Origin of the sequence: Maribacter forsetii DSM 18668, assembly GCF_000744105.1 — a bacterium.
Taxonomy (GTDB): domain Bacteria; phylum Bacteroidota; class Bacteroidia; order Flavobacteriales; family Flavobacteriaceae; genus Maribacter; species Maribacter forsetii.
In genome coordinates this window covers 3,795,001-3,852,671 of the sequence record NZ_JQLH01000001.1, presented here as the reverse complement: position 1 = coordinate 3,852,671, position 57,671 = coordinate 3,795,001, and the positions used below count along the sequence as shown (strand labels likewise).

Genomic DNA, 57,671 nt, shown 5'->3' with positions numbered 1-57,671 from the left:
GTTGTTATTGGGTCTGGTAATGTTATAATGCCAGGAGCAATTGTAAATGCAAATTCAATACTTCATGATTTTTGCATTTTAAATTCTAATTCAATACTAGAACATGACTGTGAAATTGGAGACTATGCCAGTCTTGCTCCTTCGTCTTGTTGTGGTGGCAATGTGTTTGTTGGTAGTTTTTCATCTATTTGCTTAGGGGCTTCAGTTGTTAATGGTATTGAAATAGGGGAGCATTCTGTTATTGGCGCAGGTGCATTGGTTGTTAGCCATTTTGGAGATAAACTTATAGCCTATGGCTCTCCGGCACAGTTTGTTAGAAGTAGAGAAATAGGTGAGCCTTATCTGTCCACAATCAAAAAGAGGTATTTTTCTAATTTAGCATCTTTAGAAGATATAGTGTAGTTGCCACTTTAAATATTACCTTTGCACCAAATTTAAGCTATGGGTGCTATTGTTGCCATTGTAGGGAGACCTAATGTAGGAAAATCAACATTTTTTAATAGATTAATTCAAAGACGCGAGGCTATTGTTGATGCCGTTAGCGGTGTTACTCGTGATCGCCATTATGGTAAGAGTGATTGGAACGGTAAAGAGTTTTCAATTATCGATACCGGCGGATATGTTGTTGGTAGTGATGATGTCTTTGAGAAGGAAATTGATAGGCAAGTTGAATTGGCAATTGAAGAAGCTGATGCCATAATATTTATGGTAGATGTGGAGACCGGGGTAACCGGTATGGATGAAGATGTGGCTAAATTATTAAGACGTGTTAAAAAGCCAGTTTTTTTAGCGGTCAATAAAGTAGATAATGCTAAAAGAGCGGAAGATGCGGTTGAATTTTATTCTTTAGGTCTTGGTGAGTATTTTACACTGTCCAGTATAAATGGTGGTGGATCTGGGGAACTGCTAGATGCTTTGGTGGAAAAATTGCCAGATGTAGTTGAGGAAGAAAGTGACTTGCCAAGGTTTGCGGTAGTTGGTAGACCCAACGCAGGAAAGTCTTCATTCATCAATGCTTTGATTGGTGAGGATAGATATATAGTAACGGATATCGCCGGTACTACAAGAGATAGTATCGATACTAAATATAATAGATTCGGATTTGAATTTAACCTCGTAGATACAGCAGGTATTCGTCGTAAGGCGAAGGTGAAGGAAGATTTAGAATTTTATTCTGTAATGCGTTCCGTAAGAGCGATTGAGCATTGCGATGTCTGTATTTTAATGTTGGATGCTACAAGGGGATTTGATGGTCAAGTAGAAAATATATTTTGGCTTGCTCAGCGTAACCATAAAGGAATAGTAATTCTTGTGAATAAGTGGGATTTGGTCGAGGATAAAGAGACCAATACCATAAAACACTATACCGATAAAATTAAAAAAGCCATTGAGCCATTTACAGATGTGCCTATTCTTTTTGTTTCTGTATTAACAAAGCAACGTATTTTTAAGGCAATAGAGACTGCAGTTGAGGTGTACAATAATCGTAATAAAAAGATTATTACACGTAAGTTCAATGAAACGATGTTGCCAATAATTGAAAATTATCCGCCACCGGCATATAAAGGGAAGTTTGTTAAGATTAAATTCTGTACGCAATTACCAACTCCGTATCCGCAGTTTGCATTCTTTTGTAACCTGCCACAATATGTGCGTGAGCCATATAAGCGTTATCTAGAGAATAAAATTCGTGAAGAATATGATTTCTCTGGTGTGCCTATCACTGTATTTATGAGAAAGAAGTAAAGATTTTGTATTTTTCTGTAGTTCAATTAAATGTTTGATGCAGAAAAATACATTTTTTATTTTTTGTCTTTTTTTTACTTGGTTAGGTCTTTCGCAGGAAATTAAGTTGCCTTTGGGGGCTGTAACTGGCTCTTCAGGTCAGTTGTTAGAAAATATACATCTACATTTAAATAAGACTTCATTTGCTTCTGGTGAGCATGTGTGGTTTACTGCCTATATTCAAAATCAAAAAACACTACTTCCTTCCGTCGTTACCGAAAATCTTCATGTGGGTATTTATGATGATTTTGGAAAGGAAATAAATCGAAAATTATTAAGGGTAGATAAAGGAATTGCACATGGTGATTTTGAAATTGACAGTACTTTTGAAAGAGGGTCATATCATATAATTGCTTGGACCAATTATTCAAGAAATTTTGAAAAGTTAGAATCTTTTCATCAGCAAATCGAAATTCTTGGCAATACTAATGACAATGAAATTAAAGGTACAGCCAAAATTGAATTGAATACTTATCCGGAAGGTGGGGCTTTAATAAGCGGAGTATTTAATTATATTGGAATTCACTTAAAGAATAATTTTAAGGACCATAAACCAATTGTTAAATTATTAGATGATAATGGAGAGGTTTTGGTTTCTAACATAAATATTAGTGAAGAAGGTTTTGGTAAAATTGGATTCTTTATAAAAGAAAATCAAAATTATTTTTTTGAAATTCAGAACTCGGATGGAGAGATATCTACAATTCCCCTTAAAAAGTCTCTAGGTTTAATTGGGTTAAGTATTGATAATACGGGTGATAATCAGTTATTGGCTAAACTTGTATTATCAGATGAATCACTCATTAAGAATAATAATAAAACCTATTCTTTAGCAATTGTTCAAGAAGATTCTGTTTTTATGCAAGCTTGGGTTGTAAATAAGAATCAACTCGCATTGTCTATAGATAGAAGGTCAATTCCGTATGGTGTTAATAAAGCTATTTTGTTTGATGAACGACAAAGACCAATAGCATATAGAATGTTTTTCAATCATATAGATAAGTCAAGTAGGGTCAAGGAAATCAACGTTAGACATCGATTAAATACTTCTGGAGATTCACTAGAATTGTCTTTTTCGACGTTACGGCCTCAGTCTTTAGAATATAATTTAAGTGTCTCTGTTTTGCCTTTATATACCGAAGCAAATAATCCTCAAAACTCTTTAGCAAGTTCTTTTTTGATAAAACCTTATGTAAGTAGTCGGGCAAAATACAAATATGAGTTTTCCAATTTTGATGGATTTCAGAATTATGACCTCGACATTAAATTAATGATTGAAGGTTGGGGTAAAAATGAATGGAAAGATAGGTTGGCAATTAAAAGTAATGAAGATTTTGAATTAGAAAAAGGTATTGCTATAAGTGGAAGAGTTTTGGATGCTGATTTAGCTATAGAAAATCAAGTACTACTAATGACTGATAAATCTAAGACTATCGCTTTTGAAAAACTACAAAGAGATAAGACATTTAGAACCCATATGATGTTATATGAAAATGATTCTTTAGAAATATCCCTAATTGGAAAGAAAGGCGTTTTGCGAATGCCTAAACTTGAGATAAAAGTCGATTCTAGTTGGATGGAGAACCAGATAGATGTATTGAAATTACTAAAAGACTATAGGGGTGTTGATATTGTTTCAAACAATTATGATGATGAGATATCTATAAGTTTTAAAAAGAATGATGAGGTCATTGTCTTGGAAGAAGCCATCGTTAAGGCTGATAAATGGAAGGACAATAGCTTAAAAATTAATTCTGCAGAAATAGAGGGGAGGCAGATTGGAGATTATGAGATAAAAAGATATCTAAGTGTTTCTAATTACCTTCGTAAATTAGGATTTCTTATAGGTGGTGATTTAAATGGTAAAACCGTTGTGAAGTCTAAGTCAATAAATTTAAGAACAGGTTCAAATCTTATTGTTCCACTCTATATTGTTGGTATAGGTAGAGGTGAAGAAATTGCATTGAATATGCCGCTAAGTAGAGTTCAAACTATTGTGCATGACGCTAGAAAAAATGCCTTTGTTACAATCATGCTTAAAGATGACGTATATGTTTTCCCTGAGAATAGAAATAAGTATATAAGGCAATATATTCGTTACGGATATGCAAAGATAAACGAGTATTACAATCCTGGTTATGAGGACTATGAATCAATAGTGTTTAAAAAGTATGGAGCCTTATATTGGAAATCGAATATTCCAGTTACCTCAAAAGAGCCTTTTACTATTAAGGTGCCTTTAAAGAATCAAGAGGGTGTAAAAGTTTTTGTTGAAGGTATTAGTGAAGATGGTACTCTTATTTCTCTAGAAAAGAAAATTAATTTAAAATCAGAGGTAAATAACTAGTATTTTTTTTGAGTTTTAACCAACAACCAACAACCAACAACCAACAACCAACAACCAACAACCAACAGCCAACAACCCGGCCCTAGCCCCTCCCAGGAGAGAAACAGATTCTGACTTGTATTAAAAATTTTAGATAAAGCAGGTTAAGTGATACTTGTAGAAACATTGCTCCTAGCACTCAACAATCTCAAAACAAAAAAAACATAATCTTCCCCTCTCGGGAGGGGACAGAGGGGTGGGTGCTACTATAATGAAGATTGCAACAAACTCACAAACAAGAACCCAGTCCTAACCCCTCCCATGATGGGAATAGTTATTGACTTGCATTATATATTTTAGGTAAAAGAAATGAAATGACTCTTCTGGAAATAAAACTACCACCCTCCAGAAGCGCCGCCGCCGCCAAAGCCGCCGCCGCCGAAACCTCCTCCGAATCCGCCACCACCAAAGCTTCCGCCTCTGCCGCTACCGAATCCGCCACTAGAACCGCTTGAGCGACCCATGTTGCTGAGAATAATCATATCCCACGGACTTAAGCCTCCGCGTCTTCTGCCACCATTACTATCGTTATCTTCATTTTTGCGACTCCAAAGAATGAAGAGGATTACTACAAATATGATAAATGGTAGAAGAGATGAAAACGGAGTGCCTCCGTTATCACCAAAAGTTCTGTCTTCTTGAAATTCGCCGTTTAATACTTGAAAAATGACATCAGAACCTTTGTTAAGTCCACCGTAATAATCTCCTACTCTAAATTCAGGGAGAATTACATTTTCAATGATTCGTTTAGAAAGTGCATCAGTTAAAGAACCTTCAACACCGTAACCTGTGCTAATAGCGACTTTTCTGTCGTTTTCAGCTAGAATTATGAGAATACCATTGTCTTTGCCTTCCTGGCCAATACCCCATTTTTGACCCCAGTTTGCACCAAGGTAATTGATGTTTTCACCGTTAGTACTCGCAATGATGGTAATTACAATCTGTGTTGAGGTGCTATCTGAATATCGAACCAGTTTTTGGCTTAAAGCTACTTTTTGCTGATCGGTAAGAAGGTTGGTGTAATCATAAACACTGGTTTGTAATGCCGGTTTTTCAGGTATCTCAAATTGGCTCCATGATGGAGTGCACCAAAGAAAAAGAATTATAAGGCTAACCTTTAGATATCTCATTGCTTAATTCGTTGGTGTCATCTGATTGCCAAGGAAAATGACTTCTTAATTCTTCGCCAGCTTTTAAAACCCCGGCAACGAGTCCGTCTTTAAAAGCTCCCTTTTCAAAATGTGTTTGAATACTATTTCTAGTGGTTTGCCAAAAATCTTTGGGTACGACCTTATCTATACCTTTGTCACCACATATAACAAACTTCTTGTCGGTTACGGCAACATAAATCAATACGCCGTTTTCTTGCTTAGTGTTATCCATTTTCAATAAATGAAAAACCTCTTTAGCGCGCTCGTAATGGTCTTTTCTGGTATGACCCTCAATATGTACCCTAATTTCCCCAGAAGTATTTTTTTCAGCCTTAAGAATAGCCTCTACTACCTCTTGTTCTTCTGTTGCCGATAAAAAATCTTCTACTCTAGACATAGGTTGTTATTCGAAATCAAAATCTACATCAGGTGCATCTTCTGAACCGGCATCTGCTTTGTAATAAGCTAGTTCATCAAAGTTTAGAAAACCTGCCAATATAGAATTAGGGAATTTTTTAATGTGTAGGTTGTATGGTTCTACAGTTGCGTTGAATCTATCTCTTGCTACGTTAATTCTATTTTCTGTACCTTCTAATTGCGATTGTAGCTCTAGAAAGTTCTGGTTTGCTTTAAGATCAGGGTAGCGTTCTACGGTTACCAATAATTTACTTAATGCACCACTTAATCCACTTTGTGCTTGGTTGAATTGTGCCAGTTGCTCAGGTGTAATATTAGTAGGGTCAATATTGACCGATGTTGCTTTTGCTCTAGCTTCGATAACATCCGTTAAAGTACCTCTTTCAAAATCTGCAGCACCTTGTACTGTTTTTACAAGATTGCCTATGAGGTCATTTCTACGTTGGTATGCACTTTCCACATTTGCCCAAGTCTTTGTAGATGTTTCTTTTAATGCTACGGCAGTGTTGTTGAAGCTTACGCCCCAGGAATACAAGCTAAATCCGCCGATTATCAGTATTGCTACAATGACGATTAATGCAATTAGTCCTTTTTTCATAATGGTTGTGTTATAATTGGTCTTTGATTTTATTTAATTCAGTTTTAACGCGTTCCAGTTTTTGAATAATATCAAAATTAGAAAGTGTTTTCTGCTTTTCTTCTTTTAAGTGGGTTTTGGCACCATCAAGAGTAAAACCTCTTTCTTTAACCAAATGATATATCAATTGAAGGTTTTTAATGTCTTGGGGAGTGAATTTTCTATTTCCCTTAGCATTTTTTTTAGGTTGGAGCACATCAAATTCTTTCTCCCAAAAACGAATTAGTGAAGCGTTTACACCAAAGGCACGGGCAACCTCGCCAATACCATAATATCTTTTTTCAGGGAGTTCTATCTGCATTAATCCAATGATTGGTTTTCTTGATTAGCGAATTTCAACATGTTTTCGAATTCTTCTGGCGATAAACTACCATAATAGAAATTCATAGGGTTTATTCTCTCGTTATCTTTCCATACTTCGTAATGTAAGTGTGGTGCCTCTGATCTACCTGTGCTTCCTACAAAACCTATAAGGTCGCCCCTTTTTACTTTTTGACCTTTCTTAACATTGTATTGGCTTAGGTGAGCATAAAGACTTAAATATCCGTATCCATGTTCAATGCGTATGTGTTTTCCGTATCCAGAGGAGTTGTTGTCTGCTCTAGTAATTTTGCCATCTCCAGCAGCATATATAGGTGTACCTTTTGGAGCGGTAAAATCCATGCCGTAATGCATTTTTCTGGCCTTGGTAAAAGGATCGGACCTCCATCCGTATCCAGATGCCATACGTTTTAGATCTTCATTGTTGATAGGCTGAATAGCAGGTATCGACATTAATAATTTTTCTTTTTCTTCAGCCAATTTCGTAATCTCATCCAATGATTTAGATTGAATGGCCATTTGTTTTTTAATGATATCCAGTCTCTTTGTAGTAGAAACGATCATTTCAGAATTATTAAAGCCTTCCAAAGATTTGTATCGGTTAATACCGCCAAAACCAGCTTTACGTTGTTCATCTGGTATAGGGTTGGCTTCAAAATATAAGCGGTAAATATTATTATCTCTATCTTCTATGTTCCCTAGAACCTCTTCAATTTGTTCCATTTTCTTATTCAAGAGCTCGTACTGCAGTTCGTAATTTTTGACTTCACGAGATAAAGAAAGTTCCCTTGGTGTATTGACTAAATTGGTGTTAAGCAGGAGAATTAACGCTAAAAAACCAAAAAGGCATGAGCCCAAAATAAAGAAGGCTATATTTCTATAACGTTTAGATTTTTCGGGTTCTATTTTACGGTACGACAGCGTGTCTGGGTCGTAATAGTATTTTACCTTAGACATGAATGTTATTTATCCTATTTTTGTTTTTTCAATTATTAGGGAACAAACAAATATAAAGATAGTTTTATATAAACCGTTAAAATTTGTAAAAGCTTAGCATTTTAGATGAATTCCAAAGATACAAGAACACAATTTCTGAATTTTTTCAAAGGTAAAGAACATAAAATAGTGCCTTCTGCACCTATGGTCATAAAAGATGACCCAACCTTGCTTTTTACAAATGCGGGTATGAATCAGTTTAAAGAATACTTTTTAGGTATAAGTCAGCCAAAAAGTTCTAGAGTGGTAGATACCCAAAAATGTTTACGTGTAAGTGGTAAACATAACGATTTGGAGGAGGTAGGTAAAGATACCTACCACCATACGATGTTTGAGATGTTGGGTAATTGGAGTTTTGGCGATTATTTTAAGGAAGAAGCCATTACCTGGGCTTGGGAGTTATTGACGGAAGTTCTTAAAATTGATAAGGACAGTTTATATGTGTCGGTTTTTGAAGGAAGTGATGATGCTGACCAATTAAAATTGGATAGTGAAGCTTTTGATCTTTGGAAAGGTATTGTGCCTGAAGATAGAATTATCATGGGCAACAAGAAAGATAACTTCTGGGAAATGGGCGATCAAGGCCCTTGTGGACCATGTTCTGAAATTCATGTAGATATTCGTTCAAAAGAAGAAAAAGCAAAAGTTTCTGGAGCAAGTTTGGTCAATCAAGATCATCCACAGGTAGTGGAGATTTGGAATCTGGTATTTATGCAATACAACCGTAAGGCAGATGGCTCTTTGGAAAATTTACCGGCTAAACATGTAGATACGGGTATGGGATTTGAGCGTCTTTGTATGGTGTTACAGGGAGTTCAAAGTAATTACGATACCGATATTTTTACCCCGTTAATTAGAGAAATAGAAACGATTACAGATTCTGATTACGGTAAAAATGAAGAAATTGATATAGCCATTCGCGTAATTAGTGATCACATACGTGCTGTTGCGTTTTCAATTGCAGATGGTCAGTTACCAAGCAATACAGGTGCAGGTTATGTAATAAGAAGAATATTAAGAAGGGCGGTCAGGTACGGATTCACATTTTTGGATATCAAAGAGCCTTTTATGTTTCGTTTGGTAAGTGTACTTATCAAATCTTTGGGTGATGCATACCCTGAATTAAAAGAACAAAAGCAACTTATTGAAAACGTAATTAAGGAAGAAGAGCACTCTTTCTTGAAAACCCTTGATCAAGGATTATTGCTATTAGATACGATCATAAAAAATACCAAAGGCAAAACAGTTGATGGCGGTAAAGCTTTTGAATTGTATGATACTTTCGGATTTCCTATAGATTTAACTGCTCTAATTCTAAGTGAAAAAGGATATCAATTAGATGAAGCGGGGTTTGATGCGGCTATGCAACAGCAGAAGAATAGATCAAAATCCGCATCAACAATATCTAAAGAAGATTGGGAAGTTTTACAGAACGATAACGAACAGGAGTTTGTTGGTTATGATATGCTAGATGTTGAAGTGAAAATTACAAAATACCGTAAAGTAGTTTCAAAAAAAGACGGTACTCAGTTTCAGTTGGTATTTAATCTAACTCCATTTTACGCAGAAGGTGGTGGTCAAGTTGGTGATAAAGGATATTTAGAGGATACTCATGGAGATGTAGTGTATATTACGGATACCAAGAAAGAGAATAATGAAATTATACATTTTGCCAAAAACCTGCCAAAGCATTTAGACGAGAGTTTTAAAGCTGTGGTTGATAAAAAACAGCGTAATAGAACAGAGGCAAACCATACGGCAACGCATTTGTTGCATCAGGCTTTGCGCGAAATTTTAGGAAAACATGTAGAACAAAAAGGATCTTCTGTACATTCTAAATATTTACGATTCGATTTTTCTCACTTCTCTAAAATGACACCAGAAGAATTGCAAGATGTAGAGAATTTTGTGAATGCTCGTATAGACGGACATTTACAACTTCAAGAAGAAAGAAATGTACCAATGAAAGCTGCAATTGCAGATGGTGCAATGGCATTGTTTGGAGAAAAATATGGAGACGCCGTTAGAACAATCCGTTTTGGTCAATCTATAGAATTGTGTGGTGGTACCCATGTAAAGAATACAGGTGATATCTGGCAATTTAAAATTAAGTCAGAAGGTGCAGTGGCTGCAGGTATACGAAGAATTGAGGCAATTACAGGCGACGCAGTTAAAGATTTGCATGTAGATAATGATAAGTTATTGTCGAAAATAAAAGTTGTTCTGGGTAATACTCAGGATCCTGTAAAATCGGTTTCAAGTCTTCAAGAAGAAAATAGCAGTCTAAAAAAGCAAGTAGCCGAATTGTTGAAAGACAAAGCGAAAAATCTAAAAGGTGATTTGTTATCAGAATTGAAAGAAGTTAATGGAGTTCAATTTTTAGCGAAAGAGGTAGATTTAGATGCGGCAGGTATAAAAGACCTTAGTTTTGAAATGGGCAGTAATAAAGATAATTTATTTTTGCTATTTGGTACCGAGCAAAATGGTAAAGCACTATTGTCATGTTATATATCTAAAGAACTGGTTGCGGCTAAAGGATTAAATGCAGGAACAATTGTTCGTGAGCTTGGTAAGTATATTCAAGGTGGTGGCGGTGGTCAACCTTTCTTTGCAACTGCGGGAGGTAAAAACCCTGGTGGTATAGCCGATGCTTTAGCGCAGGCTAAAAGTTATTTGGGGTAAATTGTTTTATGATGTTTAAGAAGTTCAATGGTTAATAAACTTTAATAGTATGAATCTCTTAACAAAAATACCTTTATTGAAAGCCCAAAATCAAATTGACTATTCAAGTCAGTTATTGATTTTGGGTTCATGTTTTTCAGAGAATATTGGGGCTAAATTAGAATACTTTAAATTTCAGAGATTACAGAATCCGTTTGGTATTTTATTTCATCCTTTGGCAATTCAAAAACTTATTCAAAAGTCAGTTCATCAAGAGGTGTTTACGGAAAAAGATGTGTTTCATGTCAATGAGCAGTGGCATAGTTTTGACGCACATTCAGTGCTGAGTAATCCATCCAAAGAAAAAATTATTGACGATTTAAATGAAGCAGTACAAAACACTTCTTCTCAATTAAAAAAAGCAAGTCATATCATTATCACTTTAGGCACTGCTTGGGTATATCGTAATAGTGCGAGTGAAAAAGTTGTTGCCAATTGTCATAAAGTGCCTCAGGCAAATTTTACAAAAGAGTTGTTGAATGTTGATGATGTTAAAGAGAGTTTAGAACGTACTATTGAAATGGTGCGTTCAATAAACCCAGCTGCACAATTTATATTTACGGTATCACCCGTTAGGCATTTAAAAGATGGCTTTGTAGAAAATCAATTAAGTAAATCGCATTTAATTTCTGCAGTACATAAGGTGCTGAATGACGGTATTTCTTATTTCCCTAGTTATGAAATTATGATGGATGAACTTCGGGATTATCGTTTTTATGCTAAAGATATGATTCACCCTAACGAAGTGGCTGTAGATTATATATGGGGGAAGTTTTGCGAAGTATGGATTGTTACTAATGTTTATCCTACGATGAAAAAGATTGAAAAAATACAAAAAGGGATTCTTCATAAGCCGTTCAATGAAAAATCAGAACAGCACCAGAAGTTTCTTATAAAATTAAATGTGTTGAAATCTGAAATTAATAAAGAATATCCAGACCTTGTTTTCTAAGCTTATTAATGACCTTGTCTAATTTATTATACTTTAGTTTTTTCAGTACTTTCCAGTTTTACGTCTAATATGATTAAAAAGTTAAGCTGTCTTGTTCTATTAATGTTTAGTGTAATTACTGCTAGCGCTCAGCTTCCATTAGTTGAGTTAGAGGCATTACAGGCGTTGTATAATGAAACCGGAGGTCCTAACTGGGTTAGTGAGACCGATGCCGATATTACCGATGATTGGGTGTTTGCAACGCCGTTGATTGATACCGATGTTACTAATTGGCACGGTGTCACCGTAATCGGTAACCGTGTTACACAGCTAATATTAGATAATGCAGGAAATACCGGGAACAATTTAATAGGAACGATACCAACTGAAATCGGTAATTTACAAAACTTGGTTGATTTAGACCTTTCTGATCAAACTAACCTCACTGGGCCCGTTCCAGACAGTATGGGTAATCTTCTAAACCTTGAAATTTTACTTTTAAATGGCAATGAGTTATCTGGAGTCATACCTCCAGCATTAGGGAATTTAAGTAATTTGTTAACATTATGGTTGAACTCAAATAATTTAGTTGGAACTATACCGCCCGAACTTGGTAATTTAAGTAATTTAGAATCTTTACTGCTTTCAGGGAACCAACTCACAGGAACCATCCCGACTGAGTTAGGAAGTCTAAATAGCTTAGTTTCTCTTTGGCTTTCTTCAAATGAACTTATTGGTGAAATTCCCGCAGAATTAGGGTTGCTTTCAAATTTGAGGCAATTACTTTTAGGTGGTAATAATCTTACAGGTGAAATTCCTGAAACTATTTATGATTTAATGAATTTAGTGATGTTGCAATTGGAGTTTAATCAGTTAGAAGGCGCTATTTCTCCGTTAGTTGAAAATTTATTGTCGTTAGAGACTTTAATACTTCGAAATAATCAATTAGAGGGTGATCTGCCAGAGGAAATTGGAAATATTACTACGTTACTTACATTGTGGCTAGGTCAAAATAATTTTACGGGAACGATACCCGATTCTTTTTCAGGTCTAATAAATTTAGGGTCATTTGAAATTAATGATAATAACATAGAAGGTGTTTTACCTGCGGGCTTGGTAAACTGGACCAATCTGAGTGGTTTTGATATTTATAATAATAAAATTGAGGGTGATGTACCAAGTTTTGTTTTTTTAAATGAGGGTACATTTAGAATTTATGGTAATCGTTTTCAATTTGGTGATTTTGAAGATGAATTTAATTACTATAACGGCTTCAATAATTTTGTTGATACCCCCCAGGCATTAGTGAATGATATAGATGATATAACAGGATGTGTTGGTGGTTCTTTAACCTTAACCACTGCAGTTAGCGGTAGTGCAAATGTATATGAGTGGTTTAAGGATGGTGTTGCAATACCAAATTCTAATACACCAGATTTAGTTTTGACCAACCTTCAAGTAATAGATTCGGGTGTTTATACATGCGAAATTAGTAGTACTATAGTAACGGATTTGGTGTTAGAGCGAAATCCAATTACGTTAACAGTCAATAACGACGGACCTACGGCAAACGATATTGATGATATCGTTCTATGTGATACGGATATCGATGGTTTTGCAACATTTAATTTGGATTTGACGGCTATTGAATCTCAAGTAGTAGGCAGTCAAACAGGGTTAACGGTTGCCTATTTTGACGCCACGGGAAATCCTATAGCGTTAACAAATTCATTTGATAATACTACAGCAAACCAACAAGATATTACAGTTAGGGTAGAGGCATCTGCAACCTGTTTTGATGAGACTGTTTTTAGTCTTATTGTAAATCCTTTGACCGTGGCAGATGTGTTCTCTGATGTCGAAGTTTGCAACGCTTATATTCTACCAGTATTGAGTGCAGGGAATAACTATTATACAGCTACAGGAGGTACAGGAACGATATTGAATGCAGGTGAAGAGATTACCGAATCGCAAACAATATACGTGTATGCAGGGAGTGCTACAGGAGTGGAAGATTGTTTTGATGAAAGTAGTTTTTTCGTTGATATCACTGAGGTCTCAGTTGCAGAGTTCGATGATGTAACGGCTTGTCTTACGTATACACTACCAACATTGTCAGATGGACAGGATTACTATAGTGAAGCAGATGGTGATGGAGTTATTTTATTGGCTGGAGATGAAATTTCAGCGTCCATGATTATTTATGTATTTGCAGAAGAGAATGGTTGTTATAGTCAGTCTAGATTTACGATAAATATAGATGCTGTTGCTTGCCAAGGTGTAGAGTCTTTGGCGTTGCCTAAGTTTTTTACTCCTAATAATGATTCATATCATGATGTTTGGGATACTTCAAAACTATCTGGAACAGGTGATATAGGTATATTTATTTATGATCGTTATGGTAAGCTCTTAAAGCAGCTTAACCCTAACGCTTCTAATAGTGCTTGGGATGGTATGTATAATGGCAAGCAAATGCCTTCAACTGATTACTGGTTCAAATATCTGAATTACGATACCGGAATAGACCTTTCGGGTCATTTTTCGTTAAAACGATAGGCTGTATATTCGTTTGTTCCTTAATTTCGAATACATTGTTTTTTTATGAAGAAAATACTTTTAGGCTTAGTAATAGGAGCGACATTATTGTTTGCTTTTCAAACTTGCCAAGATGACAAAGAACATAAATCTATTTTAGAAGAAAATTCTATGCTCATTCAGCAAGAAATTACCAATGTTTCTAAATTAGTGGTAACAGAGGGGCATTTTGCTGAGGTCTATAATTATAAAGACTCAAAAGAACTTTTTGGTCCGTTGTTGAGAGCAGAGAAAAAAGCTTTAGTAGTAGTAAATGCAGATGTAACCGTCGCCTATGATTTAAGTAAGATTGATTTTGAAATTGATGAGGCAACCAAAACGGTGAAGATCAAAAGCATACCAGATGCAGAAATTAATCTGAATCCTGATTTTGAATATTATGATGTCACCGCAGATTACTTGAACCAATTTGATGCTGCCGACTATAATAAAATAAAGAAAACAGTGAAGGCTTCTTTAATGAAAAAGGTAGAAGCTTCTGCATTGCGTACCAATGCTGAAAACAGACTTATTAGCGAATTGCAGAAATTCTATATTCTTACTAATTCAATGGGGTGGCGATTAACGTATCAAGAGCAGACCATTGAATCTTTAGAAGGTTTGCAAGTCATTAAACCTTAGATTTTATAGCCGCCAATTCCAATCCGTCATCAATTAACTGTCCTAGGTTAGGTTGATCTCGCTTAATATTTTCGAGATGTGCCTTTATTTTTTTCGGTAGTATTTTTTCGTTACTTAAAATTGCCAATTCATAAATTTCAATAGGCAGTAGCCAGTCTGTGGGATATTTTTCTTGTATTACTTCAAAAACCTTTGTTCTAGAGATAATGGTGTTGTTGCCTTCTCTAAAATCACGAATTAATTTATAGTAAGATTCCAGTTCGTTTAAACCTACGTCATCATTATTTTGGCTTCCGGTACTTAACGAATGATCTAAAAGGTCAAAACTTTTTAAATCTGCAGGACCATGGTAGGCAGAAACAATTTCTTCACCAATTGCCATGTTGTACAATTCTTCGTTAGATTCGAAAAGTGTAATGCCTTTATGTGTCACTTTGCAATTCTCGAAAGTGATTAATATTATACGCCCCAGAAGATTACGAGTACCGGTTATAATTTTACCGGTAACATTTATACTACCAACAAAATCTAATGAAACAATTTCCCCTTCATAGATTTTATAGGCTTTTAGATCACGCGGACTCATATCTTCAATAGGAATATTTATTCCTTTAAGTCTACCAATAGGGGAGCCAAAACCGGTTTCATGCTGATTGATATCTTGCCCCACCAACTCTTTTTCGCGGTAAGATAACGCAGATTTACCTTTTGTTTGAAAGTAAATAGGTTTGCCATCATGAGAAATCAAAGATTTAAAATTACCAGATACCTGTAACCCTGTACTTAGTTCAATTGTACCTAATTCTTTAGAGTCTATAAGTTTCTGTAAACCTGTAAGTCCGCCTTTTCGTAATGCCATGGTATTGGCAAAATCTTCTAACACCTGACTTAAAAATGCAAAATCGGGAGTGACGAAGAGTTGCGGTTGTTTTTTAGTGATATCAAAAGATGTTTTGGCCGCTTCAATGGAGTAAGGCAGTTTTTTGACGTTATCGGTCATACACCACTGACTTTCGCCAATAGATGATAACAATCCGGCACCATAAATCTTTGGGTCTTCTAAAGTGCCTATAAGTCCGTATTCAACGGTCCACCAATGTAAATTTCTAATAAGCGCCATTTCACTGGGTTCGCCCATATTCTCTTGAAGAAATTCAATATGCTTTTCTGCCTTTTCAATATCTTCATTAGGAGTGCCTTTAGCCTCTTTAATAATTGATAGGTGACGAACAGCTTCATAAAGTTCAAAATCTTTAGCGCTTGATATAGCCTTGGATCCTATTTCACCAAAACGTCTTAAATAAGCAGCGTATTCTGGGTTGGCAATTATAGGGGCGTGACCGGCACCTTCATGAATGATATCTGGAGCGGGAGTGTAGGCGATGTTTTCTAACTGTCTAATGTCTGACGCGATTACCAGTACGTTGTATGCTTGAAATTCCATAAATGCAGCAGGTGGTATAAATCCGTCTACGGCAACAGCAGCCCAACCTAAATCCTTAAGAATACGGTTCATGCCGTACATGTTGGGGATATTGTCAATTGAAATACCTGTTTTGCGCAATCCTTCAGAATAAGATTTATGTGCAACCTTACTTAGATAATCTACATTCTTTCGCATAACATAGCGCCACACAGCTTGATTGATAGGCGTATAGTCCTCATAATTTTGAGGTTTAATGTATTGTCTTAAATGCTTAGGAAGCTTATCTAAAATAGGATTGCTTTCATATTCGGAAGTATTCATGCCCATAATTATTTTACGCTAGATTCACATTGTTTCTTTTAAATATATGATTTAAAGACTAATTAATTGTTAATATTGTTTAAATTAGGAAATAATACTTTTAATTGTAAATTAAAAAGGAATAAGGTCTTTTTAAGTGCGGATAGCAAACATAAAACAGGAAAAAGTAATGACAGAAAAATTAGATGATATAGATAGAGAGATCTTAAAAATTTTACAGAAAGATGCTAAGACGGTTGCTAAATCTATTGCAGAACAATTGGGGCTTACCAAAACTCCGGTTTATGAACGCATTAAAAGATTGGAGCAAGAAGGATTTATCAAAAACTATGTTGCCATTTTGAACAAAGATAAAATTGAAGAAAGTATCACCGTTTTCAGTTTTGTCTCTTTAGAAGCCCAAAAAGGAGCCATGATGGATGATTTTTTTGAACAGGTGATGAAATACCCTGAGGTTGTAGAGTGCTTTGTAGTAGGTGGTGAATTTGATTTCCACTTAAAAGTAGTCGTTAAAAATCTAGATGCTTATTACAATTTTGCGAAATTTAAAATTGCATCGCTACCAAGTGTAGGCAATGTTAAAAGCGCATTCGTGTTAAATGAAGTAAAGAATGATACTCATTTTCCGTTACTGTAAATAAAAAGGGCTTGTAGATGAATTCATCCGCAAGCCCTTGTTTTAAAATGAGATTTTATTATTTCATTGCAACCGCATTAGGGGGGTATTGCTCTAAAATTTGAGAAACAAATTCTCTAATACGCTCTTCTTTTTTAGCTATGTTTTTAGTGTTAGAAAGTGTACCTACACCTTTACCTTGCCAAACCAATTCGCTAGTTTTATTATCTATGAGATCAATATATAAAGAACCTTGGGTACTTGCGCTAACGCTAGTGCCGCCCCAGCCAAAACCAGGTCCCCATGCCCATGGGTTGTAACCCCATCCCCAGGCGCCGCCCCAGCCATAGTTGTTATTGTAAACATCGACTCTTTCTTGTTCTTTAGTGAAAATACTAACTAAAATATCTGGTGTTTCAGACTTTACAAAGCCTCTAGAGCTCATTTCGGTTTCAATAGCTCGTAGAATACGTTTTTTATCCAAATCTGAAATTTGCGCTTTGTCAATACCAGTTTTATAGAAGGCATAAGATTTATAACCGTTAAAGTCTGCTTTTTGATCATAATCAGAAAGAACACTAACCGAAGAGCAAGAAGTAATAAAAACTAAAAGGAGTAGAGGTAAACCGAGTAATTTGATGTTTTTCATAACGTTATATGTTTTAAGAACTTATTTTTTTCTATAAAGAGTATTCACAAATACCATGCCGAGCTATGTTAAAACTCACTGTGTGTTTGTTTTTGAATCATAACCATATGGGCAATGTCTACAGCCGCTTTCACAGCAATACCCGCGTTTTAAGTGAAACTGCTTGGTGAAAACTCTAAATCCGTTTTCAGACCAGTAAAAATCACCCTCCTCAATAGGGATTATTTCTTTCATGTTTGCAATATCTTTTAATTGTATAAAGTTACTCCTTTCTGTTGATAACCTAAATGCAAGACGTCTAGAAGATAACTAATGAAGTGCTTAAGCCCTATTTTGACCATTAAACGGTTTTGTTGGCAACAAAAACCAGTAATTTTCTTACAGTGTAATTTTGGCTTTATCTTTGTTATAACATTATCAAATTAAATATATGATATTGGTTTTTAGACATTTCTTCTATAAAAATTACGTGGGACTCTCACTATGGCCCTTTATATTTTTAAAAAATGGAAGTTTAAAAAATGATGATGCACTCATAAATCATGAGAAAATTCATTTGCGCCAGCAACAAGAATTATTGATTCTTCCTTTTTATATTTTATATCTGACCGAATGGGCAATTCGTGCCATTTGTTATTTAGATACCTACAAGGCGTATCAAAATCTAAGTTTTGAGCGTGAGGCCTATATTCATGAAAATGATATGGATTATCTGTCGAAACGAAAAATGTTTAGCTTTATTAAATATCTTTGGCGATAAATTCGCCTATTTGCAAAGCATCAATCAACTTGTTGAATATCCTTTATTAGCAGAAAAGCAGATAACCCTGGTTATTAAACGCGAAGATTTATTGCACCCTAATATTTCTGGTAACAAATACAGAAAGCTCAAATACAATTTATTGGCTGCAAAGGCAGAAAATCAGCATACCATATTAACCTTTGGTGGGGCATATTCTAACCATATTGCCGCCACTGCTTATGCGGCAAAAGAAAAGGGGTTTAAAGCAATAGGAATTATACGTGGAGAGGAGCTTGAAAATTCTTGGCAAACTAATGAAACATTAAAGAGAGCTCATGATGATGGAATGCGTTTTAGGTTTATAAGCAGGAGCAACTATAGAGAAAAAGAATCCCAAGTATTTATTGACACCTTACGAAATGAGTTAGGGAAATTTTATCTGGTGCCTGAGGGTGGTACAAATGATTTGGCGATAAAAGGTTGCGAAGAGATTATCACAAATGATGACAAAGAATTTGATGTTGTGTGCAGTAGCGTAGGTACAGGAGGTACAGTATCCGGATTAATTAAATCATCTTTTCCACATCAGAACGTTTTGGGGTTTTCAGCGTTGAAAGGCGATTTTTTAAAAGATGAAATTAATAAAATGGTCAACAATACACGTTGGCAACTATTTACCGATTATCATTTTGGGGGCTACGCAAAAACATCCGAAGAGCTAATTCTATTTATAAATGAGTTTAAAGAAAAAACAGGTATTCCTTTAGATCCAATTTATACCGGAAAAATGATTTTTGGGTTGTTCGATATGGTTAAGCGTGATACTTTTGCCGAAGGAACCAAAATTATGGCAGTACATACAGGTGGTATACAAGGTATTGCTGGCATGAATAGTGTACTGAAAAAGAAAAATTTACCTTTGTTGCATATATGAAAAAGATAGTTTTATTGGTTTTATTAATGGGTATAGGATTATCATCTTGTAAATCCAAGAAAAGATACTCAGACCAATTACGTACTAAAAATGTACTTAATGAACGCAGGAAACCAACTACAGATATCCCTATAAAAGAAGGAAATGCAAGTTTACCAGCAGAACCAACTAAATTTGTTCGGTTCAGCATAGATTCTCCGTCAGAATACATTAGCACCTTTGCAGAAACGGCGCAATTAGAGATGATGGGCTACGGTATACCGGCAAGTATTACTTTGGCACAAGGACTTTTAGAAAGTGGAAATGGAAAAGGGGAGTTGGCTATGAAAACCAATAACCACTTTGGTATAAAGTGTCATAAAGGGTGGGAAGGTGATTATGACTTTCACGATGATGATGAAAAAGGAGAGTGTTTTAGAAAATATAACCATCCCATGTATTCTTTTAGAGACCATAGTATTTTCTTGACGACAAGGTCTAGATATGCCTTTCTTTTCAATTTAAGACATACGGACTATAAAGGATGGGCAAGAGGCTTAAGAAAGGCAGGTTATGCAACCGACCCAAAATACCCGCAAAAACTCATCTATTTAATAGAAAAGTATGATTTGCATAAATATGACAAACAGTCTATAAAAGACAATTATAAAAGTACAACAGTAGTAACGAACGATGCGAGCAATATACATACCGTACAAAAGGGTGATACTTTGTATTCATTATCCAGAAAGTATTATATGAGCGTAGATGAATTAATGAAGTTGAATAATTTACGTAGTTCAGACTTATCTATTGGTCAGCCAATTAAAGTCAAATAACAGAAAATCGAATAAGAGAATGATTTATCAGAGAAGTAGCGCCCTGTTTGCAGAGGCAAAGAAATATATACCTGGCGGAGTAAATTCACCTGTAAGAGCATTTAAAGCGGTTGGTGGAGATCCCATTTTTGTAAAGAAAGCCAAAGGTGCTTATTTGTATGATGAAGATGGTAATAAGCTAATTGACTATATCGCATCTTGGGGTCCGTTAATATTGGGTCATGCCCATGAGCCTGTAATAAATGCAGTGGTAGAGAAAGCTCAGAACGGTACATCGTTTGGTATGCCAACTGAAATAGAGACAGAGCTTGCGAAATTGGCTATCTCTATGGTGCCTAATATGGATAAAATTAGGTTTGTGAACAGCGGAACAGAAGCTTGCATGAGTGCAGTTCGTTTGGCAAGGGGATATACAGGTAAGGATAAGATTATAAAATTTGCCGGTTGTTATCACGGTCATTCAGATTCGTTTTTGATTCAAGCTGGTAGTGGTGCCGTTACTTTTGGTAGCCCTAACAGCCCAGGTGTTACTCAGGGTACCGCAAAAGATACCTTGTTGGCAGATTACAATGATTTAGCAGGAGTAAAAGAATTGGTACAAGCCAATAAAGGTGAATTGGCTGCCATCATCATTGAGCCAATTGCTGGTAATATGGGGTGTATTGTACCTACGGATGCTTTTATGAAAGGGTTACGTGACATTTGTACTCAAGAGGGAATTCTATTGATTTTCGATGAGGTGATGACAGGATTTCGTTTAGCGAAAGGCGGAGCACAGGAAGTTCTGGATATTAAAGCTGATATCGTTACTTACGGTAAAGTTATAGGTGGCGGATTGCCAGTAGGCGCTTTTGCGGCTAGAACAGAAATCATGGATTTTCTAGCACCAGATGGTCCTGTTTATCAAGCAGGTACCTTAAGTGGTAATCCGTTGGCCATGAGCGCAGGTTTGGCTATGTTGACCGAATTGAACAATAACCCTGAAGTATTTAAAAGTCTGGCTAAAAAAGCAGAATACTTACATAAAGGCATTGCAGAAGTGTTGACAGAGAAAAAGGTAGCACATCAAATTAACCGTTATGGTAGTATGATATCTGTACATTTTACTGATGAGCCAGTTGTAGATTTTACTTCTTCTGCAAAAGGTAATAATGAAACGTTCAAGAAATACTTTCACGGTATGTTAGAACGCGGGGTTTACTTGCCGCCAAGTGCTTTTGAAAGTTATTTTCTAAATGATGCTTTGAGTTATGAAGATTTAGATGCTACTATAAATGCGTTGAAAGAAATAGATTTATAGTGTAAGTTTACTAATGTAAAATATTAAAAAGAGCCCTCAATTGAGGGCTCTTTTTATTTGAGTTAGTTATAATACTATTTAAAATTATACTGAATACCTACTTGAACAACATTTGAGAAAAACTTGTCAATTGTAAAGTAAGAGTAGTTTAGGTTAATAGTGGTGAAGTTTTTAATTCTATATGATAATTCACCTTCATAGCGATGAAAGCTATCTTCATCTTGCTCGGCAAAAAGAGAGAAATCACTCTTCAGGTTAAAATCAGAATCATCATTGCCAAGTTGAAATTGCAATCCACCACCGGCAAAAAGTCTATCTTCTGTTAGCCAGTATGGGAATCCGTTTCGTCTATCTTCAGAACCTACACCGTAAGCACCTTCAACTAACGGTCCTAGTTTAAACTTATTTAAATTCAATAAGTTATATTCTACGCGTGTACCACCAATAGCATAATATTGACTATCGGTATAATAATCGGCTTTAATATAAAACTCGTGGTTTAAATTAGATGAATATTCAAACTCCTGTGCCGCTTTAACTTGTATGTCGTAAATATTTAAATCATACCCAGGACCTGTTGTAACAGGATGCGCTTTTATGCCTAAAGAAGATTTGTTGGTGTCGCCAATAAAATCTATGCCAGATTTAAAATGGAAGAATACTTTATTAAAGTTGTCCATCTCAATTCTTGCGCCAACATAAAATGGCCTTTTTTGATCAGATTCTTTTTTATAGACATATTCTAGGCCTAATAAATCCCTGCCAATATCATTAGGTACAATCGTATCTTTTAAAATGGTATATGCCGTACCTTGAACTATAGAGAATTGGTGAAAATCTAGCTTTTTATTATAGAAACCAAAGTGAAAAGCATTATTCAATAGTGTTGGGTTGAATTCATCCGCTATTGCTGTAGAGGTAAGCCCTATGGAATGACCTTTCTTTTTTCGAGATTCAATTTCTGATTTTTTGACAATGGCATCATCCATTAATATTTTGAACTTACTAATGTATAGCGACTGCTTTTCATCAGATTTTGATTTTACTTCGTTATTAAATGCAATTTTAAAATCGGGATCAATTTTAGATGGTGGTATATTTACTGCAATTTCACCAGCGCCCGCAACATCACCTTTTAATAATAACAGTTTTACCATGTGGTTCATGGTGTTATAGTCTTTAGGGTTTTTCTCTATATGGTTTGCATATACTTTGTTTAGGTATCTACCATTCGCATACTCTAGGTTCCAATCTAAAATATTTCTAATTGGTATGGTGTTCGTACAAGTACTCCAGTCCAAAGCTTTTTGGTATTGTGTGTATTGTGCAAATAACAATGCTATGTTTTTAGATGTTCTTATGAGGTCTGGTCTACATGTTTCAATATCCTGTAATTCTTCAACCGCTTTATCTGGGTCGTTGACCAACAAATACCTAACGTAATATTCAAAATCCGTAAATTTCTTACTAGCTATTGTCTTTGTTTTTTCTTTCCATTCTTTAACGGTTTCAGCAGAAATATTGCCACATTTTTGCCATTGCTCTGCCGTTTCAAAATTTAGTTTATCAGCATATATCTGGCTTATAGAAGTGGCTAAGTCTTTATTGGAAATACTACATGGTTCAATATTATCTAGTTTCTTCAGAAGGTCTTCATTATTAGAGTTCACTATAAATTCATAATAGGTCAACTTATTATTTTCAGTAGGTTCTAGAGTGTATAATACTTCCAAAACCTGTTCTATGATTTCTGTGTTGTCTTCGGTATTAAAATTCTGGTAGTATTCTTTTAAAATGGTTATATCATTTTTTCCCCATTCCATCTGCCTTTCCATCCACATTTTTTTAACCTTAAGCGAAGGATAATCGCTTACTGAGCTAATGTCTCTAGAGAAATCTGCATAAGAGCTAGAAGGATTTTTTAAGTATAAACTGTTTAATTGAGACCAAAGTTCATCGGTTTTACCTTGTTCCTCCATACCCTCTGCGTAACTGACAATCTGTTGCGTGTTTATGAATTTGTTGTTCTTAAATAATTTCTCCATTAAGGTTGTTGCCTCTTCTGTTTTTTCCTCAACAACTAATCTGTTGATTTTTTGTTTCAGCGGAACCATAGTTTGTTTACTCTTATTATAAGATTTATAGTCGCTTTTGGTGTTGGTTATTAAAGTTGAGGTAGTTCCAATTAAGGTTCTGATTTCTGGACGAATATCTGGTACGCTTATATTGGGTGAATTCGTTTTAATGCTATATAGAAAACCGTTCAGTAAAGGAACCGAAGAAAATTCTACCTGGTCAAAGAATAGTTTTTCATGCACTTTTACATTGTTATGTTCCTCAACATACATTAACCAATAAGAGTCTTTTTTTTCATCAGAATTTAAAGAGCTAGAGACCTCGTATTGGCCTTCGTAAGTTAGGTGACGAATACTTTGGTAACGCCAGTCCATTGCTGCTTCTGTAGACTGTTTGGCAGTTAGAAACTTCATGTAAGGGTGTCTTTTTTTGTAATCAACAATGTGCTTTTTTAATTCACCAATAGCATTTGTTGTACTACCTATCTTTAAAATATCATTAGTATGTAAAACATGAGACCAAATACCGGTATATAAGTATGTAGATTCTATTGCCCATTGTTCTTTTTGTGATATGGTATAGCCGCTACTTAATCGAGGGTAATCAAAAAATCTGTTATTTAAAGGGTCTGGGTCAAATTCTCTATTGCCACCTTCATATACGTCTCCTAAAAAAGAAGTGTGTAAAAAGTTTAAACTAGGAAATCCTTTCTTTAGAGCTATAAGGCCTAGACTGTCTATTTGATTATCTGGAGCAACGTATGAACTAGGTAGTGTTTTTGATACATCATCTTCCCACTTTTCTCTTGATGCTTTGGTATTGTCTAAAATGAGGTCCGTATCTTTCCATAATTTTTTAGATAGGGGAAGGTCGTTATAACCACGAAAACCAAGCTCATGACCTCTATTGGTAAATTCATTTGTAAGCCACTTATTAGTACCACTTTCATTTTTACCGTCTAGCAAACCTGTTTGGTCCCAATTTTTAAAAGTGGGGTCACCGTTATTTTTCTCGTTGGCATTAAAAGTTACATAGGCAGAGTATTTAATGTCTTCTTCTTGAGCTAGTGCTTTCATTTTAGGCCACCAATCAGCTTTTAACATCTCAGATTTGCTGATACCTTGTTGTACGTTGATCGCTTTTCCATTATCATTATACATGGACGAAGGAAAGTCATCTAGAAATAATGTTCCAATATTTGCAATAGGGTAAGGAATACCTTCTAAACCTAATAGACTGGCAGAAAATAGAAGACCTCTCATTTCTTTTTTAAGAATTTGAGATGAGTTGTACAGAATCACTTTTCCGTTACCAATTCTATTTTCTATTAAAACGGGATAATCTTGGTTGTTATGTGCGGTGACTAAAACATTTACATTGCTAGAAAAATTAGAGCTGTCAAAGCCAAGGTGAACCGTTTTGTTATCAAATCCACGTCCATGCATGCCTGGAAAAAGAGCTTTGTTGAAGAATAGGCCAGAAGCCTCTCTGTTTGTGCTCCAGTCCGCATCTGGGGTCATTCCAAAGAAGTAAGACATACGTTCATCTTTTGCGGCTTTGGTGACTAATAATGTACCACCTTTAGAAACAAACTTTAAAAGGCTATCTATGGCAATAGTACTTAAACCGGCAGTTTCGTGTAGCGTTACGACTCTTGTAGTAGGCGAGATGTTTAGTTTCTCGTTAAACTGATTGATCCATAAAGTTTTATGGGCAATTTTAGAATAGTCAAAAGCCTTTGCTAGATTCTCGGTTTCTATAATAGCGCTATAATTGGTAGGCTCTATTAAAAATTGCACAAGAGGTTCTTCTGTACTTTTTTCCGGAATATTAAATTTATTGTTAGACTTATACAGTTCTTGTTGACAACCTGTCAAAAGACTTAAGGCTATAAGTAGTGCTAAATAACCTAATTTTTTTGCTATCATGGCTTAGTATCTTGAATTTCAAAAGAGAGATCAATGGTTAAAAATTAAATTGATCTCGATTTCGAATTAACTAAGTACCTTAATAAAAGCGCAGTCATAAAATTTATTGGTTAAGTATTCAAATTCATCCATGAATGAATCATTTATACGCTTAATGCTGTTTTTTATTAAGGATTAGGTAAAAATTGGAGGTCGATTAAATGCAGAAAAGACCTGCTGAAAGCAAGCCTTTTTTTATCTATTTTATTAAATATCTATTGTTTAGAAGAGCGTTTTTCTTTTTCGTTACCACGATTTTTTCCCTTACCACGCATTTTTTTTCTGCCATCAATTTTTACCCACTTCTCATATTGATCCGTGTCAAGAATAGATTTCATTTGCTCTTTACGTGCAATTTGATGGTCTAAACGATCATTTTGCATAGCGTATTTCTCATCTGCGGTCAAAACTTTTTTACCATCTTCTTTATTAGCTTTTCGCTCTTCCATTTTTGCTTTTCTAGCTGTAGCATCTTCGGTAAGAATGGTTTTGATTTTTGCCTGTTGCGATTCGTTTAAATCTAAAGCCAAGGTCATTTTTTTAGTCTGTAAAGTAGCAATTTGTACAGGAGTCAAATCCTTCATGTCGCTTCTTTTACCTTTCCTGTTATGATCTTGTGCCGTTGCTGAAATTCCTGCCATTACTAAAATGGCCAATATTATTTTTTTCATGTCTATTGTTTTATGTATTTGTTTCTTTGACATGAATTTTTCCGTATGGTTTAAGTCCATACCTTATTTTAGTAAAAATTTAACGGCTAGGTAAAGTGTTTAAAATAAAAAAGCGCAGCTGTAGGTAGCCGCGCTTTTAAGTAGGTAAATGTTGTTAATGCTTTAATTTGCTGGTGTTCTTCCCTCCATTGTTTTGTAAGGGTTAATAACGATGTCAGCTTCTTGATCGTACGTGTTAGTTACAATTTCTTCTTGTACATTATCATTCGTATTTTGGTAGTATACAACAGATGCACAAATGAAACAAGCTAAGTAAATAAGACTTTTAAATTTATTGGTCATGATTTGGGGGTTTTAAATTCATTGCTAATCTAAAAAAGAATAACGCATGAAAAAGCCCATTGTTGTGTAATGGGCTTTTTTTGATGTCTAGAATATTTAAAATGTGGTTAATACATTTCATTCGTCGGTGATATTGGTTTTTCATCGATATAGGTTCGGAATTGCTATTTCAACAACATTTTATTTAGGGTCTAAAATGACGTTAATACGCTCAGAAACATCGTCGTAATGATATTTTGTCATCATATCTGAAGTTCTATTGCGTGCATTTCTAATATCGCGCTTTAAAATGTTCAGTTCTGCCCTTGCAATAGTCCTTATGTCAGATTGGCTAGTGTTGACAACTGTTGATTTTCTGTAGCCACCAAAATCAGATGCTTTCGCTTGATTGTCTGCTGTTAATAAATACGCTAAGCGATCAATGTGGGCTTTTTGTAAGTTTCTTCTATAGGTGTCTACAGCTTTACCGTTTTTGGCTTCAGACCATATTCCTTTTCTTAATTCACTCATCATTTGAGTAAGAGCATATGCTTCAGATTGATCTATGGTTTCATTTTCAATTAACCTCGCCATCTTTCCTAAGCTTAATACATTGTTTAGTGTACGCACTTGCATAGATCTCATTTGCTCTAAGAAGCCAGAGTACTCTGTACGTTCCAGAATATCTTGGTCAAGCATCCATATTGGGGTTTTGAATAGCTGCTCTTGAAGAAAGGCCATTGCTCTTTGTTGTTTCTCTTTTGCTACTGCTGTATAGACGGCACCTTCTTGATCGTAGGTCTTATGGTTTTCATAAACTCCGCCAATGTTATTAGAGACGTGCCCCATATACCTGTTGAATTGAGAGAATACCTGACCGTATAACTTGTCCAGATCCTCATAAGTTTTACCGTCTTCTGTGGTCCACTCAATTAATTTTGGAACAATCCTTTTAAGATTGGCAATACCATATTCACTAGCTTTCATGGCATCATCACCTAAATCTTCGGTTTGTGAGCTAGGATCAACGATATCACCTACCTGTTGGTGTCCAAAACGATATAGAGGATCTCCTGCGTGTGCAATGATCCATTTGTCTAGAGTAGATTTTTCTTCTTCTGCAGTAGTGTTTAAAATAGGCTTGTATCCCCATTTAATAGCGTATTTGTCATAGACACCAATATCTGGCATAAGGGCAACACCTTCATCACCAGGTTGAGCTATATAGTTGAAACGCGCATAATCCATAATTGATGGAGCGGTGCCGAATTTCTTTGTAAAGGTTTTAGAACGAAGCGAATCTACAGGGTACGCAACACTACTACCCATGTTATGTGGTAAACCTAAGGTATGCCCAACTTCATGAGACGATACAAAACGAATTAGGCGACCCATTACATCATCATCAAAAGAAGCGCCTCTAGCCGCAGGATTAATAGCTGCTGTTTGTACAAAGTACCAGTTTCTCAATAACGTCATTACATTATGGTACCAATTAATGTCAGACTCTAAAATTTCGCCACTACGTGGATCGCTAACATGAGGTCCGTTCGCATTGGGTATAGGTGATGCTAAATAACGTACTACGGAATAACGAATATCTTCTGGAGACCATTCTGGATCCTCCTCTGCAGAAGGCGGCTCTTTAGCAATAATTGCATTTTTAAAACCAGCAGCTTCAAAGGCAACTTGCCAATCTTCTATACCTTGTTTAATGAACGGCACCCATTTTTTAGGAGTAGCTCTATCAACGTAATAGATAATTTGTTTTTTAGGCTCTACCAGTTCACCGTTCTTATATTTTTCAAGATCTTTATCTTTTACTTCTAAACGCCATCTATCAAGAAATTTAACGGTCTTACTCTCTTGAGCTTCTAAACCGTAATCAACCTGGCCTCTAGAGAACCATCCTACACGTTCATCAAAATATCTGCGTTTCATTTGTTCTTCAGGTAACAACACCATTGAGTTGTTTATCTCAACAGAAATAGAACCAAGAGTTTGGTTGCTAGGTGCTGCACTTGCTAAATACGTCTTTACATGGCGTACTTCAACATTTAAAGGATAACTTTTGATCGATTCAATGTAGCCTCTACCTTCATCTAAACGAGATACTTTATATCTTTTTCTAAATCTATCTGGCATACCAAGAGCTTTGGTATCCTTGGTAAAAATATCGTTTACTTCTATAACGGTAGTTGGGTTAAGTGAATCTTTCTGAACGGCCTTTATGTCGAATGAGTATAAAACTGGTTCAAAATTTGAATTTACAACGGCTTCATGTACAGGTAAAGAATCTGCCGCGACCACATCATGGGATACTACACGAAGCAATACTTTTTTATCTTTCTTTTCCCATCGTAAAACCTGAGTGTTTATTTTTCCGCCTCCAAAACCAATGCCAGATGCGGTTTTAGAAATACGGCTTACCATCAACATTTCTTTGTTGAACAATGAATCTGGAATTTCAAAAAAGTGATTCTCATCAACTACATGGGTAGTAAAGAGTCCGGCATCACTAACGGCATCTTTGGTAATCACCTTATTATAAGGCTGAATTTTATCTTTTGATGGTTTACTGGCTTCTTGCTCAATATTTTTTTTCTTTTTTTTGAAGATTTGTGCATCGGCATTTTGGTAGCCAAAAACACAAAGTAATAGCAATAACTTTAAAAGTAATTTTCTTTTCATTTGTGAGTTAGTTAGGTAATCTGTCAAAGATTGAAATAATATCTGGAACAAATAGTTAATAATTTCTTAAGCCTATTTGTAACAATGCAGAATGAAAGGCGTCTATTAAGTAGGAATAAACATATTTTCATTTCTGAATTAGTCGATTATAAAGCCTTTGCAACTGCAAGGGCTTTATTTTTTTGTGGAAGATTACTAGAACAATAATGGCAGCACAAATTGAAATAATCCAATTAATAAGAGCACTGCAATAAGATTAAGAATTACTCCTGCACGTGCCATTTCGTGGACTTTTATATAACCGCTAGCAAAGACTATTGCGTTTGGTGGTGTTGCCATAGGTAGCATAAAAGCACAGCTGCTAGCAATGGTTATTGGTATCAATAGATAAGTAATAGGTAAGCCTAGACCTATTGCGATACCCGCCACTACTGGAGCAAGAACTGCTACAAGTGCTACATTGCTCATCAGCTCTGTCATAAATAACATTAGTAGAATCAATAATGAAGCTGTTAGTAAGATGCTCAGATCACTTTGCCCAATAACTGCTGCCACCAAATCTACAATACCCGAAACCGACATGCCTTTTGCCAATGAGAGTCCGCCACCAAATAGAATAAGAATTCCCCATGCGAGCTTTTGGGTGTCTTTCCATTCTAAAATAAAATCGCCTTTTTTGAGATTAAATGGTAATGTGAACAACGCAATAGCGGCAAACATGCTAATAAGTGTATCTGATAATCCCAAACTCGGAAATATCGAATTAATCAAAGTTCTAAACACCCATAAGAAAATAGTAACTCCGAAAATGATAAGCACCATTTTTTCTTTCCCTGAAGTAGGACCTAATTTATCTAGCTCTTCATGTATAATGGTTTTTGAAGCTTTAAATTTTAAACCCTGAGTAGGAAAAAACACTTTTACCAGAACAAAATAGCAAATGGAAATCATGATAAGGGAGAACGGTAGCCCAATAATCATCCATTTAAGAAATGATATTTCAATATTGTATTCATTTTCTAATAAACCAATGAGAACTGAATTTGGGGGCGTACCAATAACAGTTGCAATACCACCTGCGTTGGCAGCAAAGGCAATACCTAACATCACGCTTAAGGCAAAGTTTCGGTCTCGCTTTGTAAATCCGTCTTCATCTTGGATCAGTAGGTTAATAACCGACATGGCAATGGGTAACATGACTACGGTACTCGCCGTATTACTGATCCACATACTTAAAACAGCGGTAGCGATCATAAAACCAAGAACTACTTTATTCGCCGTTGTACCTGTAAGTCTAATGATATTTAAGGCAATACGTTTGTGAAGATTAACTTTTTCTAAAGCCAACGCCATGACAAAACCCCCAAAAAATAGAAAGACTATAGGACTACCATAATTAGCTCCAACATCACCAATGGGCATTACTTTTAAAATAGGAAATAGTAACAAGGGTAGCAATGCGGTTACAGAAATAGAAACCGCTTCGGTAACCCACCAAATAACCATCCAAAGAGCAACAGCTATGACGGCATCCGCATTTTCAGAAATTAATACATTGGGTAAAGAAATAAGAATGAAAAATATGATAGGACCTGTAAACAGACCTATTTTACTACTTAGATTCATGCTGGTTGGTTTTGCCAGCTTCTAAGCTACTATTTTTTACCGTTCCTTGAAATGACTATTATAAAATTTCCACTAAAAGTACGTCCTCTTCTTTGTAGATTTTAGCCAACTGTTGCTTCGTAATCCCTTTTATTCCTTTGTCCCAAGCTTTGTTACTTAAATCCGCTTTTGTTTTAAGGGCGTCCAGTTCCATTTTCTTTTCGCCTTTTAGAATATCAAAAATCACCTTTTCATTGTCAGACAATTGTAATGGTTTCTTCTCTGGTCTCATTTGAGGGAAGAATAATACTTCTTGTATAGATGCATTATTGGTCATCAACATAACTAAACGATCAATACCGATACCGATACCAGAAGTTGGGGGCATACCATATTCCAAAGCTCTAAGAAAATCTTGATCAATGAACATTGCCTCGTCATCTCCTTTTTCAGACAGCTTTAATTGATCTTCAAAACGCTCTCTTTGGTCTATAGGGTCATTAAGCTCAGAGTAAGCGTTAGCCAGCTCTTTACCATTTACCATCAGCTCAAAACGCTCTGTCAAAGCCGGGTTGTCTCTATGTTCTTTGGTTAGCGGACTCATTTCTTTTGGGTAGTCTGTAATAAATGTTGGCTGCACGTAGAAGTGCTCACATTTTTCACCGAATATCTCATCGATTAATTTACCAACACCCATTGTTTCGTCAACTTCCAGACCTAGTTTCTTGGCAGTTTCGCGAAGTTCGTCCTCAGGCATACCTGCAACATCATAACCAGTATGTATTTTTATAGCTTCTAAAATTGGCACACGAGCGTACGGAGCTTTAAATTCAATTTCGTTTTCACCAACGGTAACTTTCGTGGTACCGTTAGAATCCATCGCAATTTTCTCCAATAGTTTCTCTGTGGTATCCATCATCCAGTTGTAATCTTTGTATGCAACATACAATTCCATTACGGTAAATTCTGGGTTATGGGTACGGTCCATTCCTTCGTTTCTAAAATCCTTAGAGAATTCATAGACACCATCAAAACCACCAACAATTAACCTTTTTAAGTAAAGCTCGTTGGCGATTCTTAAATATAAAGGAATGTTCAATGCATTATGATGCGTTAAAAACGGACGTGCAGTAGCACCACCAGGTATAGGCTGTAAAATAGGAGTCTCTACTTCTAAATAACCGGCTGCGTTATAAAATTCACGAATACTATTGGTGATTTTCGTTCTTTTAATAAAATTCTCTTTCACCTTTGGGTTCACTACCAAATCAACATAACGTTGACGGTAACGTAGTTCAGGGTCATTGAATTCGTCATATACTTTGCCTTCGGCATCTTTTTTAGGTAATGGTAAAGGTCTTAACGATTTGCTTAGCATAGTAAATTTCTTCACCATAATCGTTTTTTCACCTACCTGTGTCGTAAAAAGATCACCTTCAATACCAATGATATCGCCAATATCCAGCAACTTCTTATAAACATCGTTATACAAGGTTTTGTCTTCGCCAGAGCAAATTTCATCTCTATTGAAATATACCTGAATTCTACCAGTACTATCTTGAAGCTCGGCAAAAGAGGCCTTACCTTGAATACGACGAGACATAAGTCTACCGGCAACAATTACCTGCTTGCCTTCTTCATAGTCAGATTTTATACTTTCTGATGTGGAATTTACAGGATATAAAGCAGCAGGATAAGGATTAATACCTAGTGCTCTTAATTTGTCTAATTTCTCTCTTCTGATAAGCTCTTGCTCCGATAATTGCATGCCGTCGTTTATTTAGCTGGCAAATATAATCGATATGACTTAATCTTTCAATCTTGTAGACACTAAAGGATAGAGTCTTTCAACAAATTTTTCATATGCTAGTGCCGATGGGTGCAAACCGTCATTGGCAACCAATTCTTTTTCGTCTAATCCTCTTCGGGTAACATCCGTAATATCAAGAAAAGTAACTCCTTTTGCTTTCGCTGTAGATTTTGCAAAATTGTTGTATCCGTCAAGTTCAATTGAGATTAGTTCATTACCATTACTTTGTCCGTATGGTGTAAAATAGTAATCAGGAATTGAAAGAACGATTACCTTGTTGGAATCATTGCCAGCTAGGCTGATAGCTTTATTTAATAATACTTCAAATTCGGCTTCATATTGAGAAAATGGTCTAGACTGAAACTGGTTGTTTACACCGATCAACAACGTTATTAAATTGTAATCTGCAGATTCTCGATTGCCAATAGAGGCGATAAGCTGGTCTGTTCTCCATCCCGTTTGGGCAATAACGGTTGTGTTGACCACAAGACCTTTGTTTTTCTCTATTTCTGTACTTAATTGAGCAGGGAAACTATCTTCAAAAGCAACGCTCTCCCCAACGGTATAACTATCACCAAGAGCCAAATAGGTAATAATTTCTTGATCAATTGTAGTATTCTCTAATTGTTCAGGTCTTATTTCTTCGGTTTGACTGCATGATGTTAAAAAGCTAAATAGAAAAGCAACTAAGGTCAAATTATAAAGCATGTGTGAGTATTTCATGTTTACCTAACGTAATGACTATTGTAAAGGTTCTAAAAGTTAGCATAAATACTTAATTAAATGAAGGCTGTAGAAGGGATAAGAGAATAAGAATAAAGAATATTGTTCTGAGCATTGGTAGCGTTCTGGTCAATAAAATTTGCGGATTTTTGTAACAAAGCGTTTGCAATTGCGACTTATAAGGTACATCAATCAATCAAAATAATAATCAAATGAGTTTAATTAGAGTATTACTAGCCATATTTTTTCCGCCTTTAGCAGTTCTAGGTAAAGGTTGCGGTTCTTTTATAATTGTTCTACTTTTGACTTTTTGCGGCTGGGTACCAGGTGTAATTGCTGCATTGGTCATACTGAACAATCCTAACTAGAACCAAAATACATGAGACTTTTTAAAATATTAGCTGTTGTTGTTATAACAGTATGTATTGCTGCCTGTAATTTTACAGAAGAAATTTATTTCAATGAAGACGGGTCAGGTAAAATGAGTATACTTTTCGATGGAAATGAAATGATGCAAATGATACCAGAAACCGATTCAACGGAATTGGATAAGGCAATAGATTCTACTTTGGTTTTTAAAGACTTATTAAGAGAGAAAAAGGATAGTATAGCGCAGTTGTCCCCAGAAGAGCAAGCTAAGCTTAAAAGATTAGAACCTTTCAGCTTACGTATGGTAGTAGATCCAGAAGGCGGAGTCATGAATTTTAATATGTTTACAGACTTTAAGAAAGTGTCTGAAGTGAACGATGCCTTCAACGCTTTTCAAAATGCAAGTTCAGTTGGTCCTATTGCAGGTGGTAAAACTATGCCAGGTGGAGCTACAGAAGAAACGACAACAGTCAATTATAGTTTTAAAAAGAACACATTTAAGCGAGAGACCGTTATCTTAAATCAAAAATTGTTTGAACAAAGTATAGACAGCTTGGCAAGTGCCGAAATGTTTTTATCTGGGTCTACTTATACATTTAAGTATCATTTTCCAAGAAGGGTAAAATCTACTAATATTGAAGAAGCGACATTTTCAATGGATGGAAAAACTATGATTCATGAAGTAAACTTCTTGGAGATGATGAAGGATCCAGAGTCTATGGTCATCGAGGTAGAGTTAGAAAAATAGGTTTTTGCTTTTCATATCTTTGTAAGATGAATAAGAAGGTGCGCATACAAGATTTAGGTCTTAAAGATTATAAAGAAACTTGGGATTATCAAGAACAACTGTTTCAAGAAACTCTTGATCTTAAAATAAGAAATAGAAGAGAGGAGTTGAATTTAGAGACTCCCAATCATTTTCTTTTTGTGGAACACCCACATGTTTATACACTAGGTAAAAGTGGAGATATTTCTAATCTGCTAGTGGATGAAAAAGTATTGGCATCTAAAGGAGCTACTTTTTATAAAATAAATAGGGGAGGAGATATTACCTATCATGGTCCTGGGCAAATAGTGGGATACCCTATATTAGACTTAGATAACTTCTTTACTGATATTCATAAATACCTTCGTTTTTTAGAAGAAATGGTCATATTGACCTTAGCTGAATACGGAATAAAGTCTGAACGTTCACCAGGCGAAACCGGAGTTTGGTTAGATGTAGGTACTCCGTTTGCACGTAAAATATGTGCTATGGGAGTAAGAGCAAGTAGATGGGTAACCATGCATGGTTTTGCTTTGAACGTAAATGCCGATTTGGGTTATTTTGATATGATGATCCCATGCGGAATAAAAGGAAAAGCCGTTACTTCTTTAAATGTAGAACTAGGAAAAAAAGAGGTTGATTTAGATGAGTTGAAGCAAAAGCTATTAAAGCATTTTCAAGTACTTTTTGAAGCCAAGATAAATGAAAAAACCGAGGTGTAAGCCTCGGTTTTTTATGCTTTAAAATCGGATTAGTATTCTAGTCCATAATAATCCATAACTTCGTAGTAACTCATTTCTAAAATACTTGTACTGTTTTTCGAAGTCAATCCAGAAGGAACAACAATATATCTGATAGATGTAAAATAAGGAGTGCCTACCCCGGTGGTGCCATCGTTACTATCACAAAGGATTCTTAATGAACCCATTGAAATCCATGAAAAATTCTGATTTAAAAATGGGAAACTCGAAGGGATACCCCAAATTTCACTACCTTTTTTTCCATAAAAGATAATAAGACCTGTGTCAAGAATTTCAGGTGTAATTTCTGGAGCTATAACTTCGAAACTTCTTCTAACATCGTCTACTGTACCATCATAAGTAGTATTTAACCATTCCGAAGCGATAACATTGGCATTGCCATCTTCGCCGTTAGTTCCATCAGTACCATTTGTACCGTCTTCTCCAGCAGGTCCGGTTGCACCGGTCTCTCCCTGTTCCCCTTGTGGACCGGGTACGCCTAGTGCTTCTCCATCTTCACCTGCGGGGCCTTGCTCTCCTTGTTCGCCCTGTATACCCTGTTCACCTTGTGGACCAATAGGTCCAATGTCGCCATCTTTAGAACATGAGGTAAATGAGATGGCGAATATTAAAATTGCGCATTTGATAAAATTTGTTGTAGTCTTCATTATTAATATTTTAGGATTATTTCTCTTTAATGAAGCTTTGAAAGAAAGGTTAACATGCGGGCATAAAAAAACCGAGGTATTTGCCTCGGTTTTTTCTTTTAATTAAAATAAGGGAATGTTACTCAAGCCCTAGGTAATTTATAACTTCATGGTAATTAGAAAGGTTTACGCCGTTCTCTTTCATTCCGCTTATAGTATACCTGTTATTTTCTCCTGATTTAAATGAAATGTAAGAAGGGGCTATTAATAAATAGCGAACAAAACCATCGGTAGGGTCAATGGTGCCTACTGTATCTGGGTTGCCCATTTCAGTAATTTTATATTCGCCAATAGACATTTTTTGTTCCATGGTAAAAGATCTGAATAAAGGCTCTGTAAATGGTATAGCATAGACCTCAGAAAAAGTATCAGAAAATGAGAAATACCCTAGGACAGTATAATTATTTAATACATCTTGTGTAATTCTAGAATCACTTATAGTGACGGTTGCAGCAGAGTAAGAGTAGTTGTCAGGAAAGTCTGCAACTAACCAACTTGATGATACAACATTGGCATTACCATCCTCACCGTCTTCACCGTTAGTTCCATCAGTTCCATTTGTACCGTCAGTGCCATCTTCACCGACAGGTCCGGTTGCACCGGTCTCTCCCTGTTCCCCTTGTGGACCGGGTACGCCTAGTGCTTCTCCATCTTCACCTGCGGGGCCTTGCTCTCCTTGTTCGCCCTGTATACCCTGTTCACCTTGTGGACCAATAGGGCCAATGTCTCCATCTTTAGAACATGAGGTAAATGAGATGGCGAATATTAAAATTGCGCATTTGATAAAATTTGTTGTAGTCTTCATTATTAATATTTTAGGATTATTTCCTTTTAATGAAGCTTTGAAAGAAAGGTTAACATGCGGGCATAAAAAAAACCGAGGTTTAAGCCTCGGTTTAAAATTGGTACTTGGTGAAGTTATTAATTGCTGAATGCCGTAAGTAAAGTACTGCTCATGACATCTCCGTTTTTCTTGTAGGTCTCTTGTTTTACCATACCAACACCTTCTGCAAGCCAAACTCTTGATGGGTAGACTTGGTTTACCATCATCATTTTGGAACGGTTATCACTATATAAAACATAACAGTCATAAGTACCGGCAGTAGTTGTTACACTTTCTTTTTTCTCTACCTTTCTATTTGTCATATCAACATTCATATTCATACTAATACCGCTCATACTAACTTTCATGGCAACGTTAGCATCCTTAAGGTTTTGTCTTACACTAAGGTCGTTTGGTATTTCAATATCATTACCAGATATTTCAAAATCCATATCACCGTACTGTTCCATCATTTCAGAAGGTAACAAAGATTCGTAGTCCAGTGTTACGGTGTTACTATTGCAAGCTAAATTATAATTAGTGCTGTAAATATCTTTGCCTTTATTGTCTTTTAGGTTAATGGACATGGTGGCGGTGGTATTTCCTGCACTATGGGTAGCTTCAATAACTTTATAACTGCTTACACCTTCTACTTTTCCCTTTTTGTTATAATTGGTGTACTCCATTGAAACGCCTTCGTTCATTGGGTAAAACTTGCTACAATTGTCTTGAGCAGAAAGCGAAATTGTTCCGATAAAAAACAATGATGCGATAATTGACTTAATTTTCATTTTTTAGTATAGTTAAGACTCTGATTAATAACTATTTAAAAATACGGAATTCAAATTGATTTTTCAGGGTATATGTGTAGTCAGTACATAAAGATTTATGAATTAAGCAATCTAACGTATTATCGTATTTTAAATACCCTAATACTGTTATCCTGATCTTTATAAACGAATTCAACTTTTTTGTTTGAATTCATATCTTCCATATCAATTACAGAACTGCCAAATACTGGAAAATTAGGGATTGGTTCAGCTTGACTATCAAATAGATATATTTTCTGATTTTGTATGTCGGTTACAGATACATAAATTTTATCGTTTAGATAGAAAATGGTAGGCTTTGAGTAAACACCTAATTCCAATTCTACCTTTTTACTACGTATCTGTAAAATATTGTCGTTCATGATAGCTAAAGTTCTTGAGGTAGCATCCATTCCATGGTCTTTAGCGAGACTTAAATTGCTTGCGGCTATTTTTCCTTGAGAATCCACTTGATATAGAATTCCATCAACAGAAGTAAAAGTGAACTTATTTTGATAAAGCCTTATTTCATTGTTGGAAAAAGTGAATTTATCCTTTACGTTAACTCGTGTTTTGCCAACTCTATTGGTAATTTTTAATTGACCATTTTCAAGTTTAAAAACTAGGTAGTCTCTATTGCCAATTCTAAAATGTTGTGGGGCATCAAGAATATTGGCTTCTGCAGTTTCATAGGTAAAGCCTTTGACAATATCACCTTTACTGTTATACATGAAAACCTTTTTGCCTTGGGTAACTACAAATCTGTAATTTTTACGACCCTCATAGTCAAAAACTGCTAAAGGATTTAAATTGCCCTCGGAATATTTTTTAGTAAACGGAGCAATTTCTTTGCCGTTTCTATCCAAGATTAAAAATTCGTTGTTCGTGGTAAATGCAAACTGTAGCTTCCCATTTTTAAAAAGGTCTACTTGTTGAATTTTACCCTGTACAGTTCCGTTAAGTTGTTTTTTCCAAAGAATTTTACCGCTGCTTGAGATTAAGTAGAGCGTATTTTCTTGGTCTTGAACAATAATCTCTTTTCTGCCAGAGCTATGGTTGGTTATAAATTGGGGTAATGTAGCCAAGTCGGTATCAAATTGAACTTCAAATGCAGAAGAAACTGAATTCTTTTCCTCTTCTTTCGTATTTTTTTTGATTAAGAAATTAAAGTGAAAAAAGTCGGCATCAGTAATTAATTGTGATCCAAAAACATAGTCGTTTAGTTTACTTTGTTCAAAAGAATCTCCTAAAGTCTTGGATACCGATTCATTTAATAGGGAAACAAAACCTTTTAAATTAGAAATAGATAATATACTAGCAGATGATGTCAGTTTATTGTTTGCATTTTTAAATAAAGTGGTCTTGTCAAAGGTGTCACCTGTTTTTATTTTGGTAATAACAGATTCTAGCGTGCTCTGTGATTTAGAAAAAAGAAAAGTATTCTCTATAATACTGGCGTATTCAAAAGATTGCTCTCCGATCAAGGGAGTTAATGGGTCAAAGATTTCAATATTAGATTTTAATCCCCAGATTTCATTACTACTAAACTCCTCCGTACTAATCTTCTCTTCATTAATATAATCTAATAATGTGGCGGTACCATATGTTCTTAGAAACAAAACAGATTCATTGTTGTATTTGGTTATCCCAATTTCTTCCACAGTAGTAAGTAATGAATCTAAATTTTTGGTTGGATGGTTGTTAGGGGTTTTGTTTTGAGTGTACTTTTTAAAATCATCTAATCCAAAAGATGTAAATGTGTTTGCATTACCTGGTGTAAAGTTCCATGTGTTATTTTCAATCGGTTTAGTACCATTAAGTAGATTAAGGAACTGTTTTTTATCTGTATTCGTTTCTGCTACGCCATTTAGAAGAATTTCGGTATCGTTAAAGGTTAGGTCAAGGGTTATCCAACTTGTGAAATCTGAAATGTCGTTGTTATCAGAAAGTAATTTATTGAATAGCAAATCGCCTCTCTCAACATCTATCCAAATATTTGCAACTTTTTCATTGTCGGATACAGCATAAAACCGTTTTAAAGATTCATTTTTTAAAGGGCTGTCAAGAGAATTTATTATGTTTTCTAACAAAGGTTGAGAAGAGCTTAATACCCAATGTTTCTCTAAAAATGTACTGTAAAATGTATCCTTTTCAATTTCGTATCTAGTGATATTATAGTCGTTAAAAGAAAGCGTTTCTATGCTCTTGTTGGTTATGCTATCTTGACTGGTAATATTTAGGCTATCTGTTGAAATATAGGTGAAATCTATTTTTGTGCTATCGGCGGACATGGTTAATAATCCTTTCGTCTTATCTGAAAAATGGTGAATAGGAGATAAGATGTTTTTTATAGCTGAAAAAGGCTTTTGCGATTCAATCGAATTATAAATCTCATTTGAAGAAAGTTCTTTACTAAGTGTTTCAAAATCATTTATTTTTAGAACTAAAGTGGCGTTACTGGGAGCTAGATCTAAGATGGAATTCTCAGATTGCTTTTTAGATGTACAGGATGCGCTAAAAAAAATAATTAAAGCATATAATAAAGTAAGCCTCATGCGAAAAGTTTGTGCAAAGTTATACTATTTGTTAAATAAACTTTAGTTGTCTGCCAAAAGCTTAAAACTCATCCTGTGGTATTTTGTAGGGCCGTATTTCTTAATGGCAGCTCTATGTTCTTTGGTAGGGTAACCTTTGTTTTTCTTCCAATTGTACATAGGGTATTCTTCGTGTAGTTTAAGCATATATGCATCACGTGCTGTTTTTGCCAATACTGAAGCTGCAGCAATACTTAAGTACTTTGAATCACCTTTAATAATACAAGCGTGCGGTATGTTTTTATAGGTTTTAAATCTATTACCGTCAACAATAATATATTCAGGTTTTGGCGATAATTTATCTATAGCATGATGCATTGCCAAAATAGATGCGTTTAAAATGTTGATTTCGTCTATTATTTTAGGCTGAATATGTACTATTCCAAAACAGATACTTTTTTCTTTTAACAGAGGTTCTAACAGTTCTCTTTTAGGTTGGGACAAAAGCTTTGAATCTGTTAAAATTGAATTTTGGAAAGATTCTGGCAGTATTATTGCTGCAGCGGTCACAGGTCCCGCCAAGCAGCCTCTGCCAGCTTCGTCAGTGCCTGTTTCGTTAATATTTTTGTAAAATTTAAGAAGCATTATGTTTTTTTTAACTTAAAATATTGAATTTTTAATATTGATTTAATGTTAAATAATTGTTTTATTTTCAACAAAATTGCGTTTTAACCGAAAAAAAAATAATAATAAGTGTTTTTTTAACAAATAACTTTTTTGGGTTAAGATAGCTTTTGGAATACTAAGCAAATTTTTGGACTTTTGGCGCAAGCTAATTCAAAAACAAATTTTATGAAACAGAAGTTGACGTGGATGTTGACACCTTTATTGGTGCTCTTCATGACATTTTCCTTTGCACAGGAAAAAACAGTGACCGGTGTTGTAACCGATCAAAGCGGTTTGCCTTTACCGGGAGTGTCCGTTGTAGTTGTTGGAACAACTAACGGGTCTCAAACAGACTTTGATGGTAATTATGCCATTAACGTAAATTCAGGTGAAAAATTAAGATTTTCTTACCTAGGTCAAAAAACAGTGACGATGAGTGTTGGTGCATCCAATACCATTAATGTACAATTAGAGGAAGATGCTGAGGCATTAGAAGAGGTTGTTGTAGTAGGTTATGGTTCTAGGTCTAAAGAACTTTCTACATCTGCAATTTCTACAGTTTCTGCTGAGAAAATCGAGGCATTTGTGCCTTCTACTAGTATTGATAACATTTTGCAGGGTCAAGCTGCAGGTGTTCAGGTAACTGCTGCAAATGGTAGGCCGGGTAACACTGCCTTCGTTCAAATTAGAGGTGTTGGTTCAATTAATGCACAAACTACTCCTTTATATGTTATTGATGGTGTTCCAATTCCTATCGATACTGAAAGAGATTTTAACCCAATTAGTAACTTGAACCCAAGTGATATTGAGACATTCTCTATATTAAAAGATGCGGCTACCGTTTCTAAATACGGTTCTCGTGGTGCTAATGGTGTTATTTTAATTACCACAAAAAGAGGTAAGGCTGGTGAGGCTCAAATTAAGTTTTCGTCATCATATGGTTTTGGAGAAAAAATTCCAGATAATTTTGATGTTATGAATGCATCTCAAAAACTAGAATTAGAGCGTCAATATGCTGCTTTAGGTGTTGGTGCGGCAACTAGTACGCCTGGTGCGACTTCTTCTCCAGAGGAGCTTGCAAGATTGATATCCTTAGATACCGACTGGCAAGATGCTTTACTTAAGAACTCGATTATTCAATCGAACAATCTTTCAATTTCTGGTGGAGACGAAAAACTAACTTATTTCTTGTCTCTAGGTTATGATAAAAATTCGGGTATCATTCAGAATATTGATGGTTTCGAAAGAATTTCTACTCGTTTAAATACCAATTATCAAGCTAAAGATTGGTTGAATATTGGAGCTAATGTTTCTGTATCTCGTAGTACTACAGATTTACCAAGAGATAGAAATAATGTGCAGAATCCTATTAGTGCTATGTACACTTACAATCCTTATGAGCCTTTATTTTTGACCAATGATGATGGTTCTTTAGTAACGGATAGTCAGGGTGAAAATGTATATAATCCTACAAGACAGGGTTTTTCGGTTGCTAATGCATTGATTACTGAGCCAGAAAATACAAGAAATTTACTATTGATAGGGAATTTGACGGCAGGAATGACTTTTGGCGATAAATTTTCTAATAATTTTAGTGTTGGTTTAATTAGTAATAGGTATAATAGAACTAGCCGTTCTTTGGCTGGTGGAGTATTGAATTCTATTGTTGGTTCTGCTGCTTTCCCGGGTACTCAGACAGATGAGTTAGAGGTTGATTTTGAATATAACGTTAATAACGTTTTTACATATTCAGATACTTTTAACGGCGTTCATAATTTTTCAGCTAGTTTCTTGTTAGAGTACAATGAAAATATTTCCACAGATTTGTTGGCTGCGGGTAGAGGTTTTCCTACGACGAGCATTCCTTATTTAGATGTAGCTGCTGAAGCGACTACGGTTGGTTCTGTAGAGTCTAGAAGAATTTTATTTTCTCAAGGTTTGTTTGCTGATTATGATTATGATGGTAAATATATACTTTCTGGGTCTGTAAGACGAGATGGTTCTTCAAGATTTGGACCTGATAATAAGTATGGATATTTCTATAGTGGTAGTGCGGCATGGAACATTGCTAACGAAAGCTTTATGGAAAACTCTATATTTAATACATTGAAATTAAGAGCTTCGTACGGTACTTCTGGTAACCAGAATATTGGTGATTTTCAATATTTAAACTTATTGGATTTTGCTAATACATATAATGGTCAAACAACAGCTTTACCTGTAGGTGTAGGTAACCCGCAGATCCAATGGGAGTCTCAGGCTATTTTTGATATTGGTGTAGAATTTGGTTTGTTCAACAATAGATTAAATGGTGTTGTGGATTACTTTAAGAAAAATTCAAATGAATTACTTTTGGATCGTCCTATTTCTTACACTGTTGGAGATGAGAATAACTCTATATTTTCTAATATTGGCGAAATTCAAAACTCTGGTGTTGAAATTTCTTTAAGCGGAGATGTTATTAGAACACAAAACTTCAAATGGACGCTAGGTGGTAATATTACCTTTATTGATAATGAAGTTGTTGAATTAGTTGATGGGGAGGATATTGTTACTGGTACATTCGGTGATAACATTTTGCGTGTTGGTGAAGAAATCAATTCTTACTATGCAGTTGAATATGCTGGTGTTAACCCTGCAAACGGTGAGCCTTTATATTATGATTTAGATGGTAATGTAACTAATGAGTTTAGTGATAGTTTTCAGCAAATTCAAGAAGGAAAATCTCCAATAGCTGATTTTGAAGGTGGTTTTTATACTGCATTTTCTTATAAAGGTTTTGGTCTAAGAGGTGATTTTGTTTATAAGGGGGGTAATTATATTTATAATTTTCAACGTTCTGCAGGAATTTCTATTGGAAACATAGCTAGCAGTCAAAGAGTTGAAGCTTTTAACTACTGGAAACAACCAGGTGATACTGATGTTTTGCCTAGTCCTGTATATCAAAGTAACGCAGATCAAACTTCAACAAGATTTTTGGAAAAAGGTGATTACTTAAGGTTACGTACTCTTACTTTAGATTATAACATGCCTAGAGATATGATAGACGGTTTTGGTTTAAATTCTTTACGATTCTTCGTAGCTGGACAGAATTTATTTACAATTACTGATTTCAATGGTGATCCAGAAGTTGGTTTGGGTTCTGCAGAATCTGGTGAGCCTGGAGATACAGGTTTCGTACCTGGATCATTCAACCTATTTAGCTATCCAAACACAAGGTCTTTTACTTTTGGTGTTGAAGTAGGATTTTAAAAACAAAAAAAAAGTTAAGAAATGAAAAATAACATAAAATTATTAGTTCTTTTATTTTCGTTCGGGTTCTTTATGTCCTGCGATGATGAGTTGAATGACCTACAACCGTTTGTAGAAGGAAATCCAGAAACATTTTTCACAAGTGTATCGGCATTCCAGAACGGTGTAGATGGAGCTTACAGGCAATTGTTTAATTACTATTCTGATCCAGGCTCTGGTTTACAAGGTATTCCTGACATTCTTTCAGATAATGTTATTCTTGTAAGAACAGGTAGAACTTCAAACAGTAATTACTTTGATTATAGATATGTAGCAAGTACCGGTGGTGCAATAGATTTGTACTGGAGTGAAGCTTATGAAGCTGTAAATGTTGCCAATTTGGTAATTGCTCAAATAGATAATTTAGCTGATGGTCCTGAAAAGGATAATATCTTAGGTCAGGCTTTGGCAATTAGAGCTTGGGCACATTTCGATTTAGTTAGGCTTTATGGAAAAATACCAACACAATCTGCTGATGCAAATGCTTCTTTAGGTGTTGTATATATTAAAGTAGAAGATGGTGATACAGAGGATCCTTTAGCTGAGCCAGTAAGAGAAACTGTTGCTAGTAATTATGCTGAGATTATTGGTGATTTGGAAAGAGCTGTTCAATTAATAGGAGATGATAATGGAGAAGGAAAGCTTGACACCAATGGTGTTAACGGACTTCTTTCAAGAGTTTATCTTTATAACGGGGATTACCAAAAAGTAATTGATGCCGCTGATAAAGTTGATGTAGAGTTAGCTACGGCTGAAGATTTAGAAGGATTGTATACTGATTCAAATGAAGCAGGTTTAGTGGTAGAATTGGCTATTAATACTTCATCTGAAAGTACAGGTAATAATGTTGGTGTTTTATATAGTCAAACTACAGCTTCTGATGTTTTGGAATATGCTTTTGATTTTGATTTCTTCAATAGTATTGATGAAGATGATTTAAGATTGGGAGTAATTTCTTATGTTGGTGAAAATAGTGGTAATCAATATAATGCAATTGCTAAATTTCTTGGTGAGACAGGTGAAGTTAATGGACGTGTAGATGTTAAGGTTATGCGTGCTGAGGAAGTTTTATTGAATAAAGCTGAAGCACAATTTGAATTAGGGCAAGATGCTTTGTCAACCCTTAATGAGCTAAGAGATTTAAGGTACGTAGCTTATGATGGTGGTGAAGCTGGTCAGAATCTTGAAGATGCTATTCAGTTCGAAAGAAGAGTTGAATTGTCATTCGAAGGTCATAGATTCTTTGATTTGAAACGTCGTGGAGAAGCTGTTATGCGTTCTACAATGGGTGACATTATTGATGGTACTGGAACTCCTCCAGATTTTCCAACTTTAGATGCTGATAATTTCAGATTTCAGTTGCCAATTCCTATTGCTGAAATTAATGCTAACCAAAACATAGTTCAGAATCCTGGCTACTAAAAACCATATAATTATGAAAAAATATATATTAATTATTGCGGTACTATTTGCTTTTGTTTCTTGTGAAGAAGAGAATATAGTATTTGATAGTGAAAATGGCCAAACATTCGCCAACTTTTCAGAAAGTTCTATTTTGGTGCCAACTCCTGCGGAAGGGGCTACAACAACGGTAGATGTATTTGTTACTACCAAAGCGGATAGTGATAGAACTATTTCCTTGGAGGTTGATCCTTCATCAAAGCAACAGCAGATCAATATACGATTAGCGGTTTAACGATTCCGGCTGGAGCTTACCAAACTACACTTACTATTACCAGTAATTTTGATGCTTTACCAGACTTGGGTAGAGCGAATCTTGTACTTAATTTAGTAGATGTTTCTGATCCTAGTAATGATCTTGTGTTGACAGAAACACCGTTAGCATTAGAGTTTTTTAGAGAATGTCCAATTACCCCTGGTGATTGGGTCATTAATATGACTGATTCTTTTGGAGACGGTTGGCAAACTAGTACGGGTAATGGAGGTGCTGGTCTAACTATTACTTTAGATGACGGTACAGTATTAGAAGTTGGTCTTTGCTCTCCTTATGCTGAAGAAGTGGGTACTTTTTTAACAGAGGGCGAGTGCACACCTAATAATGGATTAGAAGGAACAGCTACCATTACAATACCAGAGGGTACTACATCCGCTGAATGGTTCTTTCCAGGAGACCAATATGGTGAGATTGGATTCGAAATTATATCTCCAAATGGTAATGTTGCCGGGGGTTATGAAAGTGCAGAAGCTGGTTCTATTACAGTTGATTATTGTAAATAAGAGTTTAATGTTTTATTATGTATATAATGATGTTAGATTTTTACAACTTTGTATAAATCAATAATGATTTAAATACATTATTATATTATTTATTTAAAATCAGGCTGAAGCAATTTAGCCTGATTTTTTTTGGACTAAGTTTTAGTTTATTCCATCGACATATTAATTAACTTAATAACCATATAATATGAAAGTTTCGTTTTTAACCAAAATCTTTAGTTTATTTCTCTTGGCTTTATTTTTAGCATGTTCATCAGATGATGATAAAGTTGTTGATGAAATAGAGCAAGAAGAAGAAGTTATTGAAGAAGAGGAGCAAGAGCCTCAGTTACCAGCTGAAGTGGTTTATCCAATAGAAGGAGAAACGGGAACAATACTATTGAATAATAAATTATTATCTCAAGAAGGTTATGTATTGGTGAATGAGTCTTCTGATGACCGGGTGTATTTAATGGAGAAAGATTCCGCTCTGATTGTTCATGAATGGAATTTAGAATTTGGACTTGGGAATGATGTTGAATTATTGGCAGATGGGAGATTGCTTGCTTCATTAGGAGTAGAAACTCCAGATTTTAGTTTTGGTGGTTTTGGAGGAATTATTCAATTGATAAATCCAGATAGTACAGTAGATTGGGAGTTTATTTACGCTAATCAAGACCATATAATTCATCATGATGTTGAGATGCTACCTAACGGAAATATTCTGGCCATAGTTTGGGATTTAAGAAGTACTGAAGAGTTAAATGCTATTGGTTATTTAGGTGAAGAAGAGAAGGTGTACACAGAAACTATTATAGAAATAAATCCTAATACGGATGAAATAGTTTGGAAATGGGAATCATGGGATCATATAGTACAAGATGTAGATGCTACTAAATCACGATTTGGAGTAATTAGTGAGCATCCAGAATTAGTAAATATCAATTATATAGATGTACTGCGTGAAACTGTAGTGCCAGATGGAGATATAATGCATGCAAATGGTTTTGATTATGATGAGGAGAATGATATAATTTATATGACTATCAATAACTTTAGTGAGGTATGGGTTATAGATCACAGTACAACTATTGAAGAAGCAAAGTTAAATACGGGTGGTAACTATGGTAAAGGCGGAGATTTGTTATACAGATTTGGTAATCCTTTAGCTTATGAAAACGCCTTGGGAGAGAGAACGTTCTACAATAATCATTTTCCCAACCTTTTGGAGAATGATGTGCCTGGTGATGGCAACATATTAGTATATGCTAATGGTAATGGAGATTCTAAACAATCTGTTGTATACGAATTAATTATACCATCAGAATTTAATTTACAACCCAATAAGGATAATGAATTGAATGTAGTTTGGAGCTATACCAGAGAAGGGTTGTATGCACCACGGGTATCAGGTGCAGTTAGGTTAGATAATGGCAATACTTTAATAACTTCAGGTACTTCTGGTGTAATAGAGGTAACGAATGAAAAAGAAGTTGTTTGGGAGTTCGAAGGCACAGGTTTTTACTGGAGATCTTACCATTATAATCTAGATAGTGATGCTACTTCTTTTTTGAATGCTGAAATTCCATAAACGGAGTTTTAAGTCATGTTATAGAATAAAGCAAACAGCTATGTTATTTTTAAGTTTTTAATAACATTTTTTAGGCACATCAATTAATAATAAACAATTAAATTGAAAAAAATTAATGAATAAAATGATTAAAAAGTTCACAGTCTTTACAATTGCTGCTTTTACTTTCAATAGCATAAATGCTCAAAACGCCTACTCGCCAGTACCAGAAGAAGGTATTGTAAATTTTGTTACTAGTAGTACAGAAATAGAGCCTACAAAAGCAAAAGGTACTCCTTATTTAAATGAAGAGTTTGTTCATGGAGAAGTTATTGTAAATGATAAGGTTGAAGAAATTGGGAAGATGCGCTATAACGCATATAGAAATGAAGTAGAGATTTTAGATAATATATCTAAAGATTCATTTTACTCCTTATTAAAGCGAGCTTATATAAAAGTAGAAATTGGTGGTAAAATGTATAGTATCTATACATATGTTGATACTGATGAATCTATAAAAACAAGCTATTTTACGAATTTGAACGAAGGTAATTTGAAGTTGTTGTTTAAGCCAGAAGCTTTGTTAAAACAAGCTCGTAGTCCTAGTACATCTTATGAAAAGTACTCTCCGCCAACTTATGTGTGGAATAGTTCTTATTATTTATTAGATGAAACTAACTCTGATGCGGAAAACCATGCAGTGAAAGTAAGACTGACTAAGAAGCAGATTTTAGATTTTACAGGTTCAAGAAAGGAAGAGATGAAGACGTATGTAAAGGAAAACAATCTTAATCTTAGGCATGAGGAAGATGTAGTTGCCTTTTTAAATTACTACAATACATTGTAGAAACTAATTAAATTTAGAATAAAAAAGCCAAAGGAGCAATTGCATCTTTGGCTTTTTTAATTTCAATTACTCTACTCGAAATTCAAACAATTCTGAGTTTGAAGTATTTTCAAAAGAATCTGTAGTAACAACTTTCCAATAGTAGGTTGAACCTGAACTTATATTCACTTCTATATTTGGTTCAGTAGTAGAACCTAAAGAAGTAGTAGGTGTTTCTACGGTGTCGAACAATACTTCGTAAGAAACAATATCATCATCAACATCAGAAGTAGACCATTCTAATGTAATGGTGGTGTTCGCATTAGAAATTGTAGAACCTCTCTGCGGACTTATGGCAACAGCAGGAAATGGAGCGTAATTTTCAATTCCTGGTCCTTGATTATAAAATGTCCAGATATCACTTGTTGCGGTAGATGAAGTACCGTTGGCAAGTGAAATTACATACCATTCATACGGCGTTCCTCTATTTATACTCACCTCTTTTTGGTTGGTGGCTGAAATAGCCGTGGTAATACTTCCTGATTCAAGGTTCTTGATTTTTACTTCATAAGAATCTGTATTCTCAGCAGCTGACCATTCAAAAGTGACGGTGCTTTTGGTTTCATCATTAGTATTGATAACACCTTCATTACATTCGGTATTATCTTCAGGAAAAACCAAAGTAGCTGCGTCTGGGTCTATAACTGTAGGAACAACAGGATCAACTGGGTTTTCATTGTCAGAGCCTCCGCCACAAGAAACTACTAGTAAGCTGGAGAAAAATGTAAAGGTTATATATTTTAATGTTTTCATTTTCTTATGATTTTGTAATTAGATAGGGTGTTGCCAGATTTTATATTTAAAATATAGACTCCGGTCGCTAATCCATCTACACTTAATTTAATTTCGTTGTTAGTAGATTTCATTTGCTTGGATAGAATGCTTGTGCCATTTACATTAAACAACGAAATAGTTACTTCTGGTGCAGCATTAGTGCCCAAGTAAATAGTTAAATCGCCACCTTCAATAGGGTTTGGATAGATAAACAAATCATCACTTAATACTATTTTTTCAGTATAAACCCCTTGACAATCCAGGTCTGTTTTAACGGTAATCAACGTAGTTACATCTTCCAAAGGCAAAGTAATTTCTTTGGCAGAGGTAGAGTACATCTTCTCATTTAAGAATATGGTGTATAATTCTCCTCCAGAGAAGCTTAATGTAACTTCATTGTTCAGTGAACTGATTTTAGCTGAAACAGATAAAGCGTCTGGCTCAGATATAGTTAAATCAAAGCAGGCTTCATAATCTGCTTGGCCTTCAACTGTAATACATAATTGATAATCTCCTGCAGCTAAATCAGCAAATGTATTTTCGTCTGTAAAGCTAGCATTTGTGGTGCCGTCAGTATTTGAAAGCACTGCATTGTATACGTGAGAAGTGTTTGCAGCCGATATTAAAACACTACCGTTGTCACTTGAGTTGCATGCGCCGCCAGTAGTCTGAATTTGGAAGTTAGTGTTTGGTAAAGAGAAAACTTCACAACCTTCAACATTAACTATGGTTCCGTTTGGTGTATCGTCGCATTGATCAATATCATTTGGTACACCGTCATTATCGCTATCATTATCACAGAGATTACCAATACCATCTAAATCATCATCTTCTTGATTTGGGTTTGCCATTAAGGGGCAATTGTCATCAACATCTAAAATTCCGTCGTTATCATCATCAGTATCACAAACATCACCTTCTCCATCATTATCCGTATCTAACTGATCGGCATTTGCCGTTAGCGGGCAATTATCATCAATATCTAGAATGCCATCGTTATCATCATCTTCATCATCTGCAGAACCGTCAACAACTAAGTCATCAATGATGACACCTTCTTGGGTAACCGAAGGGTCAGACTGAAAAACAATTCTAAAGATGACATTGGTTTCACCAGTAAGGTCTTGTTCTCCATTGGCTGCATTCAAATTAAAATCATAAGCATATGCTGTCATTTCGGTGCCATCACCCGTCCATTGAGCTCCAGGGCAATTTTGGCAATCGTCTGCTTCCTCAGAAAGAGCGTTGGTTCTATCGCTATTATACCAATTGGGTTCACTATTGATATTTCCTAGAATACCCCAATTAGTTCCTCCGTCTATAGAGTATTCGGCATATACGATATCGAAGTTTAATTCAAGATCAAAAGCCATGTTGAATTTAAGAACTGGTGCAATAATAGTTGTCATATCATAACAATTACTAAGAAGAATAGCCTTAGTGCTATTTGGATGGTCACCACTTAAGTTTGTTCCATAAACATTACTGCCAGATGTAGCTGTGTTTAAGTTTGTTCCCGTAGGTATTCCTTTTTGCCAGACACTTTCAGAATTGCCATCATTATAGGCGATCAAAGATTCTTGCTCGGTTTCAAAAGTATTTATTTCTCCGCCTGAGCCAGCGGTGTTTAAAAAGAATCTATTTTCTAAAGTATTGTTGTCGTCGTAGCTATCGTTCTCAATTGTAGCGGTTAATTCTATGTTAGACTCGCCAAAAGTAACTGCAGTTTCTAGTGGCAGCTCTATGGTTACCGTTTCATTACTAAGTAAATTCCCTGTCCAGTTAAAGGTTTGTAGGCTGTTACCATTAATTGAATATTCAATATCAACAGACGTAATAGCATTGATACCTTGGTTTTCAACAGTAGCAGTAGGAGCAAAATTGCTACATAATACTTGATTTGAATTAGGTGTTATAGAAACTAATCTAATTTCATTATCTGGTATTTGTACAGGTATGGTAGATTCCCAAACACCTCTACCATACGTAGATGCTATTATTTTTTCGTCGTCTAAATTAATTTCAATATCACTGATGGCAACATTGGGCAAATTAGTGTAATATTCTTCCCATTCTGTTAATGAATCGTCAAGTCTGTAAACACCTAAACTAGTACCAACGTAAATTGGGTTATCGGTATGCCTGCCTTGGTGTGCAATTGAGAAAAATGCTTGATCTGTTGGTATGTCAAATGTTATATTTTCAGAAATCGTCTCTGTTTCACCAATAGTAACTTTGAATACACCTCTTTCTGAAGGTTGGTCGCTAAGAGCAATACCTACTCTGTTAGAAGTTGTTACGTAAATAATATTACTATCATTAGAATTAATGGCAATATCAGAAATTTCAGAATCCATAACTTTAATTAAGCTAAAAGTAATTCCACCATTTCTACTTCTGTATAAAATGTTGCTTTCGGCAGCAAATATGGTTTCAGGGTTATTAGGGTCTATTTCTATATCATCAATATTGCCAGAGCCAATAGAAGAAGAAATTTTATTCCATTGATTGTTTTCTAACTTATATAAAGCGTCAAAGCCTGCGTAAACAGAACCATCAGAGCTTATAGCTAAAGGTGTGACCCAATTACCTTGAATAGTATTCCCATTTGCATCTGTTGGAGCACCGACCACACCTACCGATTGGCCAGAATCTGAAGATATGAATAGGCTGCCGCCGAATTGTACAAATCCGTAGACAAGACTACTGTTGTTAGGGTCAATTTCATAATCCATACCGTCACCTCCGGTAAAAACATTCCATTGTCCTTGGTCACGAATAAAACCTGCGTTATCTTGAAGACCGCCTGTTATTTTCTCAGAATCGTTTTTGGCAACAGATATTCTATAAAATTGACTAATGGAAATACCGGCAGTATAATCTGTAAATGTGCTACCGCCATTTTCTGACATATATATACCACCATCACTACCTACGTATACTTCGTTATTGAATATTTTAATGGTATGTATATCTGCATGAGTATAACCTTGGTCTGTTACGTTCCATCTATTTATTCTAATAAAGGTGTCACCGCCATTAGTACTTTTCCATACATTCAAGCAGCCTGTGTATATTTCGTTGAAATTTGTTGGTGAAATTTCAATTGCTAGATCAAACCAAGCTTGGTTTGATTCAAATATATCTTGTTCGCTTGCAGTTTTGGTAAATGTATCACCACTGTCTAAAGATTTGTAAAGTCCGCCAAAAGCAAAACTGTTACCACCTGTTTGGGCTCTTAATACATATACTCCTGTAGGGTTTGCTGCACTCGTACCTATTACCAATCTCCCGGAATTAGACGGTAGACCATCTGTTATTTCGGTAAAGGTGTCCCCGCCATCAGTAGATTTTATAAACGTATTTGAAGTTACAGCGTATATGGTATTTGGGGAATTTGGTTTAAGTTTAAAATCTTGAATATTACCAGCCCTTTTTACTTCCCAAGTTGCACCGGCATCTGTTGACTTTTGAAGACCAACACTAGTACCCACCCAAATGATATTGGAGTTTGTTGGGTCAATGGTAATTTCGTTCATTAATAGATTAATATTGGAAGTGCTTGGGTTAAGTCCTGTTTCGTTCCAACTATTTCCGCCGTCAACGGACTTAAAGACACCTACACTATAAGAATCTGCAGCATCGTCATCACCTGTGGCAATGTAAATAATTTGTGAGTTATTTGGGTCAACGGCAATTCCTGAAACCCCAATCTGTGGAAAGTCATCAAATAGGTTAACCCAAGATGAGCCTCCGTCAATAGACTTCCAAATTCCACCAGCTGGCGCACCTACGTACCAAATGTTTTCATTATTGGGGTCTACTGCTATAGCGTTTACTCTGCCTTGCCCAGAAAGTGCCCCTGAATAGGTGTCATGGGTAAAAGGACCTATGGAATTCCAATTTGCTGTAGGATTTGTTTCTTTGCCTATACCTTCTTGTTTACTTTTCCAAGAATCCCACAATTGAGATGAAGTTGGTAGTTTTCCATTTTCGTCAATATAATAGGTCCAATAATTCTCCCATCTTTTGTAGGGTTTAAAACCACTACCTTTTTTAGAAGAATCTTTATCGCTCCAGTATTCATTAAAGGCATTAGATATGTCATATAAAGAATGTGTGTTGGTGGAAGATTTAGAATTTTGTTGATTTTCTTTTAGATCTTTCATCCATGGAGCATTCTCATTGAACTGAGCAGATGCTGAAATAATCGCTAGTAATGCGAAAACATTAAAAAACAGTACTTTCATTAACATTTTTTTATAAAAATCAGAAAAATATTCCTTTAATTAATAATGTTCACAGTTAAATTTTAATATTAGTTTGGTAATCCTTTATCATCAGGTTATTAAAGTCGACCAAACTTTCACATTTACTTAGCAACAAAAAAATTAACTTTGCAAGGGTAACAAAGCTTCATGAAATATATAATTCTAGTTTTATTCTGTTTAATTGCTTCGGTTGGTATAAGTCAAGATGTAATCGAAAAGTCTGAAAAAGAGAGAGATTCGCTTCTGCGTCCTAAAAAGACTAAGCCTATAAATCCAAAAGATAAATTACAAAATGATTCAATTGTTTTAACGATAGAGGATTATAAAATTATTTCATTTGAAAGAGACACTACTTTTTTGGATACCACACTAACTATTAAAAAAGAATACAAGTATAATTATCTGCGAGAAGATGATTTTGAGCTAATGCCGTTTGGTAATATTGGTCAAGCATACAATGAATTGGGTGTTGATTTTGAAAGAGTAGCGAGTTATCCAAGCTTAGGGGCAAAGGCAAAAGACCGAAAATACTTAGAGAAAGAACAAATTAATTATTATAATGTTGCCACGCCAATGACCGAGTTGTTTTTTAAAACAACCTTGGAGCAAGGTCAGCTCTTAGATGCGAATTTGACATTTAATACCTCCAGAAGGTTAAATTTCTCCATAGGGTATACTGGTTTTCGTTCGCTTGGTAAGTATAATGATACTCAAATAGAATCTGGCAATTTTATTACGACAACAAATTACTTGTCTAAAAACGGAAGATATGTATTAAGGGCGCATATAGCTGCTCAGAATATTTTTTCTGAGGAAAATGGCGGTCTGTCCGATAAAGAAGAGCAGTTTGAATCTGGTGATGAAGATTTTATTAATAGACCAAGGGTAGATGTTTATTTAGATGATGCAAGTAATAAAATATTAGGTAAAAGATATTACTTGGACCATACCTACAAATTAGTGAGAACACAGTTAGATTCTACTCGTTTCGAAAAAACTTCATTGTCTTTGGGTCATATATTTGATTATGAAACTAAATATTATCAATTTGTAGAGACAGTTAGTGATACTTTATTTGGTGATGCTATTTTAAGTACTATTGATGATAAGGCTATTTTAAAGACCTTTTATAATGAAGTTAATGCTGAATTCTACAATAGAACCCTAGGAAAGTTAACAGGGGGTGTTAATGTATATAATTATGATTATTATTTCAATAGCCGTCTTACGCAAGCAGATGGTGCCGTTATTCCAAGCAGATTAAATGGAACAGAGTTTGGGATAGTAGGTAGGTATGAAAAACGAATAGGTGAATTTGATTTTAAAGCTGATTTAAAGTATAATATTTCAGGAGAATTAGCGGGTAACCTATTTAATGCGTCGGCTTCGTATAACATTAATAAGAAGAATAAGTTGAGATTCTCTTTGCATACCTCTAGTAGAATGCCAAATTTCAATTATCTATTATACCAAAGTGAATATCTCAATTATAATTGGAACAATAGTGAAGTGTTCGAGAAAGAACGTGCTAGTAGTTTAAAAGGAGAATTGCTTTCCAAAACTTGGGGTAATCTTATGGTTAAGTATAGCAATCTAGATAACTATACCTATTTCGCCCCGGTTTCAGATGCTACTATTGAAGATGATATGGAAAATGCATTCATAAAACCTTTACAAGAGAGCAATACCGTTTCGCATTTAAAGGTGAAGTATGAAAAAGAATTCAAGGTAGGTATGTTTGCATTGAACAATACTGTTATGTATCAGAATGTAACTCAAGATACCCAAGTATTAAATGTGCCTCAGTTGGTAACAAGGAATACCCTGTATTTTTCTTCAGATGTATTTAAGAAAGCAATGTACTTGCAAACCGGTATTACATTTAAATATTTCTCCAGTTATAATATGAATGGTTACAATCCTATACTCGGTGAGTTCTATGTACAGAATAAAGAAGAGTTAGGTGGGTATCCTTTATTGGATTTCTTTATTAATGCCCGTATAAAACAAACCAGGGTTTATTTAAAAGCGGAACACTTTAATGCCGCTTTTTCTGGGTATGACTATTACGCCGCACCTAATTATCCATACCGTGATTTTGTAATACGCTTTGGTTTAGTATGGAATTTCTTTTCTTAATCATTTTACTGTAGTCTGTAAAACATTGAAAATAGGGGTGTTGAAAGAGTGTTTTAGTCTAACTGATTAGCTGTCAAAACCTTAGCTTTTAATGATTTTGTTACAGCTATAATCAACACAAAATCATGCAGTTAGCGTCGGTGTAAATTTTTCTTTAATTTTATTTAAAAAAATGGTTGTGTAATTAATAATAGTGTGTACATTTGCACCCCGCTAGCGAGGAAGATTGATTTGGAATCGGGAGTAGGAAAAAGGTTCTTAGATATGTTGTTTTGGTTTGACGAAAAAAAGAAAATAATTTTTTTTCGATAAAAGTTGTCAGGTTAAAAAACAGTTGTATATTTGCAGCCGCTTAGGGAAACACCTAAGGGAAACTAGGCGGGAAAATCGAGAGATTTTGAGCTGAGTGGATAGAAGTTCATTGAAATATTGTGGAGATAAGAATCGAGTTCAGGTGAGGACCTGGGCGAGAGGAACAAGAATTAAGGAAACATGAAAATTCATTATGTCTTAGGACATATATAAGGAATTGAATCGAGAGTCGGGGCCGGGAAAGATTTTGACTTCGTTGGGACGAATATTTACAAAACAACGATGAAGAGTTTGATCCTGGCTCAGGATGAACGCTAGCGGCAGGCCTAACACATGCAAGTCGAGGGGTAACATTTGTGCTTGCACAAGATGACGACCGGCGCACGGGTGCGCACCGCGTATGGAACCTACCTTGTACAGGGGAATAGCCCAGGGAAACTTGGATTAATGCCCCGTAGTACCGTGACCCGGCATCGGGATACGGTTAAAGCCTTCGGGCGGTATAAGATGGCCATGCGTCCCATTAGCTAGTTGGTAAGGTAACGGCTTACCAAGGCTACGATGGGTAGGGGCCCTGAGAGGGGGATCCCCCACACTGGTACTGAGACACGGACCAGACTCCTACGGGAGGCAGCAGTGAGGAATATTGGACAATGGAGGAGACTCTGATCCAGCCATGCCGCGTGCAGGAAGAATGCCCTATGGGTAGTAAACTGCTTTTATACGGGAAGAAAAAAGAGTACGTGTACTCTACTGACGGTACCGTAAGAATAAGGACCGGCTAACTCCGTGCCAGCAGCCGCGGTAATACGGAGGGTCCGAGCGTTATCCGGAATTATTGGGTTTAAAGGGTCCGTAGGCGGGCCGATAAGTCAGGGGTGAAAGTTTGCAGCTCAACTGTAAAATTGCCTTTGATACTGTTGGTCTTGAGTTATAGTGAAGTTGCCGGAATATGTAGTGTAGCGGTGAAATGCATAGATATTACATAGAACACCGATTGCGAAGGCAGGTGACTAACTATATACTGACGCTGATGGACGAAAGCGTGGGGAGCGAACAGGATTAGATACCCTGGTAGTCCACGCCGTAAACGATGGATACTAGCTGTCCGAGGCCTTGAGTCTTGGGCGGCCAAGCGAAAGTGATAAGTATCCCACCTGGGGAGTACGTTCGCAAGAATGAAACTCAAAGGAATTGACGGGGGCCCGCACAAGCGGTGGAGCATGTGGTTTAATTCGATGATACGCGAGGAACCTTACCAGGGCTTAAATGCATATTGACAGGTCTAGAGATAGATTTTCCTTCGGGCAATTTGCAAGGTGCTGCATGGTTGTCGTCAGCTCGTGCCGTGAGGTGTCAGGTTAAGTCCTATAACGAGCGCAACCCCTACCGTTAGTTGCCAGCATGTCATGATGGGGACTCTAACGGGACTGCCGGTGCAAACCGTGAGGAAGGTGGGGATGACGTCAAATCATCACGGCCCTTACGTCCTGGGCCACACACGTGCTACAATGGTAGGTACAGAGAGCAGCCACGTCGCAAGGCGGAGCGAATCTATAAAACCTA

The 57,671-nt window shown here is 35.6% G+C and carries 44 protein-coding genes and 1 rRNA gene (2 of these 45 only partly in view); 23 read left to right on the top strand and 22 right to left on the bottom strand.

All coding sequences use genetic code 11. The features are described 5' to 3' along the window. The 3 genes in view from P177_RS16370 to P177_RS16360 are tightly spaced (at most 39 nt apart) and all read left to right on the top strand, a layout consistent with a single transcriptional unit that may run on beyond the window. A protein-coding gene (locus P177_RS16370) for an acetyltransferase (protein ID WP_036156480.1) crosses the window boundary here: on the top strand, positions 1 to 402 show its 3' portion. The gene continues 315 nt to the left of window position 1, outside the view; only the last 402 of its 717 coding nucleotides appear in the window; its start codon lies beyond the left edge, outside the window; it ends in the stop codon at positions 400 to 402. A gap of 39 nt (positions 403 to 441) precedes the next feature. Continuing rightward, the gene (gene der, locus P177_RS16365; RefSeq protein ID WP_036156478.1) at positions 442 to 1,746 is read left to right on the top strand and encodes a ribosome biogenesis GTPase Der; all 1,305 of its coding nucleotides are present in this window, start codon (positions 442 to 444) and stop codon (positions 1,744 to 1,746) included. A gap of 37 nt (positions 1,747 to 1,783) precedes the next feature. Further along, the gene (locus P177_RS16360; protein WP_036156476.1) at positions 1,784 to 4,132 is read left to right on the top strand and encodes a hypothetical protein; all 2,349 of its coding nucleotides are present in this window, start codon (positions 1,784 to 1,786) and stop codon (positions 4,130 to 4,132) included. A 374-nt stretch (positions 4,133 to 4,506) separates the two neighbouring features. Here the strand turns inward: P177_RS16360 and P177_RS16355 are convergent, their stop codons facing one another. Genes P177_RS16355 through P177_RS16335 form a run of 5 tightly spaced genes read right to left on the bottom strand, consistent with a single transcriptional unit; the run spans position 4,507 to position 7,654 of the window. Beyond that, positions 4,507 to 5,301 (bottom strand): TPM domain-containing protein, encoded by a 795-nt coding sequence (locus P177_RS16355; RefSeq protein WP_036156474.1) that lies wholly within the window; start codon positions 5,299 to 5,301, stop codon positions 4,507 to 4,509. Further along, entirely contained in the window at positions 5,282 to 5,719 is a 438-nt protein-coding gene (locus P177_RS16350) for a TPM domain-containing protein (RefSeq protein ID WP_036156472.1), read from the bottom strand. Before P177_RS16350 ends, P177_RS16355 begins: the two co-directional genes overlap by 20 nt. Positions 5,720 to 5,725: 6 nt before the next feature. Beyond that, positions 5,726 to 6,337, bottom strand: coding sequence for a LemA family protein (locus P177_RS16345; RefSeq protein WP_036156470.1), 612 nt, complete (start codon positions 6,335 to 6,337; stop codon positions 5,726 to 5,728). A gap of 10 nt (positions 6,338 to 6,347) precedes the next feature. Then, on the bottom strand, positions 6,348 to 6,677 hold the full coding sequence (locus P177_RS16340; protein WP_036156468.1) for a MerR family transcriptional regulator: 330 nt from the start codon (positions 6,675 to 6,677) through the stop codon (positions 6,348 to 6,350). Next, positions 6,677 to 7,654, bottom strand: coding sequence for a M23 family metallopeptidase (locus P177_RS16335; protein ID WP_036156466.1), 978 nt, complete (start codon positions 7,652 to 7,654; stop codon positions 6,677 to 6,679). Before P177_RS16335 ends, P177_RS16340 begins: the two co-directional genes overlap by 1 nt. A gap of 105 nt (positions 7,655 to 7,759) precedes the next feature. Between P177_RS16335 and alaS the strand changes: the two genes are divergently transcribed. From alaS to P177_RS16315, 4 genes are all read left to right on the top strand, one after another. After that, a complete protein-coding gene (alaS, locus tag P177_RS16330; RefSeq protein WP_036156464.1) occupies positions 7,760 to 10,375 on the top strand; it encodes an alanine--tRNA ligase in 2,616 nt (871 codons plus the stop codon). Between the two features lie 49 nt (positions 10,376 to 10,424). Further along, positions 10,425 to 11,366: a GSCFA domain-containing protein gene (locus tag P177_RS16325; RefSeq protein ID WP_036156463.1), complete on the top strand. Its 942-nt coding sequence runs from the start codon at positions 10,425 to 10,427 to the stop codon at positions 11,364 to 11,366. Positions 11,367 to 11,435: 69 nt separating this feature from the next. Further along, entirely contained in the window at positions 11,436 to 13,901 is a 2,466-nt protein-coding gene (locus P177_RS19515; protein ID WP_051941882.1) for a T9SS type B sorting domain-containing protein, read from the top strand. Positions 13,902 to 13,946: 45 nt separating this feature from the next. Continuing rightward, positions 13,947 to 14,561 carry a DUF4230 domain-containing protein gene (locus tag P177_RS16315; RefSeq protein WP_036156461.1) on the top strand — a complete coding sequence of 205 codons (615 nt, stop codon included), beginning with the start codon at positions 13,947 to 13,949 and terminating at the stop codon, positions 14,559 to 14,561. Here P177_RS16315 and P177_RS16310 read toward each other — a convergent pair. Beyond that, positions 14,551 to 16,308, bottom strand: a complete 1,758-nt coding sequence (locus tag P177_RS16310; RefSeq protein WP_036158659.1) for an aromatic amino acid hydroxylase — start codon at positions 16,306 to 16,308, stop codon at positions 14,551 to 14,553. The genes P177_RS16315 and P177_RS16310 overlap by 11 nt on opposite strands. A 169-nt stretch (positions 16,309 to 16,477) precedes the next feature. Here P177_RS16310 and P177_RS16305 point away from each other — a divergent pair, with 169 nt between their 5' ends. Then, on the top strand, positions 16,478 to 16,945 hold the full coding sequence (locus tag P177_RS16305) for an Lrp/AsnC family transcriptional regulator (RefSeq protein ID WP_036156459.1): 468 nt from the start codon (positions 16,478 to 16,480) through the stop codon (positions 16,943 to 16,945). A gap of 58 nt (positions 16,946 to 17,003) precedes the next feature. Here the strand turns inward: P177_RS16305 and P177_RS16300 are convergent, their stop codons facing one another. After that, positions 17,004 to 17,573 (bottom strand): DUF4136 domain-containing protein, encoded by a 570-nt coding sequence (locus tag P177_RS16300; protein WP_036156457.1) that lies wholly within the window; start codon positions 17,571 to 17,573, stop codon positions 17,004 to 17,006. Positions 17,574 to 17,648: 75 nt separating this feature from the next. Beyond that, on the bottom strand, positions 17,649 to 17,807 hold the full coding sequence (locus P177_RS20250; RefSeq protein WP_167333121.1) for a DUF5522 domain-containing protein: 159 nt from the start codon (positions 17,805 to 17,807) through the stop codon (positions 17,649 to 17,651). A 196-nt stretch (positions 17,808 to 18,003) separates the two neighbouring features. On the opposite strand from P177_RS20250, the gene P177_RS20245 reads away from it, so the two are divergent. From P177_RS20245 to hemL, 4 genes are read left to right on the top strand one after another with little or no spacing between them, the layout of a single operon-like run. Next, on the top strand, positions 18,004 to 18,333 hold the full coding sequence (locus P177_RS20245; RefSeq protein ID WP_036156455.1) for a hypothetical protein: 330 nt from the start codon (positions 18,004 to 18,006) through the stop codon (positions 18,331 to 18,333). A 10-nt stretch (positions 18,334 to 18,343) separates the two neighbouring features. After that, positions 18,344 to 19,249 carry a 1-aminocyclopropane-1-carboxylate deaminase/D-cysteine desulfhydrase gene (locus P177_RS16290; RefSeq protein WP_245233056.1) on the top strand — a complete coding sequence of 302 codons (906 nt, stop codon included), beginning with the start codon at positions 18,344 to 18,346 and terminating at the stop codon, positions 19,247 to 19,249. After that, positions 19,246 to 20,067 carry a glucosaminidase domain-containing protein gene (locus tag P177_RS16285; RefSeq protein ID WP_036156453.1) on the top strand — a complete coding sequence of 274 codons (822 nt, stop codon included), beginning with the start codon at positions 19,246 to 19,248 and terminating at the stop codon, positions 20,065 to 20,067. Before P177_RS16290 ends, P177_RS16285 begins: the two co-directional genes overlap by 4 nt. Positions 20,068 to 20,086: 19 nt before the next feature. After that, entirely contained in the window at positions 20,087 to 21,367 is a 1,281-nt protein-coding gene (gene hemL / locus P177_RS16280; RefSeq protein WP_036156452.1) for a glutamate-1-semialdehyde 2,1-aminomutase, read from the top strand. 74 nt (positions 21,368 to 21,441) lie between these two features. Here the strand turns inward: hemL and P177_RS16275 are convergent, their stop codons facing one another. The 7 genes from P177_RS16275 to P177_RS16245 all read right to left on the bottom strand — a co-directional run bounded on the left by P177_RS16275 (position 21,442) and on the right by P177_RS16245 (position 33,231). Then, on the bottom strand, positions 21,442 to 25,371 hold the full coding sequence (locus tag P177_RS16275; protein ID WP_036156450.1) for a DUF2194 domain-containing protein: 3,930 nt from the start codon (positions 25,369 to 25,371) through the stop codon (positions 21,442 to 21,444). A gap of 254 nt (positions 25,372 to 25,625) precedes the next feature. Further along, positions 25,626 to 26,081, bottom strand: coding sequence for a hypothetical protein (locus P177_RS16270; RefSeq protein ID WP_036158653.1), 456 nt, complete (start codon positions 26,079 to 26,081; stop codon positions 25,626 to 25,628). A gap of 162 nt (positions 26,082 to 26,243) precedes the next feature. Then, complete coding sequence (locus P177_RS16265) at positions 26,244 to 26,423, bottom strand: hypothetical protein (protein WP_036156447.1); 180 nt, start codon at positions 26,421 to 26,423, stop codon at positions 26,244 to 26,246. Positions 26,424 to 26,603: 180 nt separating this feature from the next. Next, entirely contained in the window at positions 26,604 to 29,093 is a 2,490-nt protein-coding gene (locus P177_RS16260; RefSeq protein WP_036156445.1) for a zinc-dependent metalloprotease, read from the bottom strand. Positions 29,094 to 29,288: 195 nt separating this feature from the next. Further along, positions 29,289 to 30,719 carry an SLC13 family permease gene (locus P177_RS16255; RefSeq protein WP_036156443.1) on the bottom strand — a complete coding sequence of 477 codons (1,431 nt, stop codon included), beginning with the start codon at positions 30,717 to 30,719 and terminating at the stop codon, positions 29,289 to 29,291. A gap of 58 nt (positions 30,720 to 30,777) precedes the next feature. Then, positions 30,778 to 32,466, bottom strand: coding sequence for a lysine--tRNA ligase (gene lysS / locus P177_RS16250; protein WP_036156441.1), 1,689 nt, complete (start codon positions 32,464 to 32,466; stop codon positions 30,778 to 30,780). A 39-nt stretch (positions 32,467 to 32,505) separates the two neighbouring features. Then, positions 32,506 to 33,231: an SGNH/GDSL hydrolase family protein gene (locus tag P177_RS16245; protein WP_036156439.1), complete on the bottom strand. Its 726-nt coding sequence runs from the start codon at positions 33,229 to 33,231 to the stop codon at positions 32,506 to 32,508. 212 nt (positions 33,232 to 33,443) lie between these two features. Between P177_RS16245 and P177_RS19950 the strand changes: the two genes are divergently transcribed. Genes P177_RS19950 through lipB form a run of 3 tightly spaced genes read left to right on the top strand, consistent with a single transcriptional unit; the run spans position 33,444 to position 35,088 of the window. Continuing rightward, the gene (locus P177_RS19950) at positions 33,444 to 33,599 is read left to right on the top strand and encodes a YqaE/Pmp3 family membrane protein (RefSeq protein WP_084684717.1); all 156 of its coding nucleotides are present in this window, start codon (positions 33,444 to 33,446) and stop codon (positions 33,597 to 33,599) included. 11 nt (positions 33,600 to 33,610) lie between these two features. Then, positions 33,611 to 34,348 (top strand): hypothetical protein, encoded by a 738-nt coding sequence (locus P177_RS16240; protein ID WP_036156437.1) that lies wholly within the window; start codon positions 33,611 to 33,613, stop codon positions 34,346 to 34,348. Between the two features lie 26 nt (positions 34,349 to 34,374). Next, positions 34,375 to 35,088 carry a lipoyl(octanoyl) transferase LipB gene (lipB, locus tag P177_RS16235; protein WP_036156435.1) on the top strand — a complete coding sequence of 238 codons (714 nt, stop codon included), beginning with the start codon at positions 34,375 to 34,377 and terminating at the stop codon, positions 35,086 to 35,088. Between the two features lie 29 nt (positions 35,089 to 35,117). Here the strand turns inward: lipB and P177_RS16230 are convergent, their stop codons facing one another. From P177_RS16230 to P177_RS16210, 5 genes are all read right to left on the bottom strand, one after another. After that, positions 35,118 to 35,774, bottom strand: coding sequence for a collagen-like protein (locus P177_RS16230; RefSeq protein WP_036156433.1), 657 nt, complete (start codon positions 35,772 to 35,774; stop codon positions 35,118 to 35,120). 118 nt (positions 35,775 to 35,892) lie between these two features. Beyond that, positions 35,893 to 36,618 carry a collagen-like protein gene (locus tag P177_RS20495; RefSeq protein ID WP_036156431.1) on the bottom strand — a complete coding sequence of 242 codons (726 nt, stop codon included), beginning with the start codon at positions 36,616 to 36,618 and terminating at the stop codon, positions 35,893 to 35,895. A gap of 116 nt (positions 36,619 to 36,734) precedes the next feature. Beyond that, positions 36,735 to 37,427, bottom strand: coding sequence for a TapB family protein (locus P177_RS16220; protein WP_036156429.1), 693 nt, complete (start codon positions 37,425 to 37,427; stop codon positions 36,735 to 36,737). 119 nt (positions 37,428 to 37,546) lie between these two features. Continuing rightward, positions 37,547 to 40,000 carry a hypothetical protein gene (locus P177_RS16215; RefSeq protein ID WP_036156427.1) on the bottom strand — a complete coding sequence of 818 codons (2,454 nt, stop codon included), beginning with the start codon at positions 39,998 to 40,000 and terminating at the stop codon, positions 37,547 to 37,549. A 42-nt stretch (positions 40,001 to 40,042) separates the two neighbouring features. Further along, the gene (locus P177_RS16210) at positions 40,043 to 40,624 is read right to left on the bottom strand and encodes a ribonuclease HII (RefSeq protein WP_036156424.1); all 582 of its coding nucleotides are present in this window, start codon (positions 40,622 to 40,624) and stop codon (positions 40,043 to 40,045) included. A gap of 207 nt (positions 40,625 to 40,831) precedes the next feature. Here P177_RS16210 and P177_RS16205 point away from each other — a divergent pair, with 207 nt between their 5' ends. The 6 genes from P177_RS16205 (at position 40,832) to P177_RS16180 (ending at position 48,570) form a co-directional block, all read left to right on the top strand. Next, positions 40,832 to 43,897 carry a SusC/RagA family TonB-linked outer membrane protein gene (locus tag P177_RS16205; protein ID WP_036156423.1) on the top strand — a complete coding sequence of 1,022 codons (3,066 nt, stop codon included), beginning with the start codon at positions 40,832 to 40,834 and terminating at the stop codon, positions 43,895 to 43,897. A gap of 21 nt (positions 43,898 to 43,918) precedes the next feature. Beyond that, positions 43,919 to 45,358 (top strand): RagB/SusD family nutrient uptake outer membrane protein, encoded by a 1,440-nt coding sequence (locus P177_RS16200; RefSeq protein WP_036156421.1) that lies wholly within the window; start codon positions 43,919 to 43,921, stop codon positions 45,356 to 45,358. A gap of 13 nt (positions 45,359 to 45,371) precedes the next feature. Further along, positions 45,372 to 45,632: a hypothetical protein gene (locus P177_RS16195; RefSeq protein ID WP_036156419.1), complete on the top strand. Its 261-nt coding sequence runs from the start codon at positions 45,372 to 45,374 to the stop codon at positions 45,630 to 45,632. A 65-nt stretch (positions 45,633 to 45,697) separates the two neighbouring features. Then, a complete protein-coding gene (locus tag P177_RS16190; RefSeq protein WP_036156417.1) occupies positions 45,698 to 46,174 on the top strand; it encodes a hypothetical protein in 477 nt (158 codons plus the stop codon). 229 nt (positions 46,175 to 46,403) lie between these two features. After that, positions 46,404 to 47,744 carry an aryl-sulfate sulfotransferase gene (locus P177_RS16185; protein WP_245233055.1) on the top strand — a complete coding sequence of 447 codons (1,341 nt, stop codon included), beginning with the start codon at positions 46,404 to 46,406 and terminating at the stop codon, positions 47,742 to 47,744. Between the two features lie 115 nt (positions 47,745 to 47,859). After that, positions 47,860 to 48,570 carry a hypothetical protein gene (locus P177_RS16180; RefSeq protein ID WP_157486596.1) on the top strand — a complete coding sequence of 237 codons (711 nt, stop codon included), beginning with the start codon at positions 47,860 to 47,862 and terminating at the stop codon, positions 48,568 to 48,570. A gap of 66 nt (positions 48,571 to 48,636) precedes the next feature. On the opposite strand, the gene P177_RS16175 is transcribed toward P177_RS16180, so the two are convergent. Then, the gene (locus P177_RS16175; RefSeq protein ID WP_051941880.1) at positions 48,637 to 49,362 is read right to left on the bottom strand and encodes a hypothetical protein; all 726 of its coding nucleotides are present in this window, start codon (positions 49,360 to 49,362) and stop codon (positions 48,637 to 48,639) included. Next, positions 49,359 to 53,633 (bottom strand): thrombospondin type 3 repeat-containing protein, encoded by a 4,275-nt coding sequence (locus tag P177_RS16170; protein ID WP_245233054.1) that lies wholly within the window; start codon positions 53,631 to 53,633, stop codon positions 49,359 to 49,361. Before P177_RS16170 ends, P177_RS16175 begins: the two co-directional genes overlap by 4 nt. A 168-nt stretch (positions 53,634 to 53,801) precedes the next feature. On the opposite strand from P177_RS16170, the gene P177_RS16165 reads away from it, so the two are divergent. Further along, positions 53,802 to 55,793 (top strand): putative porin, encoded by a 1,992-nt coding sequence (locus P177_RS16165; protein WP_036156409.1) that lies wholly within the window; start codon positions 53,802 to 53,804, stop codon positions 55,791 to 55,793. A 591-nt stretch (positions 55,794 to 56,384) separates the two neighbouring features. Beyond that, positions 56,385 to 57,671, top strand: a 16S ribosomal RNA gene (locus tag P177_RS16160); it runs 240 nt beyond the window's last position.

Excerpts from the sequence above, each read along its gene's own strand:
- P177_RS16255 (WP_036156443.1), bottom strand. The coding sequence starts at position 30,719 with ATGAATCTAAGTAGTAAAATAGGTCTGTTTACAGGTCCTATCATATTT.
- lipB (WP_036156435.1), top strand. The coding sequence starts at position 34,375 with ATGAATAAGAAGGTGCGCATACAAGATTTAGGTCTTAAAGATTATAAA.
- der (WP_036156478.1), top strand. The coding sequence starts at position 442 with ATGGGTGCTATTGTTGCCATTGTAGGGAGACCTAATGTAGGAAAATCA.
- P177_RS16335 (WP_036156466.1), bottom strand. The coding sequence starts at position 7,654 with ATGTCTAAGGTAAAATACTATTACGACCCAGACACGCTGTCGTACCGT.
- P177_RS16285 (WP_036156453.1), top strand. The coding sequence starts at position 19,246 with ATGAAAAAGATAGTTTTATTGGTTTTATTAATGGGTATAGGATTATCA.
- P177_RS16205 (WP_036156423.1), top strand. The coding sequence starts at position 40,832 with ATGAAACAGAAGTTGACGTGGATGTTGACACCTTTATTGGTGCTCTTC.
- P177_RS16270 (WP_036158653.1), bottom strand. The coding sequence starts at position 26,081 with ATGAAAAAAATAATATTGGCCATTTTAGTAATGGCAGGAATTTCAGCA.
- P177_RS16355 (WP_036156474.1), bottom strand. The coding sequence starts at position 5,301 with ATGAGATATCTAAAGGTTAGCCTTATAATTCTTTTTCTTTGGTGCACT.
- alaS (WP_036156464.1), top strand. The coding sequence starts at position 7,760 with ATGAATTCCAAAGATACAAGAACACAATTTCTGAATTTTTTCAAAGGT.
- P177_RS16340 (WP_036156468.1), bottom strand. The coding sequence starts at position 6,677 with ATGCAGATAGAACTCCCTGAAAAAAGATATTATGGTATTGGCGAGGTT.
- P177_RS20495 (WP_036156431.1), bottom strand. The coding sequence starts at position 36,618 with ATGAAGACTACAACAAATTTTATCAAATGCGCAATTTTAATATTCGCC.
- P177_RS16275 (WP_036156450.1), bottom strand. The coding sequence starts at position 25,371 with ATGATAGCAAAAAAATTAGGTTATTTAGCACTACTTATAGCCTTAAGT.
- P177_RS16310 (WP_036158659.1), bottom strand. The coding sequence starts at position 16,308 with ATGAATACTTCCGAATATGAAAGCAATCCTATTTTAGATAAGCTTCCT.
- P177_RS19950 (WP_084684717.1), top strand. The coding sequence starts at position 33,444 with ATGAGTTTAATTAGAGTATTACTAGCCATATTTTTTCCGCCTTTAGCA.
- P177_RS20245 (WP_036156455.1), top strand. The coding sequence starts at position 18,004 with ATGATATTGGTTTTTAGACATTTCTTCTATAAAAATTACGTGGGACTC.
- P177_RS16350 (WP_036156472.1), bottom strand. The coding sequence starts at position 5,719 with ATGTCTAGAGTAGAAGATTTTTTATCGGCAACAGAAGAACAAGAGGTA.
- P177_RS16215 (WP_036156427.1), bottom strand. The coding sequence starts at position 40,000 with ATGAGGCTTACTTTATTATATGCTTTAATTATTTTTTTTAGCGCATCC.
- P177_RS16240 (WP_036156437.1), top strand. The coding sequence starts at position 33,611 with ATGAGACTTTTTAAAATATTAGCTGTTGTTGTTATAACAGTATGTATT.
- P177_RS16210 (WP_036156424.1), bottom strand. The coding sequence starts at position 40,624 with ATGCTTCTTAAATTTTACAAAAATATTAACGAAACAGGCACTGACGAA.
- P177_RS16220 (WP_036156429.1), bottom strand. The coding sequence starts at position 37,427 with ATGAAAATTAAGTCAATTATCGCATCATTGTTTTTTATCGGAACAATT.
- P177_RS16200 (WP_036156421.1), top strand. The coding sequence starts at position 43,919 with ATGAAAAATAACATAAAATTATTAGTTCTTTTATTTTCGTTCGGGTTC.
- P177_RS16305 (WP_036156459.1), top strand. The coding sequence starts at position 16,478 with ATGACAGAAAAATTAGATGATATAGATAGAGAGATCTTAAAAATTTTA.
- lysS (WP_036156441.1), bottom strand. The coding sequence starts at position 32,466 with ATGCAATTATCGGAGCAAGAGCTTATCAGAAGAGAGAAATTAGACAAA.
- P177_RS16170 (WP_245233054.1), bottom strand. The coding sequence starts at position 53,633 with ATGAAAGTACTGTTTTTTAATGTTTTCGCATTACTAGCGATTATTTCA.
- P177_RS16345 (WP_036156470.1), bottom strand. The coding sequence starts at position 6,337 with ATGAAAAAAGGACTAATTGCATTAATCGTCATTGTAGCAATACTGATA.
- hemL (WP_036156452.1), top strand. The coding sequence starts at position 20,087 with ATGATTTATCAGAGAAGTAGCGCCCTGTTTGCAGAGGCAAAGAAATAT.
- P177_RS16300 (WP_036156457.1), bottom strand. The coding sequence starts at position 17,573 with ATGAAAAACATCAAATTACTCGGTTTACCTCTACTCCTTTTAGTTTTT.
- P177_RS16230 (WP_036156433.1), bottom strand. The coding sequence starts at position 35,774 with ATGAAGACTACAACAAATTTTATCAAATGCGCAATTTTAATATTCGCC.
- P177_RS16175 (WP_051941880.1), bottom strand. The coding sequence starts at position 49,362 with ATGAAAACATTAAAATATATAACCTTTACATTTTTCTCCAGCTTACTA.
- P177_RS16325 (WP_036156463.1), top strand. The coding sequence starts at position 10,425 with ATGAATCTCTTAACAAAAATACCTTTATTGAAAGCCCAAAATCAAATT.
- P177_RS16195 (WP_036156419.1), top strand. The coding sequence starts at position 45,372 with ATGAAAAAATATATATTAATTATTGCGGTACTATTTGCTTTTGTTTCT.
- P177_RS16180 (WP_157486596.1), top strand. The coding sequence starts at position 47,860 with ATGAATAAAATGATTAAAAAGTTCACAGTCTTTACAATTGCTGCTTTT.
- P177_RS20250 (WP_167333121.1), bottom strand. The coding sequence starts at position 17,807 with ATGAAAGAAATAATCCCTATTGAGGAGGGTGATTTTTACTGGTCTGAA.
- P177_RS16260 (WP_036156445.1), bottom strand. The coding sequence starts at position 29,093 with ATGAAAAGAAAATTACTTTTAAAGTTATTGCTATTACTTTGTGTTTTT.
- P177_RS19515 (WP_051941882.1), top strand. The coding sequence starts at position 11,436 with ATGATTAAAAAGTTAAGCTGTCTTGTTCTATTAATGTTTAGTGTAATT.
- P177_RS16265 (WP_036156447.1), bottom strand. The coding sequence starts at position 26,423 with ATGACCAATAAATTTAAAAGTCTTATTTACTTAGCTTGTTTCATTTGT.
- P177_RS16165 (WP_036156409.1), top strand. The coding sequence starts at position 53,802 with ATGAAATATATAATTCTAGTTTTATTCTGTTTAATTGCTTCGGTTGGT.
- P177_RS16360 (WP_036156476.1), top strand. The coding sequence starts at position 1,784 with ATGCAGAAAAATACATTTTTTATTTTTTGTCTTTTTTTTACTTGGTTA.
- P177_RS16245 (WP_036156439.1), bottom strand. The coding sequence starts at position 33,231 with ATGAAATACTCACACATGCTTTATAATTTGACCTTAGTTGCTTTTCTA.
- P177_RS16315 (WP_036156461.1), top strand. The coding sequence starts at position 13,947 with ATGAAGAAAATACTTTTAGGCTTAGTAATAGGAGCGACATTATTGTTT.